47 protein-coding genes and 8 tRNA genes (1 of these 55 running past the window's edge) are annotated in these 57,671 nt (G+C 60.6%); 26 read left to right on the top strand and 29 right to left on the bottom strand.

Features of this window, described 5'->3' with window-relative positions:
• Positions 1-37: 37 nt before the first annotated feature.
• Positions 38-493, bottom strand: a complete 456-nt coding sequence (locus FRT59_RS06145) for a YkvA family protein (RefSeq protein WP_153870650.1) — start codon at positions 491-493, stop codon at positions 38-40.
• A 329-nt stretch (positions 494-822) separates the two neighbouring features.
• Complete coding sequence (gene bamJ, locus FRT59_RS06140) at positions 823-1,563, bottom strand: BamJ family beta-barrel-assembly machinery protein (protein ID WP_034116850.1); 741 nt, start codon at positions 1,561-1,563, stop codon at positions 823-825.
• A gap of 247 nt (positions 1,564-1,810) precedes the next feature.
• Here bamJ and FRT59_RS06135 point away from each other — a divergent pair, with 247 nt between their 5' ends.
• Both FRT59_RS06135 and FRT59_RS06130 read left to right on the top strand, forming a co-directional pair.
• Positions 1,811-3,619 (top strand): di-heme-cytochrome C peroxidase, encoded by a 1,809-nt coding sequence (locus tag FRT59_RS06135; protein WP_153870649.1) that lies wholly within the window; start codon positions 1,811-1,813, stop codon positions 3,617-3,619.
• A 29-nt stretch (positions 3,620-3,648) separates the two neighbouring features.
• Positions 3,649-4,782: a catalase family protein gene (locus FRT59_RS06130; protein WP_034117884.1), complete on the top strand. Its 1,134-nt coding sequence runs from the start codon at positions 3,649-3,651 to the stop codon at positions 4,780-4,782.
• A 90-nt stretch (positions 4,783-4,872) separates the two neighbouring features.
• Here the strand turns inward: FRT59_RS06130 and FRT59_RS06125 are convergent, their stop codons facing one another.
• The 4 genes from FRT59_RS06125 to FRT59_RS06110 form a co-directional block, all read right to left on the bottom strand.
• Entirely contained in the window at positions 4,873-6,153 is a 1,281-nt protein-coding gene (locus tag FRT59_RS06125; protein ID WP_034116852.1) for an MFS transporter, read from the bottom strand.
• Positions 6,154-6,168: 15 nt separating this feature from the next.
• Positions 6,169-7,104, bottom strand: coding sequence for a LysR substrate-binding domain-containing protein (locus FRT59_RS06120; RefSeq protein ID WP_034116853.1), 936 nt, complete (start codon positions 7,102-7,104; stop codon positions 6,169-6,171).
• An 84-nt stretch (positions 7,105-7,188) separates the two neighbouring features.
• Positions 7,189-9,198 carry a CocE/NonD family hydrolase gene (locus FRT59_RS06115; RefSeq protein ID WP_153870648.1) on the bottom strand — a complete coding sequence of 670 codons (2,010 nt, stop codon included), beginning with the start codon at positions 9,196-9,198 and terminating at the stop codon, positions 7,189-7,191.
• Between the two features lie 85 nt (positions 9,199-9,283).
• Positions 9,284-10,867 (bottom strand): BCCT family transporter, encoded by a 1,584-nt coding sequence (locus FRT59_RS06110; protein ID WP_153870647.1) that lies wholly within the window; start codon positions 10,865-10,867, stop codon positions 9,284-9,286.
• 827 nt (positions 10,868-11,694) lie between these two features.
• Here FRT59_RS06110 and kdpF point away from each other — a divergent pair.
• From kdpF to FRT59_RS06080, 6 genes are all read left to right on the top strand, one after another.
• On the top strand, positions 11,695-11,793 hold the full coding sequence (kdpF, locus tag FRT59_RS27420; RefSeq protein WP_074851717.1) for a K(+)-transporting ATPase subunit F: 99 nt from the start codon (positions 11,695-11,697) through the stop codon (positions 11,791-11,793).
• 107 nt (positions 11,794-11,900) lie between these two features.
• A complete protein-coding gene (gene kdpA / locus FRT59_RS06100; protein WP_153870646.1) occupies positions 11,901-13,607 on the top strand; it encodes a potassium-transporting ATPase subunit KdpA in 1,707 nt (568 codons plus the stop codon).
• A gap of 10 nt (positions 13,608-13,617) precedes the next feature.
• Positions 13,618-14,265 (top strand): K(+)-transporting ATPase subunit C, encoded by a 648-nt coding sequence (gene kdpC, locus FRT59_RS06095; RefSeq protein WP_153837855.1) that lies wholly within the window; start codon positions 13,618-13,620, stop codon positions 14,263-14,265.
• Between the two features lie 11 nt (positions 14,266-14,276).
• Positions 14,277-16,346 carry a potassium-transporting ATPase subunit KdpB gene (gene kdpB / locus FRT59_RS06090; RefSeq protein WP_034116858.1) on the top strand — a complete coding sequence of 690 codons (2,070 nt, stop codon included), beginning with the start codon at positions 14,277-14,279 and terminating at the stop codon, positions 16,344-16,346.
• Positions 16,347-16,413: 67 nt separating this feature from the next.
• The gene (locus tag FRT59_RS06085) at positions 16,414-19,065 is read left to right on the top strand and encodes a sensor histidine kinase (RefSeq protein ID WP_153870645.1); all 2,652 of its coding nucleotides are present in this window, start codon (positions 16,414-16,416) and stop codon (positions 19,063-19,065) included.
• Complete coding sequence (locus tag FRT59_RS06080; protein WP_034116860.1) at positions 19,062-19,754, top strand: response regulator; 693 nt, start codon at positions 19,062-19,064, stop codon at positions 19,752-19,754. The genes FRT59_RS06085 and FRT59_RS06080 overlap by 4 nt, the downstream gene beginning before the upstream one ends.
• A gap of 87 nt (positions 19,755-19,841) precedes the next feature.
• On the opposite strand, the gene FRT59_RS06075 is transcribed toward FRT59_RS06080, so the two are convergent.
• The 4 genes from FRT59_RS06075 to FRT59_RS06060 all read right to left on the bottom strand — a co-directional run bounded on the left by FRT59_RS06075 (position 19,842) and on the right by FRT59_RS06060 (position 20,361).
• Positions 19,842-19,918, bottom strand: a tRNA-Asp gene (locus FRT59_RS06075).
• Positions 19,919-19,937: 19 nt separating this feature from the next.
• Positions 19,938-20,013: transfer RNA gene (locus tag FRT59_RS06070), tRNA-Val, on the bottom strand.
• A gap of 176 nt (positions 20,014-20,189) precedes the next feature.
• Positions 20,190-20,266 (bottom strand) — tRNA-Asp (locus FRT59_RS06065).
• 19 nt (positions 20,267-20,285) lie between these two features.
• Positions 20,286-20,361: transfer RNA gene (locus tag FRT59_RS06060), tRNA-Val, on the bottom strand.
• Between the two features lie 159 nt (positions 20,362-20,520).
• On the opposite strand from FRT59_RS06060, the gene rdgC reads away from it, so the two are divergent.
• From rdgC to sugE, 3 genes are all read left to right on the top strand, one after another.
• Positions 20,521-21,441, top strand: a complete 921-nt coding sequence (rdgC, locus tag FRT59_RS06055) for a recombination-associated protein RdgC (protein ID WP_003172886.1) — start codon at positions 20,521-20,523, stop codon at positions 21,439-21,441.
• Between the two features lie 154 nt (positions 21,442-21,595).
• Positions 21,596-22,555, top strand: a complete 960-nt coding sequence (locus tag FRT59_RS06050) for a bile acid:sodium symporter family protein (RefSeq protein ID WP_153870644.1) — start codon at positions 21,596-21,598, stop codon at positions 22,553-22,555.
• A 112-nt stretch (positions 22,556-22,667) separates the two neighbouring features.
• A complete protein-coding gene (gene sugE, locus FRT59_RS06045; protein WP_005786698.1) occupies positions 22,668-22,982 on the top strand; it encodes a quaternary ammonium compound efflux SMR transporter SugE in 315 nt (104 codons plus the stop codon).
• A 102-nt stretch (positions 22,983-23,084) separates the two neighbouring features.
• Here the strand turns inward: sugE and FRT59_RS06040 are convergent, their stop codons facing one another.
• The 3 genes from FRT59_RS06040 to FRT59_RS06030 form a co-directional block, all read right to left on the bottom strand.
• Complete coding sequence (locus tag FRT59_RS06040; protein WP_153870643.1) at positions 23,085-24,959, bottom strand: MFS transporter; 1,875 nt, start codon at positions 24,957-24,959, stop codon at positions 23,085-23,087.
• Positions 24,960-25,016: 57 nt separating this feature from the next.
• On the bottom strand, positions 25,017-26,165 hold the full coding sequence (locus FRT59_RS06035) for a TDT family transporter (RefSeq protein ID WP_153837852.1): 1,149 nt from the start codon (positions 26,163-26,165) through the stop codon (positions 25,017-25,019).
• Between the two features lie 111 nt (positions 26,166-26,276).
• Positions 26,277-27,464, bottom strand: a complete 1,188-nt coding sequence (locus FRT59_RS06030; protein ID WP_153870642.1) for an MFS transporter — start codon at positions 27,462-27,464, stop codon at positions 26,277-26,279.
• A 91-nt stretch (positions 27,465-27,555) separates the two neighbouring features.
• Here FRT59_RS06030 and FRT59_RS06025 point away from each other — a divergent pair, with 91 nt between their 5' ends.
• Positions 27,556-28,095 carry a TetR/AcrR family transcriptional regulator gene (locus FRT59_RS06025; protein ID WP_153870641.1) on the top strand — a complete coding sequence of 180 codons (540 nt, stop codon included), beginning with the start codon at positions 27,556-27,558 and terminating at the stop codon, positions 28,093-28,095.
• A 72-nt stretch (positions 28,096-28,167) separates the two neighbouring features.
• On the opposite strand, the gene FRT59_RS06020 is transcribed toward FRT59_RS06025, so the two are convergent.
• From FRT59_RS06020 to FRT59_RS06005, 4 genes are all read right to left on the bottom strand, one after another.
• Positions 28,168-28,947 (bottom strand): ABC transporter permease, encoded by a 780-nt coding sequence (locus FRT59_RS06020; protein WP_034117577.1) that lies wholly within the window; start codon positions 28,945-28,947, stop codon positions 28,168-28,170.
• On the bottom strand, positions 28,944-29,876 hold the full coding sequence (locus tag FRT59_RS06015) for an ABC transporter ATP-binding protein (RefSeq protein ID WP_034117576.1): 933 nt from the start codon (positions 29,874-29,876) through the stop codon (positions 28,944-28,946). The genes FRT59_RS06020 and FRT59_RS06015 overlap by 4 nt, the downstream gene beginning before the upstream one ends.
• A 135-nt stretch (positions 29,877-30,011) precedes the next feature.
• Positions 30,012-30,629, bottom strand: a complete 618-nt coding sequence (locus tag FRT59_RS06010) for a glutathione S-transferase family protein (RefSeq protein WP_153837848.1) — start codon at positions 30,627-30,629, stop codon at positions 30,012-30,014.
• 56 nt (positions 30,630-30,685) lie between these two features.
• Entirely contained in the window at positions 30,686-31,345 is a 660-nt protein-coding gene (locus FRT59_RS06005) for a transglutaminase-like domain-containing protein (RefSeq protein ID WP_153870640.1), read from the bottom strand.
• A 190-nt stretch (positions 31,346-31,535) separates the two neighbouring features.
• Between FRT59_RS06005 and FRT59_RS06000 the strand changes: the two genes are divergently transcribed.
• Positions 31,536-33,983, top strand: coding sequence for an acyl-CoA dehydrogenase (locus tag FRT59_RS06000; protein WP_034117573.1), 2,448 nt, complete (start codon positions 31,536-31,538; stop codon positions 33,981-33,983).
• A 75-nt stretch (positions 33,984-34,058) separates the two neighbouring features.
• On the top strand, positions 34,059-34,466 hold the full coding sequence (locus FRT59_RS05995; protein ID WP_162524831.1) for a PA2817 family protein: 408 nt from the start codon (positions 34,059-34,061) through the stop codon (positions 34,464-34,466).
• 129 nt (positions 34,467-34,595) lie between these two features.
• Here FRT59_RS05995 and FRT59_RS05990 read toward each other — a convergent pair whose 3' ends face one another.
• The gene (locus FRT59_RS05990; protein WP_153870639.1) at positions 34,596-35,528 is read right to left on the bottom strand and encodes a LysR family transcriptional regulator; all 933 of its coding nucleotides are present in this window, start codon (positions 35,526-35,528) and stop codon (positions 34,596-34,598) included.
• Between the two features lie 89 nt (positions 35,529-35,617).
• Between FRT59_RS05990 and FRT59_RS05985 the strand changes: the two genes are divergently transcribed.
• Positions 35,618-36,292 (top strand): serine-tRNA(Ala) deacylase AlaX, encoded by a 675-nt coding sequence (locus tag FRT59_RS05985; protein WP_034117570.1) that lies wholly within the window; start codon positions 35,618-35,620, stop codon positions 36,290-36,292.
• 65 nt (positions 36,293-36,357) lie between these two features.
• Here the strand turns inward: FRT59_RS05985 and FRT59_RS05980 are convergent, their stop codons facing one another.
• Both FRT59_RS05980 and FRT59_RS05975 read right to left on the bottom strand, forming a co-directional pair.
• Positions 36,358-37,932, bottom strand: coding sequence for an alkaline phosphatase D family protein (locus FRT59_RS05980; protein WP_198809865.1), 1,575 nt, complete (start codon positions 37,930-37,932; stop codon positions 36,358-36,360).
• Positions 37,929-38,483 carry a GNAT family N-acetyltransferase gene (locus tag FRT59_RS05975; RefSeq protein WP_153870637.1) on the bottom strand — a complete coding sequence of 185 codons (555 nt, stop codon included), beginning with the start codon at positions 38,481-38,483 and terminating at the stop codon, positions 37,929-37,931. The genes FRT59_RS05980 and FRT59_RS05975 overlap by 4 nt, the downstream gene beginning before the upstream one ends.
• A gap of 190 nt (positions 38,484-38,673) precedes the next feature.
• On the opposite strand from FRT59_RS05975, the gene FRT59_RS05970 reads away from it, so the two are divergent.
• From FRT59_RS05970 to FRT59_RS05940, 7 genes are all read left to right on the top strand, one after another.
• Positions 38,674-39,081: an ExbD/TolR family protein gene (locus FRT59_RS05970; protein ID WP_034117567.1), complete on the top strand. Its 408-nt coding sequence runs from the start codon at positions 38,674-38,676 to the stop codon at positions 39,079-39,081.
• Positions 39,082-39,083: 2 nt separating this feature from the next.
• On the top strand, positions 39,084-39,824 hold the full coding sequence (locus FRT59_RS05965; RefSeq protein ID WP_153870636.1) for an energy transducer TonB family protein: 741 nt from the start codon (positions 39,084-39,086) through the stop codon (positions 39,822-39,824).
• 24 nt (positions 39,825-39,848) lie between these two features.
• On the top strand, positions 39,849-42,134 hold the full coding sequence (locus FRT59_RS05960; protein ID WP_153870635.1) for a TonB-dependent receptor: 2,286 nt from the start codon (positions 39,849-39,851) through the stop codon (positions 42,132-42,134).
• A 24-nt stretch (positions 42,135-42,158) separates the two neighbouring features.
• The gene (locus tag FRT59_RS05955) at positions 42,159-42,806 is read left to right on the top strand and encodes a MotA/TolQ/ExbB proton channel family protein (protein ID WP_034117564.1); all 648 of its coding nucleotides are present in this window, start codon (positions 42,159-42,161) and stop codon (positions 42,804-42,806) included.
• Between the two features lie 56 nt (positions 42,807-42,862).
• Positions 42,863-44,080 carry a phospholipase D-like domain-containing protein gene (locus FRT59_RS05950; protein WP_153870634.1) on the top strand — a complete coding sequence of 406 codons (1,218 nt, stop codon included), beginning with the start codon at positions 42,863-42,865 and terminating at the stop codon, positions 44,078-44,080.
• 95 nt (positions 44,081-44,175) lie between these two features.
• The gene (locus FRT59_RS05945; protein WP_153870633.1) at positions 44,176-45,915 is read left to right on the top strand and encodes a dipeptidase; all 1,740 of its coding nucleotides are present in this window, start codon (positions 44,176-44,178) and stop codon (positions 45,913-45,915) included.
• Positions 45,916-46,133: 218 nt separating this feature from the next.
• Positions 46,134-47,852, top strand: a complete 1,719-nt coding sequence (locus tag FRT59_RS05940) for a dipeptidase (protein WP_153870632.1) — start codon at positions 46,134-46,136, stop codon at positions 47,850-47,852.
• Positions 47,853-47,885: 33 nt separating this feature from the next.
• Here the strand turns inward: FRT59_RS05940 and FRT59_RS05935 are convergent, their stop codons facing one another.
• Positions 47,886-49,547: a M24 family metallopeptidase gene (locus FRT59_RS05935; RefSeq protein ID WP_153870631.1), complete on the bottom strand. Its 1,662-nt coding sequence runs from the start codon at positions 49,545-49,547 to the stop codon at positions 47,886-47,888.
• Between the two features lie 77 nt (positions 49,548-49,624).
• Here FRT59_RS05935 and pdxR point away from each other — a divergent pair, with 77 nt between their 5' ends.
• Positions 49,625-51,115: a MocR-like pyridoxine biosynthesis transcription factor PdxR gene (pdxR, locus tag FRT59_RS05930; RefSeq protein WP_153870630.1), complete on the top strand. Its 1,491-nt coding sequence runs from the start codon at positions 49,625-49,627 to the stop codon at positions 51,113-51,115.
• A gap of 6 nt (positions 51,116-51,121) precedes the next feature.
• On the opposite strand, the gene gltS is transcribed toward pdxR, so the two are convergent.
• From gltS to FRT59_RS05915, 3 genes are all read right to left on the bottom strand, one after another.
• The gene (gene gltS, locus FRT59_RS05925) at positions 51,122-52,333 is read right to left on the bottom strand and encodes a sodium/glutamate symporter (protein WP_153870629.1); all 1,212 of its coding nucleotides are present in this window, start codon (positions 52,331-52,333) and stop codon (positions 51,122-51,124) included.
• A gap of 161 nt (positions 52,334-52,494) precedes the next feature.
• On the bottom strand, positions 52,495-52,779 hold the full coding sequence (locus FRT59_RS05920) for a DEAD/DEAH box helicase family protein (RefSeq protein ID WP_034117912.1): 285 nt from the start codon (positions 52,777-52,779) through the stop codon (positions 52,495-52,497).
• A 55-nt stretch (positions 52,780-52,834) separates the two neighbouring features.
• The gene (locus FRT59_RS05915; protein ID WP_153870628.1) at positions 52,835-53,938 is read right to left on the bottom strand and encodes a polyamine ABC transporter substrate-binding protein; all 1,104 of its coding nucleotides are present in this window, start codon (positions 53,936-53,938) and stop codon (positions 52,835-52,837) included.
• Positions 53,939-54,075: 137 nt separating this feature from the next.
• Between FRT59_RS05915 and FRT59_RS05910 the strand changes: the two genes are divergently transcribed.
• A complete protein-coding gene (locus FRT59_RS05910) occupies positions 54,076-54,867 on the top strand; it encodes a helix-turn-helix transcriptional regulator (RefSeq protein WP_034117556.1) in 792 nt (263 codons plus the stop codon).
• A 78-nt stretch (positions 54,868-54,945) separates the two neighbouring features.
• Here the strand turns inward: FRT59_RS05910 and FRT59_RS05905 are convergent.
• From FRT59_RS05905 to FRT59_RS05890, 4 genes are all read right to left on the bottom strand, one after another.
• Positions 54,946-55,021, bottom strand: a tRNA-Gly gene (locus FRT59_RS05905).
• A gap of 3 nt (positions 55,022-55,024) precedes the next feature.
• A tRNA-Glu gene (locus tag FRT59_RS05900) sits at positions 55,025-55,100 on the bottom strand.
• Between the two features lie 105 nt (positions 55,101-55,205).
• Positions 55,206-55,281 (bottom strand) — tRNA-Gly (locus tag FRT59_RS05895).
• 3 nt (positions 55,282-55,284) lie between these two features.
• Positions 55,285-55,360: transfer RNA gene (locus tag FRT59_RS05890), tRNA-Glu, on the bottom strand.
• Between the two features lie 359 nt (positions 55,361-55,719).
• Here FRT59_RS05890 and FRT59_RS05885 point away from each other — a divergent pair.
• Positions 55,720-56,490 carry a hypothetical protein gene (locus FRT59_RS05885; protein WP_198809866.1) on the top strand — a complete coding sequence of 257 codons (771 nt, stop codon included), beginning with the start codon at positions 55,720-55,722 and terminating at the stop codon, positions 56,488-56,490.
• A 180-nt stretch (positions 56,491-56,670) separates the two neighbouring features.
• A complete protein-coding gene (locus FRT59_RS05880; protein ID WP_153870627.1) occupies positions 56,671-57,483 on the top strand; it encodes an alpha/beta fold hydrolase in 813 nt (270 codons plus the stop codon).
• Positions 57,484-57,534: 51 nt separating this feature from the next.
• Here FRT59_RS05880 and FRT59_RS27495 read toward each other — a convergent pair whose 3' ends face one another.
• Positions 57,535-57,671 carry the 3' end of a methyl-accepting chemotaxis protein gene (locus FRT59_RS27495; RefSeq protein ID WP_416146739.1) on the bottom strand. It continues 706 nt past the right edge of the window, so 137 of the gene's 843 nt are visible here — the last part of the coding sequence; its start codon lies off the right edge, out of view; the stop codon is at positions 57,535-57,537.

Genomic DNA, 57,671 nt, shown 5'->3' with positions numbered 1-57,671 from the left:
AACAGCCACAAAGGTCGCAGGGGGATACCAAGCATCATTAGTTTTTTTGCGGGTTTTCCTGGGCGAGCAGCTCAGGCGTGGCTGGGAGGCGCTCAACCACCGCCAGCTTTTCCGGGCGTTGCGCATCGCGCCAGGCGCGAAAAGCGCTCAGCTCGCCGCTCAGGGTCTTCATGACCCATGCCAGCACAGCGATGTCGTCGAGCATACCGAACACGGGGATGAAATCCGGGATCGCATCGATCGGGCTGAGAAAATACATCAGCCCCGCCACCACCGATATCAGCGCCTTGGGGCTTATCGCCCGGTATTCGCCGCGCCAGTAAGCCAGGCACAGAGCCTGGAGCAATTTGAGATCATCCTTGAGCTGGCCCAGTCGGTTGCCCTGGCTTGAACCTTTGGCCGCGACGGCAAACAGCAGTGTCGGCAAACGGCCACGGCCAAGCAGACGTGCAGCCATGGGCAGAAAACGGGTGAAATTGAAGGGTGGTTTCATGGGTCACTCCAGTTCCAGGCGGTATAAAAGGTTATCCACACAAATTGTGGATAACCTTGTGAACAGAGCCTGTTTTATCGGCTGAAAGCCACGGCCTACAAGGCTTACAGTCAGATCGGGCGTTTTTTGCGCACATAAAAAAAACCCAAGATTTCATTGACTTGGCATGTATGTGCGGCTACCCGTGCTCGAGTCTTATATCAGACTGTTTCAAATTACGGACGTTCGTTTGGATTTGCAGAGGCTTCATCGGGGGATTTGCCTCATTCGAGAAACCCCGGAAACAACAACGCCCCGTCTAGACGGGGCGTTGTGTGTTCAGGCGCCGATTACTTCTTGGCGGCTGGTGCAGCAGGTGCTTCAGCAGCGTCTGCCTTGGCTGGGTCCTTGATGGCCAGCAGTTCCAGGTCGAATACCAGCACGGAGTTGGCTGGAATCGCCGGGCTCGGGCTCTGGGCGCCGTAGGCCAGGTCGGACGGGATGTACAGCTCGACCTTCTCGCCAACGTGCATCAGTTGCAGGCCTTCGACCCAACCCGGGATCACGCCGCTGACCGGCAGGTCAATCGGGCTGCCGCGATCCACGGAGCTGTCAAAGGTGGTGCCGTTGGTGAGCTTGCCGGTGTAGTGAACAGTCACCACGTCGGTTGGCTTGGGCTGGGCGCCGTCGGCCTTCTTGACGATCTTGTACTGCAGGCCGGAAGCGGTGGTGACTACGCCGTCTTTCTTGGCGTTGTCTTCGAGGAATTTCTTGCCGGCAGTTGCCGACTCTTCGCTCATCTTGGTCATGCGTTCTTCAGCACGCTTCTGCAGTGCGGCAAACGCCTCGACCAACTCGTCGTCCTTGAGTTTCTGTTCTTTCTTGCCAACGGCATCTTCAATGCCTTGGGCTACAGCTTTGGAGTCCAGGTCGTCCATGCCTTCTTGGGCAAGGCTCTTGCCCATGTTCAGGCCGATGCCGTAGGAAGCTTTCTGCGCCGGGGTTTTCAGCTCTACGCTGGTCTGCGAATCACAACCCGCAAGTACCAGGCTAACCAGGGCCACCGCCGCCGCCAACCGATGCTGTTTCATGCTATTTCCTTGTTCATGCGCCAAAAGGGCATTCGAATAAAGTCGCGAGCTTATCAGGCGGCCACGACCAATGGCTACCGCCATGTGAGCAGGAAACTTCTGATAAGTTCACGTGTTTAAAAGCATTTTCATTCATTATGGAGCACCGCGAAGGATCGCGGGATTGCCTGCAACCAAGCCACTTGCTACTTGCCGCACCTATGGGGCAGTGGCATAACAACGCGACAATTCGACAAGGATAGCCATCTTGCGCATTTTTTCCCGTGTTTTACTCCTGATACTCATCGCGCTCAGCCTGATGCTGGCCGTGGTGCTCTATTACACCCTCAACCCCAAGCTGCCGGACTACGTGCCCGTGGAGCAGGTGCACTACCAGGACCAATGGAGTGCCGCCGACCGCCAGACCTACTACTTCACCCCCCAGGGCACCCAGGTAAAAGGCCTGCACTACGACTGGTTCACTGCGCTGGAGTTGCCGTTCTCCGAGCAACGCTTTACCGCGCCCGAGTACCTGGCGCGCTTCGGTTTCCTGGTCGACCCCAAGCAGGTACTCACCACGCAAAACCCCGGCAACCTGCCGGTGGGTTTTGCCCGGCACCAGAACGCCGACAGCAAGGTTCAGTACCTGGATATCACCTGCGCAGCCTGCCACACTGGTGAATTGCACTTCAAAGGCCAGGCCTTGCGCATCGATGGCGGCTCGGCGCAACACGTGCTGCCCTCCAGCGTCCCCACCTTGCGCGGTGGCAGTTTCGGTCAGGCCCTGGTTGCCAGCCTTGCCGCCACCTATTACAACCCCTGGAAGTTCGAGCGCTTTGCCCGCAAGGTCTTGGGTGACCAGTACGATGCCCAGCATGACCAATTGCGTAAGGACTTCAAACAGTCGCTGAACCAGTTCCTCAAAGTCGCATGGAATGACACCCACCGCGGCCTCTACCCCACCGAAGAAGGCCCCGGCCGCACGGACGCCTTTGGGCGCATCGCCAACGCCAGCTTTGGCGATGCAATTTCGCCAGACAATTATCGCGTCGCCAATGCGCCAGTGGACTACCCGCAGTTGTGGGATATCTGGACTTTCGACTGGGTACAGTGGAATGGCTCGGCCCAGCAGCCCATGGCGCGCAATATCGGTGAAGCCCTGGGTGTAGGCGCAACCCTGGCCTTCTTCGACAGTGCCGGCCAACCGCTCCAGGGCGACGCTCGCTATCCGTCCAGCGTACGCGTACGGGACTTGCACCTGATCGAAGAAACCCTGCAACGCCTCAAGCCGCCAACCTGGCCGGAGGACTTGTTCGGCGCCATCGACAAACCCCTCGCCGTCCAGGGGCGCGCACTCTTCGCCGAAAACTGTGCTGGTTGCCATATACCCACGGTCACCGAGGAAAATGGCCGCCCGGTGCAGCAGTTGAAAATGCTGCCGGTGGACTACATTGGCACTGACCCCGGCACCGCCAGCAACATTGCCGACCAGCGCTATGACCTCAGTGCCCTGCAATGGGACCCGGCCGAACTGGCCCAACTGAATGTCGAACTGCACCCCACGCCCACTGCCCCCCTGGACCTGAAGAGAATGTCCGTGGCCCAAGGCCTGGCTTATGTCACTGCCTTCGTCGAAGAACACGCCTACCGCGCCGCCGGCGTGACCCCAGCCGAGCGCCCGGGCCTGGACGGGTTCGGCCTGCCCATCGGCGTACGCGAATTACGTGCCTACAAGGCGCGGCCACTGGCAGGCGTATGGGCAACCCCGCCGTTCCTGCACAACGGTTCGGTGCCGACGATCTACCAGTTGCTGTCGCCCCAGGACGAACGCAGTACTACCTTCTATAAAGGCACCTTCAACTACGACCCCCGTCACCTGGGTTTTGAGACCGCCGCGTTCAAGAATGCCTTCCTGTTCGATACCCGAGTCACCGGCAACCACAACAGCGGCCACGAATTCCGTGCTGGCGCGCGTGGCAACGGCGTCATCGGCCGTGGCTTGCTGCCGCAGGAGCGCTGGGCGCTGCTCGAATATCTCAAGGTGCTGGGCGGCCCGCAGGAGCAACAACTGCCATGATTATCCAATCGCAAAACAAGGACCGTTCCATGCTCGCTCGTCTGTGGCTGCGCCTTGGCGCCTTTCTCGGCAAAACCCTGTTGTGGCTGCTGGGCCTGGGCCTGCTGGGGTGGCTGCTGGCAACTGTCTGGTTCGCCTGGCAACACAGTGGCCCGGTGTCGCCGGACGAGCAGATCCCGCCGGGTGAAGCGGCCATGACCCAAGGCATCATCCAGACGGCAGTACGCATCGTCGACCAGCATCGCGAAGGCACCCGCTACCTGCGCGATGCCCACGCCAAGGCCCATGGTTGCGTTAAAGCCGAAGTCAGCGTGCTGGCGGATCTCGACCCAGCCTTGCGCCAGGGCGTGTTCGCCGAACCGGGCAAGACCTGGCAGGCGACGATGCGGCTGTCCAACGGCAACGCCTACCCGCAGTTCGACAGCATCCGCGATGCCCGTGGCATGGCGATCAAGTTGCTGGATGTGCCCGGCAAACAGCTGATGGCCGATCAGCAGGCGCGCACGGAGCAGGATTTCGTGATGTTCAGTCACCCGAATTTCTTTGTCAGCGATGTCGCGGAATACGCACAGAACATCGGCGCACAGGCCGATGGCAAGAAGGTCCTGGCGTTCTTCCCCAAGCTCGACCCGCGCAGTTGGCAAGTGCGCCACCTGTTTATCGCCCTGGCCACCCTGGCGCCCGCCCCCGCCAGCCCGACGCAAACGACGTACTTTTCAGTTTCGCCCTACAAGTTCGGTGCGGCCAACGCCAAGTTCCGCGTCGCGCCCGACCCGCAAAGCTGCCCGGAATACGTACTGCCCAAACAGAACCAGGCCCTGCCGAACTTCCTGCGCAGCGCCCTGACCCAGCAACTGTCCAGTGACCGTGTAGCGGCGTGTTTCGTGTTGCAGATCCAGCGGCAGAACCCGCAAACGTTCATGCCTATCGAAGACACCAGCATCGAATGGAAAGAAAGCGATGCGCCGTATGAAACCGTGGCCAAGGTCAGGATTCCTGCCCAGGATTTCGACACGCCGGCGCAGAACCTGGCCTGTGACAACCAGTCGTTCAACCCTTGGTTCGGTGTGGAAGCACACCGCCCCATCGGCGGCATCAACCGGTTGCGCAAGGCGGTGTATGAAGCGGTCAGCGACTACCGTCACAGCCGCAATACCCCGTAAAGCATGCGTAACCATGGGCCCGGCGCCGCCTCGTTTGACTTCGAGCACCTGGCTACGCGCCAGTCGCGCAAGAAAAAAGCCTAGTAGCTATCACGGCTTGCTATCGGGCGCCGGGGTGTTGATCACCAGTTCCTCGGGGATTTCGTCCACCCGCGGGTCAAGCACCACCGCCATGCCCCCCATCGGATGTTCGGGCATGGCCACGTGGTGCAGCGGCGCCCCTTCGACCCGGTATTCACCCGTGACCTTCTTGGGTTGCACACGCCAGATCAGCAACAGCGCACAGGCCGAAAACAGCATGTAAAACGCGCCATGCCCATAGCTGTTCATCAGCGCGCCACTGAGCATCGGGCCCAGGCTCGCACCGATGCCGTGAGTGGCGAGCATCATGGCGCTCAAGGGCACACGCCGGGGTTGTTCGACGTTGTCATTGGCCAGTGCCACCGCCAGCGGGTAAAGGGTGAACAGCAGCAAACCGCTGAGAAAGCCGAACACCAGCAACAAGGTATACGGCAGTTGCACCAGCCCCCACAGCGGAATCACCACCAGGCCCAAGGCCAACGCGCAGGCACGAATCAGCTGTGAGCGGTCGATGCGGTCCGACAGCCAGCCGATCGGCCACTGGCCACACAGCCCGGCAAAAATCGACACCGCGACAAAGGTACTTGCCTGGGCTGTGCTCAGGCCGTTACGCGTGGCGAATACCGGGGCCAGCGCATAAAATGCGCCGATCATCAGGCCCGTCACAAATACCGTGGTCAGCGCCTGGGGTACTCGCTGCCAGAAAAAACCCACTTCCAGCGGCGCTGCCACCAGCTTGGCCGGGTGCAGGCGCCGGGTCATGGTCACCGGCAACAGGCAGGCGGCAAAGCAGATCGCGACGATCACCAGGGGTTTGAAATCCAGCTCCGGGCGCCAGATCAACACGCCCTGCCCCAGCATCAGGCCCAGGGACACCGCCACCATGTAGCCGGCAAAGACCGCACCGCGCTGGTTGTTTTCCGCCTGCTCGTTCAGCCAGCTTTCGATAACCATGTATTGGTTCATCATCACCAGGCCCATCACAAACCGCAGCACCAGCCAGAACTCCAACTGCTCGAACAGCACATGCAGCAACACAATGATGGTGGCGGCCCCGGCGCAGGCCACATACGAGCGCACATGCCCGACGCCGGCAATCATACGGTGGCCGAACTTGGCGCCGCAGACCATGCCGCCGTAATACGCCGCCGTCAGCGCGCCGATCCACACCTCGCTGATGCCCTGGCTGCTCAGGCGTAGGCCGATAAAACTGAAAAACAGCCCGTTGCCGGTGAGCATCAGGATGGTGGCGCTGTACAGCGCAGGAAAGGTCAGGAAAGTCAGGTTCATGAGCACAGTCGGTGGTTAAGGGGAGGCATTCAAACTGCTGGTGTGGGCCAGCAACCATTGGCGAAAACTGCGCGCCGCCGATGGCGGGTTGCGGTGAGGGGGTTGCATCAGGTGCAGGCGGCCACGGCTGTGCATGGTGTGCGGCAGGGCCATTTGCAGGCGCCCGGCGGCCAGTTCGCCCGCCAGCAGGCACTTCCAGCCCAGGGCCACGCCGTGCCCCATGACCGCCGACTGCATCAACAGTTGATAGCTGTTGGTGCGCAGTGCATGGCGCGGGGTGTGGTACTGGGCACCGACATCGGCGAACCAGTCGGTCCAGGTCAGCCAGTCGTGGTGATGGTCCTCAACGATCAGCAAGGTGTGGGCGTGAAGCAAGTGTTGCAGGTCGCGAATCGGCCCGTGGCGGTCGATATAGCCAGGGCTGCACACGGTAATCACCTGCTCGTGGTCAAACACCGGTGACAATTCCAGGCCATGGGGCGCCGGTAGCTCATCGAGGTGATAGAACAGGCCCAAGTCATATTCATTCACATCCAAATGGCTGGGGCTTTCGCTGCACAGGATGCGGATATCCAAGTCCGGGTGCTCGCGCTGAAATTGCGGCAGCAGGCCAGCGAGCCAGATGCTACTGATGGTGGGCGTACTGGCCAGGGTCAACTGGCGGTCGGCACCGCGACGGCGCAACTCGGCGGACTCACGGTCGAGCTCACGCAACAGGCGCTGGATGGTGCGAAAGTAGCGCAGCCCCGCTGGCGTCAGGCTCAGCCCCTGCGCCAGCCGGTAAAACAGCGGGCGGGCCAGGTCTTCTTCCAGGCGCTTGACCTGTCGGCTGACTGCGCTCTGGGTCAGGTTCAGTTCATGGGCGGCCTGGGTGAAACTTAAATGGCGGGCAGCCGCTTCGAATGTCTGCAGGCAGTTGAGCGGCGGAAGATCGACGTTTCGGCGCGACATTGAGCAGTTCCATTGGTAGAAACGGGCCAGGGTTTGTCCTGGCCCGCAGAGATCACGTTGGCAAGTATCCTGCCAGTTGCTCACTCACAGCGCGACCCTCGCTATGCGTTTGCTCCATTGCCGCCGGTGCTCCAGCTGGCCATTTTCCCAGGCCGTCTGTTCCGCTTCCACGTAGAACCACTCAGCGTCGGCGTTTACGCTCAGGCTGCTTTCCACCTCCACGGCCCATGCATCGCGGCTGGCACGGTAATGCCACTGAATATCGGCACGGGTCGCCAGCGGGTCCCAAGGCAACGAGTGGTATTGCTCGGTACAGCGCTGGTCCACGGATAAGCCATGGTCGGTAAAACGCATCGCGCCCAGGTCGTCCTCAATCTTCACGCAGACTTCGCCACTGCCCACGTCTTCGATCAAGGTGCGTTTCGGCGCGGCTGCACGCAGCACTTCCAGCGCAGCCGGGGTTGCCGATTGCGGTGCCTCGAATGGGCAGGCCACTGCCTCGCCGGTGAAGACCGGCAGTTGCAGGCTTTGCAGGCTCGGCAGCAAGGTCAGGGTGGTCAGCTCGCGGCTCGGCCACAGCAACGGGAAACTGGCGGTGCTCAGGGCCACGCGCAGACGGTACCCGGCGGGCAGGCGCATGCCGATATGGTCCAGGTTCAGGTGCACATCCATCGGTTCGCCTGGCACTACCGGCGTGACGCGGGACAAGTCCTCGCGCAGCGTGAGATTCAGCACGCCGTAACTGATCTGCGTGACTTGCCCATCCGGCGCCACCGCATTCAGGCGCGCCACCAATTGCCCGCAGGTGGTGTCACTGGCCAGGCGCAGCTTGAGGCGCGCATCCCCCAACAGCGCCAGGGTTTCGGTCAGCGGCTGGGAGTCGAAGCACAGCGAGTGGGCGTCATCGCGGCGCTGGTCCGTCGGCCCGTCGGGACCAAACCAGATGGCGCAGTATTCGCCCTGATGCAGGCCGGTGGTCAGCGGCGAGCAAATGCTACGCGCAGCGGCCAGCGCCTGGTTGCCGGGGTTGAGGCCGCGCTCATCGAGGCTGAAATCGGTCCACTGCACCTGCGGGTCCGGCCACCCGGACGTCTGCACCCAGATACCTGGCCGCTCAGCATAGCTGCCCTTTGGCGGCAGAATGTCCTGTAGGTAAAAGGTGCAGGCGGCGTCATCCATCACCCCGTTGTCGATGCCCTTCAGCCAGTGATCCCACCAGCGTTTGGCTTCTTGCAGGAAGCCGATGGCCGGATTGGGCACGGCGAAATGCGGGTACTTGTGGATCCACGGGCCGATCATGGCTTTCTTCGGCCCCGGCAAGTGCTCCATCATGCGCGACACTGTGTTGCGGTAGGCATCGCCCCAACCTCCCACGGCGTAGACCGCCGCCTTGATCTTCGAGTAGTCCTCGCACACCGAACCGTGACGCCAGTAGTCATCGCGGGTCTGGTGCTTCAGCCAGGTTTCGGCGAGCAGCGGCATGGCCTCCAGGCGTTGCTGCCAGAGGGTTTTCCAGGCGTCGCCGACCAGCACCGGGTCGGGCACCGCGGCGCTGAAGTTGAGCATGGTCGCAGCCCAGCCGAAGTTCTCCATCAGCAGGTTGCCGCCCTTGTAGTGAATGTCGTCGGCAAACCGGTCATCGGTGGAGCACAGGGTGATGATCGCCTTCAGTGCCTCGGGCTGGCGTGCCGCGACTTGCAGACTATTGAAGCCGCCCCACGAGATGCCCATCATGCCGACCTTGCCGTTGCACCAGGGCTGACGGCACAGCCAGTCGATCACTTCGAGGGCGTCGTCCTGTTCCTGCGGCAGGTATTCGTCGGCCATCAGCCCCTGGGATTCGCCATTGCCGCGCATGTCCACGCGCACACAGACATAGCCCTGCCCCGCCATCCACGGATGGGTCAGTGCATCGCGCACCGCGGTGCCGTCGCGCTTGCGGTACGGCAGGTATTCCAGAATCGCCGGGAAGGTCTGCCCACCTGCGACATCGGGCAACCAGATGCGCGCGGCCAGTTGGGTGCCGTCCTTCAGGGGGATCAGGCAATGCTCGATTTCACGGATCTTGTAGGCAAACTCGGTGACGATTTCCATCGGTAACTCCAAAATATTTATTGCGCACAAACAGCTCCCCTGCGCTCGGCAGGGAGCGCGCAGGGAGACACACAGAATTGATGAATTAGCGGGCGAATTGCGCGACGGGGCTCGCGCCACGTGGACCGGGCTCAGTGGCCGGCTGCACGCTTTTCACATCGAGCAGCGCCGGGTTCTTCAGCCAGAAAATCAACGAGGTACTGGCCAGCAGCACCAGGATCATTCCGGGCAAGCCACCGAGATTGGAGAGCATTTTTACCCCGTCGATGCCGACAAAGGCGACCATCACCCACGACACCGTGCCAATGATCACGCCCCACACAATTTTCAACATCGCGTTGCCGTCCAGGTCGGAGTCGGCGGTCACGCCTTTGCTGCAAAGGTTGGCGATCACATCGGTGCTGGAGTCCGCCGCCGTCACAAATGAGATGAACGCCACGAACAGCAGGAACGCGATCATCAGGCCGCTGGCCGGCAATTGCTGGAACATCTGGTACAGCACGTGTTCCACGCCCTGCTCGTTCAGCACCCGGTTGAGGCTGCCATCGCCCAAGGCATCGAAGTACAGGCTGCTGCCGGAGAAGATGCAGATCCAAACCGCAGTGAACAATGCCGGGTACAGCATGTTGATATGGATGAACTCTCGCACGGTGTAGCCACGGCCGATCTTGCCGAGGAACATCGCACTCACCGGTGCCCAGGCAAACCACACCGACCAGTAGAACACCGTCCAGCTTTGCGGCCAGGTATCGCCACTGGCGGCACCGGTGAACAGGCTACGGCTGAAAAAAGTGTCGAGGTAAACGCCCAGTGATTCCACACCCAGGCTGAACATGTACAGGGTCGGCCCGCACAGCAGCACGAACAGCCCCAGGGCCAGCATGATCCAAGTGTTCAACGACGACAGCATCACAATCCCACGCTGTAAGCCGCTGGCCGCGGAGGCTACAAAGGTGAGCACAATAATCGCGATGATGATCGCCAGGCGCAACGGCGTGGTTTCACCGCCGATGTATTGACTCAGGCCGCCCGACAAGGTTAGCGCCCCCGTGCCCAGGGACGAGGCCATACCAGCCACCAGGGCGAACATCGCCAGGGTGTCGATCAGCCCCGCATAGCGCCTGACCCGCGCTTCGCCCAGCAGCGGCTCAAGCATGGCGCCGATGGAAAAATGGCTGCGACGGTTATAGAACGCCAGCGCAAATACCAGTGAAGGCACTAGGTAAATGGCGTAGGGCGTGATGGTCCAGTGCAGGAACATCGTCGACAGGGCGAAGCTTTTTGCCGCGGCGCTGCCCGCTTCGATCGGCAGGCTGCTGGGCGGCCCGTACAGGTGATAGAGCGGCTCGGCGGTGGTCCAGAACAACACACCCACCGCCAGCGTGGTGCACAGCGCGACCATGAACCAGCGCCATTTGCTCAGCAACGGCTGGGCGTCTTCGCCACCAATGCGCACCTTGCCCAGGGGCGAGAGGTAGACGATACCGGTCAACACCACCATGGCAAACGAACCGGCACTGAACAACCATGAGAAGTTCTTGAGGATCACACTGTTGAGCTGTTTGCTGACCGCAAGGAATGCATTCAGGTCAATGTAGCTGGCGATAACCGCCGTCAGCAGAATCAGAAACGTTGGCCAGAACACCAACGGACGTAAAGGATATTTCATGGATTGCCATTCCCCTTGCAGACTATTTTTATCGCCTTTAAAGGCCATTATTAGAGAGAGGGCGCCACAGCGTCCTGCTGCCGGAAGCTCGCCTGGAAATCTTCGCGTGGCTATAGATAACCGTTTAAGCGGCTAGTGGCGCAATCGACCAATGGGCATGGGGGTATTCCCCCACGTCATGACGCACTGGCGCAGCTCATTGCGAGTATGCAGTGCACAACGGCAAAGCGCAGAAAGGTCAGATCGCAGGTAAAAAAGCCCACGCCTAATAAGCGGGCTTTCTTGTGGTGAGGTGGCGCTCAGCGTGCCAGATTACCGGATAGGGCGCATCGGGCGGGAGCCTTGAGCAGTGAAGGGTGCGCCCTCGTGGCCGCCAACTCTCTGATCATCCGTAAAGAATGCGTATGGATTGCCCGTTCGCCATAACGATTATGTCGTCTCTATTGAGCAACTAAGCCTGCAACCACTACCGTCACTTCCTACCCCCAAAACTCGTAGGAAGTCATCGTGGAAAGTTCAACTTTAGGCATGGTCGTCCTGTCAATGATTGCGCTCTTCGGCACCGCCGCGTTTTGCTTCGAGCACCTCGCCACCCGCGGCGAGAAGAAAAAGAAAGCCAAATAAGCCGATCGCTGCAATCAGTAGAACCCCAGACTTTCAAGGGACACCTCGGCAACGGGGTATCCCTTGTTTTCGTTCGCCCGCCCCTGCGTCATCTATATGCCGTCTTAATACCGCCCCGTGCAATCAGTGCCCGAGCTTGATACGCCAACCCTTAACCTCCCCGCGTCCGCAGTGGCGGCTTATTTATTCAGGGGAGTTACACCGTGCTCACACTTACGTTCATCTATATCGCCAGCGGCTTATGTGCCGTCGGGCTATTCGCTTACTTGGGCTACGCCCTTATTCGCGCCGAAAAATTCTAGGGAGCCTGCCATGTACGACGTGATGTTTATGGGCCTCTCCTTGGTGTTTTTTGTTGCGACTGCCCTGGCCATTGTCGCCATGGGCAAGATTTGAACGGAGCCACGACATGTTAAGCACTTTGCTGGAATTTACGCTGGTTCTGGGGTTGATGACCGGGCTCGCCGTGCTGATGGGCAAGTGGCTGACCCGGGTATTTACCGGGGACCGCCATGCACTGCCGGAACGTTGTACCTTTCGCCTGCTGGGCATCGACCCACGGGAAAGCATGGGCTGGGCCCGCTACGGTTCAGCGTTGTTGCTGTCGAACGCGGCAATGATGCTGCTGGGCTATCTGGTCCTGCGCTTGCAGGCGGTGATGCCGATCAACCCTCTTGCGTTGGCGGCACAAAGCCCGGACTTGGCGTTCAACACTGCAGCGTCCTTTATTACCAACACCAACTGGCAGGCGTACTCGGGCGAAACCAGCCTGTCGAACTTCAGCCAGATGGCGGTCATCACCTTCCTGATGTTCGTCGGGGCCACATCCGGCGTGGTCGCGGCGGCAGGTTTCATTCGGGGCTTGAGCCGTTCCAGCTCGGCCGACATCGGCAACTTCTGGGTCGACTTCACCCGCACGCTGTATCGGGTGATGCTGCCACTGTGTGTGATCATGGCCCTGGTGTATGTGTGGCAAGGCATGCCACAGACCTTCGCCTCCCAAGCCTTGGCGACTACGCTTGAGGGCGCGCAGCAACAGTTGATCGTGGGCGCGGTCGCCAGCTTTGAATCGATCAAGCATATCGGCACCAACGGCGGTGGTTTCTTCAGCATGAACGCCGCCCACCCGTTCGAAAACCCAACGCCACTGACCAACATCCTGCACATCCTGAGCATGCTGCTGATCCCGTCGGCGTTGACCTACACCTTTGGCAGCATGCTGTTGCAACGTCGCCAAGGCTGGGTATTTTTCGGCACCTTCCTGGTGATGTTCATCGGTTTCCTCGCACTGGTGTATGGCGCCGAACAAACCGGCAACCCGCTGCTGACCCAGGCCGGTGCCAACCAGACACTGTCGATCGAACAAAGCGGCGGCAATATGGAAGGCAAGGAGCTGCGCTTCGGCATTGCCGACAGCAGCCTGTTTATCGCCACCACCACCGCCGCAACCACCGGTTCGGTCAACACCATGCACGACTCATTGACACCCATGGGTGGCTTCGTGCCCCTGGCGCAGATGATGCTCAACTGTGTATTCGGTGGTGACGGCGTCGGCTTTATCAACCTGATCCAGTACGCCCTGCTCACGGTGTTCCTGGTGGGGATGATGATCGGCCGTAGCCCGGAATTCCTCGGTAAGAAAATCGAGGCCCGGGAGATGAAACTGGTGATGCTCTCGGTGCTCGCACACCCCACCAGCATCCTCGGGTTCACCGCCCTCGCCGCCCTGTGGCCGGACACTATGGCCAGCCTCAACAACCTCGGCCCCCACGGGTTCAGCGAGGTGCTCTACGCCTATACCTCCGGCACCGCCAACAACGGTTCGGCCTTTGCCGGGTTGAACGCCAACACGCCGTTTTTCAATACCACCATTGGCCTTGCGATGTTGATCGGGCGCTTTTTCACCATGCTGCCGATGCTCGCCGTGGCCGGCTCCCTGGCGATGAAAAAGACCGTGCCCGCCGGCGCCGGCACCATCCCCACCGCAACCCCGCTGTTCATGCTGCTGGTGGTGTTCGTGGTGCTGGTGGTCGGTGGCCTGACCTTCCTGCCCGCGCTCGCGCTCGGCCCGCTGGTGGAGCAACTGCAGTTGCTGTCCGGCCAGACGTACAACTAAGGACACGTTGATGATGACTCAATCGATATTCAAGGGGCTGTTGCGCCCGGTGCTGGTTTCGGCGGTTTTTTTCATGCTGCTGACGGGGCTGGCATACCCGGCGTTTACCACCCTGGCAGCGCGACTGTTGTTCCCGTTTCAGGCCCAGGGTTCGCTGATTGAACGCGACGGCCTGGTGATCGGCTCGGCGCTGATCGGCCAGCGCTTCACCCGCCCTGAGTACTTCCATGGCCGCCCGAGCGCGACCTTAGGCGCTGACCCGCAAGACCCGAGCAAAAGCATTGCGCAGCCCTACAACGCTGGCTCCAGCGGCGCCAGCAACCTGGGGCCAACCAGCCAGAAACTCGTGGACCAGGTCGCCGCACGGGCCCTGGCCTATCGCCAGGACAACGGCCTGCCCGCCAACACCCTGGTGCCGGTGGACGCGGTCACCGCCTCGGCATCAGGCCTGGACCCGCACATTTCGGTGGCCAACGCCCGGCTGCAACTGGCACGGGTGGCACGTTTGCGGCAGATCCCCGAAGCCCAATTGCTGCAACTGCTCAACGACCACACCGCCGCCCGCACCCTCGGTTTGCTCGGCGAACCACGGGTGAATGTGCTGCAACTCAACTTGGCGCTGGATGCTCGTCAGCCCTCTATTGCGGTCAGTGAGTAAGAGATTCCCCCATGAAAAATGCTCGTTTACCCCTGTTTGATCGACGCATCGTGCTCACTGCCGGCGTTGATGCATTGAAGAAACTGCTGCCCCAGGCCCAGTGGAAAAACCCGGTGATGTTTGTGGTGTACCTGGGCAGCATCCTCACCACGTTGCTGTGGTTCCAGTCCTTGGGTGGCAAGGGTGAAGCGCCCAGCGGCTTTATCCTCAGCATTACCTTGTGGCTGTGGTTCACCGTGCTATTCGCCAACTTTGCCGAAGCCTTGGCCGAAGGTCGTAGCCGTGCCCAGGCCGCCAGCCTGCGTGGCATGAAACGCCAGACCCTGGCCAAGCTGTTGCAGCAGCCGCGCCACGGCGCCGCCTGGTTGCCCATGGAAGCCAGCCTGCTGCGCAAGGACAGCGTGGTGTTGATTGAAGCCGGCGACCTGGTGCCGCTGGATGGTGTGGTGATTGAAGGTGTAGCGTCGGTGGATGAGAGCGCCATCACCGGCGAATCGGCCCCGGTGATCCGCGAGGCCGGTGGCGACTTTTCCTCGGTCACCGGCGGCACCCGGGTGTTGTCCGACTGGCTGGTGGTGCGCATCAGCGTCAACCCGGGCGAGTCGTTCCTCGACCGCATGATCTCGATGGTCGAGTCGGCCAAGCGCCAGAAAACCCCCAACGAAGTCGCGCTGACGATTCTGCTGGTGGGCCTGACCCTGTTGTTCCTGCTGGTGATCGCGACCCTCAGTCCGTATTCGATCTTCGCCGTGGCCATGAGCGGTACCGGCAGCGTGATCAGCGCCACGGTGCTGGTGGCATTGCTGGTGTGCCTGATCCCCACCACTATCGGCGGCCTGCTCTCGGCCATCGGCGTGGCGGGCATGAGCCGGATGATGTCGGCCAATGTCATCGCCACCTCGGGTCGTGCGGTTGAAGCCGCCGGCGATGTCGACGTATTGCTGTTGGACAAGACCGGTACCATCACCTTGGGCAATCGCCAGGCCAGCAGTTTTCTGCCGGCACCGGGCGTGAAAGAAGCCGAGCTGGCCGACGCCGCTCAACTCGCGTCCCTGGCCGATGAAACCCCGGAAGGCCGCAGCATCGTGGTACTGGCCAAACAGAAATTCGACATCCGCGCGCGGGACATCAACGCCCTGGGCGCCAGCTTTGTGCACTTCACCGCGCAAACCCGCATGAGCGGTGTCGACTTGCCCGAAGGCCGCGCGATTCGTAAGGGTGCGGCGGATGCGATTCGCAGCCATATCGAAGCCTTGGGTGGGAGTTTTCCGGCCGCATTGCAGGCAAAAGTCGATGAGGTCTCACGGCGCGGCAGCACACCGCTGGTGGTGAGTGACGGTGCCAAGGCGCTGGGCGTGGTGGAACTCAAGGACGTGGTCAAGGGCGGTATCAAAGAGCGCTTCGCCGAGCTGCGGCGCATGGGCATCAAGACCGTGATGATCACCGGTGACAACCGTCTCACCGCCGCCGCGATTGCCGTCGAAGCCGGCGTGGATGACTTCCTCGCCGAAGCTCGTCCGGAAGACAAACTGCAATTGATCCGCGACTACCAGGCCCAAGGCAAGCTCGTGGCCATGACCGGCGACGGCACCAACGACGCACCGGCACTGGCTCAGGCCGATGTGGCAGTGGCGATGAACAGCGGCACCCAGGCGGCCAAAGAGGCCGGCAACATGGTCGACCTCGACAGCAACCCGACCAAGCTGATCGAAGTGGTCGAAGTCGGCAAACAGATGCTGATGACCCGCGGCGCCCTCACCACCTTCAGCGTGGCCAATGACGTAGCGAAGTACTTCGCGATCATCCCGGCCGCGTTTGTGGCGACCTACCCACAACTCGGCGCATTGAACGTGATGCACCTGAGCAGCCCCAACTCGGCGATTCTCAGTGCGGTGATTTTCAACGCGCTGATCATCGTCGCGTTGATTCCCCTGGCCCTGCGCGGCGTGACCTACCGAGCGATCGGTGCAGCGGCGTTGCTCAATCGCAACCTGTTGATCTATGGCCTGGGCGGGGTGCTGGTGCCGTTTGCCGGGATCAAGTTGATCGACATGCTCCTCAGCGGACTAGGTCTCGTGTAATACCGAAAGCCAATGTGGGAGCGGGCTTGCTCGCTCCCACACTTGAACCGCATCTATATGGAATGACATGCCCGCATTAAACAACGAACGCCCCGACCCCGACGCCCTGCTGGCTCGAATCCAGCAGGAAGAACAAGCCGCCTTGCGCGGCAAATTGCGTATCTATTTCGGCTCCAACGCCGGGGTGGGCAAGACCTGCGCCATGCTCACGGCGGCACAACGCGAAGTCACCCTCGGCCGGGATGTGCTCGCCGGGGTGGTGGAAACCCATGGCCGCGCCGAGACCGCCGAACGCCTGCATAACCTGGAACAACTGCCCCGCGCCGCCCTGCTGCACCGTGAATTCGCCCTCAGTGAATTCGACCTCGACGCCGCCTTGCGCAGGCACCCGAGCGTGGTGCTGGTGGATGAACTGGCCCACAGCAACGTGCCGGGCTCCCGCCACCCCAAACGCTGGCAAGACGTCGAAGAGTTGCTCAGTGCCGGTATCGACGTGTGGACCACCCTCAACGTCCAGCATCTGGAAAGCCTGAATGACCTCGTCAGTGGGATCATCGGTATTCGCGTGCGCGAAACCGTACCGGACCATGTGTTCGATAACGCCCACGAAGTGGTGGTGATCGACCTCCCACCCGACGACCTGCTGCAACGCCTCAAGGAGGGCAAGGTGTACCTGGGCCCACAGGCCGAACGCGCGTCGCGGCATTTTTTCCGCAAGGGCAACCTGTTGGCGTTGCGCGAACTGGCGCTGCGGCGCACTGCCGACCGAGTCGACACGCAGATGCGCGTGTACCGCCGCGAGCGCTCGATCAGCACGTTGTGGCCTGCCCGCGAGCGGCTGCTGGTGGGTGTGGCGGGCGATGCCGGCGATGAACGCCTGGTGCGCGAAGCCGCCCGCCTGGCACAGAAGCTCGAAGCAGACTGGATCGTGGTGCATGTGGCGACGCACCAAGGGCGCGGCGCAAAGCGTTATCTGACAGCCATGAAAACCCTGGCGCTGGCCAGCGAATTCGGCGCCGACACCACGACGCTGTCGGGCATGGACGTGGCCGAAGCCCTCGCCGCCTGCGCCCGCGAGCATAACGCCAACCGCCTCGTACTGGGCCATCATCCGCGCCAGGCGTGGCGCTTCTGGCACCAGTCGGTCAGCGACCGGATCAGCCGGCACCATCCGCAAATCGATCAGATCGTGATTGCCCACGGGCTGCTGCCGGGCAAGCCTGCGGTCATCGAAAAACCCGCGCCGGCAGCCGGCGCGAAACTGGCCTATCTGTGGGCCAGCCTGGCCTGTTTTGCGGCCAGTGCCGTGGCCGCCCTGCTGTTGCAGGTGTTCGACCTGGCCAACGTGGTCATGCTGTTTCTGCTCACCGTGGTGCTGGTGGCCCTGCGCTATGGACGTGGCCCCGGCGTATGGGCGGCAATGCTCGCGGTGCTGTGTTTCGACTTCTTTTTCGTGGCGCCGCGCTATTCATTCACGGTCACCGACACCCAGTACTTTTTCACCTTTGCGTTGATGCTCGGCATCGCCCTGATCACCGGGCAACTCACTGCCCGCCTGCGCCATGAAGCGCGCACCGCGGCTGCCCGCGAACGCCGCGCGACCTCCCTGGCACGGCTGGCTCGCGACCTCTCGGCCGCGCTGACCGTGGAGCAAATCAGTGAAGTGGCGCTGCGCACTTTCAGCGGTGTGTTCGAGGCACGGGTCGGCCTGGCCCTGCCGGACGCGGCCGATGGCGTGCACAGCGTGGGTGCGGGCGGGCTGCCGATCGACGACAGCATCGCGCAATGGAGCTACGACCACGGCCATGCCGCCGGCCAGGGCACCGACACCTTGTCGGCGGCCAAGGGCCGTTACTTGCCACTCAAGGCGCCGATGCGCGTGCGCGGCGTGCTGGTGCTGGAACTGGCCCAGAGCGAACGCCTGAACGACCCGCAGGAGCTGCGCCTGCTGGAGGCCTGCATGAGCCAACTGGCGATTGCGCTGGAGCGCGTGCATTTCGTCGAAGTGGCGCAAAGCACCCTGGTGCAGATGGAGGGCGAAAAAATGCGCAACACCTTGCTCGCCGCCATTTCCCACGACCTGCGCACACCACTGACCACCCTGATCGGCGCCGCCGACACCGCCCTGCCCCACGCTCCACCAGGGCCGTTGAACGAGCTGCTGCATGGCATTCACGAACAGGCCACGTCAATGCAGCGACTGATCGAAAACCTGCTGGACATGGCCCGCCTGCAAGAGCGCGGTGTGCGCCTGAACCGGCAATGGCACTCGCTGGAAGAAATCGTTGGCAGCGCCTTGCGCCAGTTGCGTGAACCGCTGGCGCGTCACCCTGTGCGCACCACGCTGGACCCGCAGTTGCCGCTGGTGGACATCGACGCGCTGTTGATCGAGCGAGTGCTGGTCAACCTGCTGGACAACGCTGCCAAGTACACCCCGCCGGGCACCACCGTGACGGTCGCCGCGCACTGCATCACCAACAGCCTTGTGCTGGAAGTCAGCGACAACGGCCCTGGCAGCGCACCGGCCAATCTGTTCGAACCCTTCGCCCGCGGCCAGCAGGAATCCTCTGTCGCCGGCATCGGCCTGGGCCTGGCATTGGCCAAGCGCATCGTCGAGGCCCATGGCGGGAGCATCGAAGCCAGCCCCGGCCGCACGTGCGGCATGCATTTCATCATCACTTTACCGGCGGGCACCCCGCCGAGCATGGAAGCCCTATGAGCACAGCACGCATTCTGATCGTGGAAGACGAGGCCAATATCCGCCGCTTCGTTGGTATTGCCCTGCAGGATGAGGGTTTTCAGGTGTTCGAGGCTGACAGCGTCAAACGCGCCTTGATCCACGCCGCCAGCCGCCAGCCGGACCTGGTGATCGTAGACCTCGGCCTGCCGGACGGTGATGGCAAGCAGTTGATCAGCGAGCTGCGCGGCTGGCTGGCGGTGCCGATCCTGGTGCTGTCGGCGCGTGACCGTGAAGAAGAAAAAGTCGCCGCCCTGGACGCCGGTGCTGACGATTACCTGACCAAGCCGTTCGGTGTGCCCGAGCTGCTTGCACGCATCCGCGCCCAACTGCGCAGGCATGGGCAGGCCGGCACTGTGGCAGCGACCAGCAAGGTGAAGTTTGGCGAGATTGAAGCCGACCTGGCGACCCACGAAGTGTGGCGTCAAGGGCAACCGGTGCACCTGACCCCTATCGAATACCGCCTGCTCTGCGCGATGGTCCGCGGCCAGAGCCGGGTGCTGACCCACCGGCAATTACTGCTGGAGGTGTGGGGCCTGGATTACGTCGACCGCGCCCACTACCTGCGGGTGCACATGGCGCATTTGCGGCAAAAGCTGGAGAAGGACCCGACGCAACCGCAGCACTTCATCACCGAATTGCAGGTGGGTTACCGCTTGGTGGGGCTGTAGCGCCCTGAATCGCAGGCAAAAAAAAGCCCGCTCAATGAGCGGGCTTCTTGTGGCGACCTGGCGTTCAGTGTTCCAGGTTACCGAATATGGCGCAGCGGACGGGACTCGAACCCGCGACCCCCGGCGTGACAGGCCGGTATTCTAACCGACTGAACTACCGCTGCGCGTAACACATGAAGCGAATGGTGGGTGATGACGGGATCGAACCGCCGACCCTCTGCTTGTAAGGCAGATGCTCTCCCAGCTGAGCTAATCACCCTTCGTTTCGGTGTGGGCGCATCATACACCAAAAAATCGTAATGTCTTGATTTAAATGCAATTTATTTAAAAAAAGTTCCATGTACGATTTTTTGCCATATTCCGGACAAAGAAAAGCCCGCGATTAAGCGGGCTTTCTGTGGTGACCTGGCGTTCAGCATTCCAGGTGACCGAATATGGCGCAGCGGACGGGACTCGAACCCGCGACCCCCGGCGTGACAGGCCGGTATTCTAACCGACTGAACTACCGCTGCGCGTAACACATGAAGCGAATGGTGGGTGATGACGGGATCGAACCGCCGACCCTCTGCTTGTAAGGCAGATGCTCTCCCAGCTGAGCTAATCACCCTTCGTTTCGGTGTGGCGCGCATTCTACGGAGCGACCCTAAGTCTGGCAAGCACTTTCTTAAATCTTTTTTTTCAGCCCTTCCAATGGCTTAGGCAGGGTTGGCCTGCGGCGTGATCAAGAGAATAATGCCCCCCTTTGTATAGAGGAGAAACTCACCCCATGTGGTTCAAGAACCTGCTTATCTATCGCCTGACCCAAGATCTGCCTGTTGATGCCGAGGCGTTGGAAGCGGCCATGGCCACCAAGCTGGCGCGCCCTTGTGCAAGCCAGGAGTTGACCACTTACGGTTTCGTCGCACCTTTCGGTAAAGGTGAAGATGCTCCCCTGGTTCACGTCAGCGGTGACTTCCTGCTGATCGCCGCGCGCAAGGAAGAACGCATCCTGCCGGGTAGCGTGGTGCGTGATGCACTTAAAGAGAAAGTCGAAGAGATCGAAGCCGAGCAGATGCGCAAGGTCTATAAGAAGGAGCGCGACCAGATCAAGGATGAAATCATCCAGGCCTTCCTGCCGCGTGCCTTTATCCGTCGCTCGTCGACCTTTGCCGCCATCGCGCCGAAACAGGGCCTGATCCTGGTCAACTCGGCCAGCCCCAAGCGCGCCGAAGACTTGCTGTCGACCTTGCGTGAAGTGATCGGCACCCTGCCCGTTCGCCCACTGACGGTGAAAACTGCACCGACTGCCATCATGACCGACTGGGTCACCACCCAGAAACCGGCCGATGACTTCTTCGTCCTCGACGAATGCGAACTGCGCGACACCCACGAAGACGGCGGCATCGTGCGCTGCAAACGCCAGGACCTGACCGGCGAAGAGATCCAGCTGCACCTGACCACCGGCAAGGTCGTGACTCAGCTGTCCCTGGCGTGGCAGGACAAGCTGTCCTTCATGCTCGACGACAAGATGACCGTCAAGCGCCTGAAGTTCGAAGACCTGCTGCAAGACCAGGCGGAGCAGGACGGCGGCGACGAGGCTCTGGGCCAACTGGATGCCAGCTTTACCTTGATGATGCTGACCTTCGGTGAGTTCCTGCCGGCGTTGGTGGAAGCACTGGGCGGTGAAGAGACGCCACAGGGCATCTAAACCGTGTGAAGAGCAAAATGTGGGAGCGGGCTTGCTCGCGAACGCGGTGTATCAGTCGATACATCAGGTGACTGATTCACCGCTTTCGCGAGCAAGCCCGCTCCCACATTGGATTGTATTTACACCTTTAGAATCTAATAACAAGGACATCCCCATGCGTGCACTCGCTGCTTTGAGCCGCTTCGTCGGCAATACCTTCGCCTACTGGGTGTTGATATTTGCCGTGCTGGCCTTCTTCGAACCCAGCTGGTTCATTGGCCTTAAAAGTGCCATCGTCCCGCTGCTGGGCCTGGTGATGTTCGGCATGGGGCTGACCTTGAAACTTGAAGACTTCGCCGAAGTCGCTCGCCATCCGTGGCGCGTGGCTTTGGGCGTGGTCGCGCATTTCGTGATCATGCCCGGCGTGGCGTGGTTGCTGTGCCAGGCGTTCCAACTGCCGCCGGAAATTGCCGTCGGCGTGATCCTCGTCGGCTGTTGCCCAAGCGGCACGTCTTCCAACGTCATGACCTGGCTGGCCCGGGGCGACCTGGCGTTGTCGGTGGCGATTGCCGCCGTCACCACCCTCCTCGCCCCGCTGCTCACACCTGCGCTGATCTGGCTGCTGGCTTCGGCCTGGCTGCCGGTATCGTTCATGGAGCTGTTCTGGTCGATCCTGCAAGTGGTGCTGCTGCCGATTGTGCTCGGCGTAGTTGCGCAACGCGTGCTGGGTGATCGGGTTCGCCATGCGGTGGACGTGCTGCCACTGGTGTCGGTGGTCAGCATTGTGATCATCGTCGCGGCGGTGGTTGCCGCAAGCCAAGGCAAGATTGCCGAGTCGGGCCTGCTGATCATGGCGGTGGTGATGTTGCATAACAGCTTCGGTTACCTGCTGGGCTACTTCACCGGGCGCCTGTTCAAGTTGCCCTTGGCGCAACGCAAGTCGTTGGCCCTGGAAGTGGGTATGCAGAACTCAGGGCTGGGCGCTGCGTTGGCCAGCGCGCACTTTTCGCCGTTGGCGGCAGTGCCCAGTGCGTTGTTCAGTGTCTGGCACAATATTTCCGGGGCCTTGCTGTCGACCTACTTCCGCCGTATGAGCGAGAAGGAAGACCGTCGCGCCTTGGAAGCCGCGCCGTAACCTTGATCGCCTGATCCATTTTCGGCACTCTACCAAGCTTCGCGGGGACGACCTCGCGACGCTCTCAAGCGCTCAATCAGGGGACGACCCCGCCTATTGATGGGAGGTCATCATGTCCTGGATCATTCTGTTTTTTGCCGGGTTGTTTGAAGTCGGCTGGGCCGTCGGTTTGAAATACACCGACGGTTTCAGCAAGCCACTGCCCACCGCCCTGACGATTGCCGCCATGGCCGTCAGCCTTGGGCTGTTGGGGCTGGCCATGAAGGAACTGCCGCTGGGCACCGCCTATGCCATCTGGACCGGCGTGGGTGCCGTAGGCACCGTGATCGCCGGGATTATACTGTTTGGTGAATCCATGGCGTTGTTTCGGTTGGCGAGTGTGGCGTTGATTATTTGTGGATTGGTTGGGCTCAAGATCAGCACATAATCCACTACCCCCTTCGCGAGCAAGCCCGCTCCCACATTTGAAATGCATTCCAAATGTGGGAGCGGGCTTGCTCGCGAAAGGGCCTTTACTACCCGCCAAAAACTACCTGGCACTCCCTCGCAAACCACCCACCACAGCCTGCAACTGCACAGGCGTTGCCGCCTCCACACCAATCGGCTCACCCGCCACCAACACCACCCGCGACCAGATCCGATGAAAGAAGCCCTTGTGCGGATCGCGACTGAAGAAACTCCCCCACAACCCCTGCAGCGCCATCGGGATCACCGGCACCGGCGTCTCCTCCAGGATCCGCGTCACGCCACCACGGAACTCATTCATCTCGCCATCGGCCGTCAACTTGCCTTCCGGGAAGATGCACACCAACTCGCCTTCCTGCAGGTACTGGGCAATCCGCGAGAACGCCTTTTCGTAGATCTGGATATCCTCATGGCGCCCGGCAATCGGAATCGCCCCTGCGGTGCGAAAGATAAAGTTGAGTACCGGCAAACGGTAGATCTTGTAGTACATGACAAAGCGAATCGGCCGACGCACCGCGCCGCCAATCAGCAACGCATCGACAAACGACACGTGGTTGCACACCAGCAAAGCCGCGCCCTCATCGGGAATCTGCTCCAGGTTGCGATGCTCGACACGGTACATGGAATGGCTGAGCAGCCAGATCATGAAGCGCATGGTGAACTCGGGGACGATCTTGAAGATGTAGGTGTTGACCGCGATGTTGAGCAACGACACCACCAGGAACAGCTCGGGGATCGACAGCTTGGCCACGCTCAGCAGCAGGATCGAAACGATGGCCGAGACCACCATGAACAGTGCGTTGAGGATATTGTTGGCCGCGATCACCCGCGCCCGTTCGTTCTCGGCAGTGCGCGACTGGATCAGCGCGTACAGCGGCACGATATAGAAGCCGCCAAACACACCGAGGCCAAGGATATCGAACAACACCCACCAGGCCTGGCCGTAGCTGAGCACCGCGAGCCAGTCGTTGGCCTGGACGTTCTGCGGCAAGCCCCCGGAGTGCCACCACAGCAGCAGGCCGAATACCGTCAGGCCAAACGAGCCGAACGGCACCAGGCCGATTTCGACCTTACGCCCGGAGAGTTTTTCGCAGAGCATCGAGCCCAGGGCGATGCCCACGGAGAACACGGTGAGGATCAAGGTCACTACGGTTTCGTCGCCGCACAACCATTCCTTGGCGTAGGCCGGGATTTGCGTGAGGTAGATCGCACCGACAAACCAGAACCACGAGTTGCCGACAATCGAACGTGAGACCGCCGGGGTCTGCCCCAGGCCCATCCGCAACGTCGCCCAGGACTGGGTGAAGATATTCCAGTCCAGGCGCAGTTGCGGCGTAGAAGCCGCCGCGCGCGGAATGCTGCGGCTGGCCAGGTAGCCCAGCACCGCCACACCGACAATCGCCACCGCCACCACCGGCGCGTAATGGGTGGAAGACATCATGATCCCGGCGCCAATGGTGCCGGCCAGGATCGCCAGGAACGTGCCCATCTCCACCAGGCCATTGCCGCCGACCAACTCATCGTCGTGCAGGGCCTGGGGCATGATCGAGTACTTCACCGGGCCGAACAGCGCCGAGTGGGTGCCCATGGCAAACAGCGCCAGCAGCATCAGTTCCAGATGATTGGTCAGGAAGCCCGCCGCGCCCACGGCCATGATCACGATCTCGCCAATCTTGATCGCCCGGATCAAGGCGTCCTTGTTGAATTTCTCGCCAAATTGCCCGGCCAACGCCGAGAACAGGAAGAACGGCAGGATAAACAACAAGGCGCACAGGTTGACCCAGATGGAACGGTCACCGTCGATGGTGAGCTTGTAGAGAATGGCCAGGATCAGCGATTGCTTGAAGATGTTGTCGTTGAACGCGCCCAGCAACTGGGTGATGAAAAACGGCAAGAAGCGCCGCGTGCGCAGCAAGGTGAATTGCGAGGGGTGGCTCATCGTCCGTGTTCCTGCGTGGCGTGTTATTGATCAGGCCACGACTTTACCTAATCCTGCTTACTTATTCCCTAACCCTGCAATGCATGGCGAAACAAAAAGCTCGCCTTTATAGGCACCCTGCACCGTGCGCTTGGCCACGATCAACCACATCAATGCCAACGCCACCACCAGCACAGTGCCAAATACGCTGAAGAACCCCAAATGCAACACGCTCGCCAGTTTCAACGTAGCCAGGGCATACACTCCCAGCGGAAAGGTAAAGCCCCACCAGCCGAGGTTGAACGGAATGCCCGCACGCAGGTAACGCAAGGTGATCAACACCGCGATCAGCATCCACCACAGGCCGAAGCCCCATAAGGTGATACCTGCAATCAGCCCCAGGCCGTGGGCCATTTCACCAACACTCGCCAGGCCATTGGCGGCAAAGATCGCCGGCGCATCGCCACCGAGTAACAGCATCCCCAGGGCACCGGTGCCGATAGGGCCCAGCGCCAACCAGCTCGATGCCGCCATATTGGCGTGGGGCAACTTATGCAAGGCCATGCGCAGCATCAGGATCGTCAGGATGCTGAACGCCACCGGCAGGGAAAACGCCCACAGCACGTAGCTGGTTACCAGCATCACCAGTTGCGAATGGGCGTCCACCAGGTGCGGCGCCAGCAAGCCGCCGCTGGCCGCCGCCACTTCGGCAGCCACCACGGGCAACAGCCAAACGGCGGTCATCTGGTCGATGCTGTGCTCCTGGCGGGTGAACATCATGAATGGGATCAGCACGCCGCAGGCCAGGGACATGGCCACATCCAGCCACCACAGGGCTTCGGCCAGCGGGATCACATCGCCGCCCCAGCGTGGCAGGCCGAACAGCAGCAGACCGTTGAGAATGGTCGCCAGACCCATGGGAATGGTGCCGAAGAACATCGAGACGGTGGAGTGCCCGAAGATCCGCCGCGCCTCGTGGAAAAACATCACCCAGCGGGCGGCATACAACACGCTGAACAGCACGAACAGGCCGATGGTGAACATCCACAGGCCCTCAGCGACAGCGCTCACGCCTGGCAGGCTGACCGGCAACTGGGCCAAGGCCAGCGCCAGCACGCCGGTGCCCATGGTGGCGGCAAACCAGTTCGGGGTGAACTGGCGAATCACTTCCCGGGGACGGGCCAGGTGACTAAGCGGTTTGTAGCGGTGAGTAGTCGAGCAGGTCATGGGTTAATCCTCTTCCTCGCATGAGGTTGAAGCCATGATAGAACCTGATCGAATATCTATATAACGGGTAATATCTCTAACTGTTATCTGTTTTGCAGATATAGACGTCCCTCACGCGGCTGCCCGAGCCCGTGCAGCGTCTTGCATCAACAGCCCGCCGAGGGCACCCAGGGCCAGCAGGATAAGCACCACAGCGTAGCCATCCGTGGTCGCTATAAGGCCAAATACTCGGCTGAGGTTACCCGCCAACAGCGCCGGTACGCAGAATGCCAGGTAGCTCAATACATAAAACGCTGACATCAGGCCCGCCCGCTCATGGGGCAACGCCAGCCCCACGATACTGCGCACACTGCCCATGAAACCGCCGCCGAAACCAAAACCGGCAATCACACTGGCGACAAAAAACAGCCACAGGCTGGCGGTCTGTACGGCAACCAGCAGCAACCCAACGCCCACGGCCAGCAGCGCCGCCGACAGGCGCATGACCTGGTTGGCCGCACGGTTGCGCAAGCTGTAGATCATCACCGCGCCACTCAAGGTCACCACCGCCACCAGACCGCCGCCGATCAAATGCGAGGTCGACCCCGTCGCGGCTCGCACCAACGACGGCGCCAGCGAGGAAACGAACCCACCCAGCGCCCACACCGCCACATTCAGCGGCATCGCCAACCACAAGGCCCGACGTGCTTGCGGCGGCACATGCAGGGTTGGCGCCAGGGACTTCAAGGCCCCCGGTATACGGCTGACCGTTTCAGGCAGGCGCCAGACATACAGGGCCTGCAACACCATAAAGCCCAGCAGGGTGAAATAGATCAATTGGGTCGGCCGTGGCGCGAACTCCACCAGCAGGCCGCTGCCCAGGCCACCACTGGCCATGCCGAGCATCGGCGCAAGGCTGTTGAGCATCGGGCCGCGCACGCGGTCGGTATCGAGCAGCGTCGCGCTCAACACCGCTGTGGCAGTCCCGGTCGCGAAGCCTTGCAATGCCCGTGCGGCAAGCAGGTAGGCGGTGCTGTCAGCGTTGATAAACAGCAGCATCGCCACGATATTCAGGAGCAGCGCGGCGAAGATCACCGGCTTGCGCCCCAGGTAATCCGAAAGCGACCCTACGGTCAGCAGCGCCGCCAACAGGCTCACGGCATAGACGCCGAAGATGGCCGTCAGCATGGCTGCAGAAAAATGCAGGTTGTCCTGATACACCTGGTACAACGGCGTCGGCGCGCTGGACGCGGCGAGGAAGGTCAGCACTGTGATCACCAGGAACGCCAGGCTGGACCGTTGAGAAATGACGCTGGACATGGGCACGCTCCACTAAAGCTAATATTTTGCTTTTGTGCAGTGTGCTACCCGCCGGCGCTTAAAGCAAATTCTTTGTGTTAAGGTTTTAAGCATGGCGATTAAAGAAGGCCTCCGCCCGGGGGGCCGTAGTGCCCGGGTACAAGAATCCGTCCATTCGGCGGTGCGTGAATTACTGGAAGCCCATGAGCGCTCCAGCGTCACCGTGCCGATGATTGCGGCCCGCGCAGGCGTTACACCGTCGACCATCTACCGGCGGTGGGGTGACCTTTCCGTACTGCTTGCCGACGTGGCCCTGGCGCGCATGCGCCCGGACAGCGAGCCGGCCAACACCGGCAGCCTGCGCGGCGACCTGCAAGCATGGGCTGAGCAATACCTGGATGAGATGAGTTCGGACGTAGGGCGCAATATCATGCGCGACGTGCAATGCAGTGTGACACCGGGGTATTGCGTGAGCATTCTGAGCGGGCAGTTGCAGGCGATTGTTGATCGCTATCCGCAAGAGACGCCGCCGAGCGTGGACCGTTTGATCAACCTGCTCGCGGCGCCAACGGTGTTTCGTATTTTGTTTTCGGCGCAGCCGTTGGCTGTTGAAGAACTGCATGCGCTGATCGAACTGGCACTGCAGGTCTAAAAGTCATACACAAAACCAAATGTGGGAGGGGGCAAGCCCCCTCCCACATTTTTTACTGCGTTGAATCGCTATTTACGTACGCATCCCGCGCCCACTCACCAGCAACCGCGCACAACCTAAATACAGCACCACGGTCGCCACGACCATAAAGGTGATCGCCACGCTGATCTTGATATCCGACACGCCCAAAATACCGTAGCGGAAAGCGTTGACCATATGCAGCACAGGGTTGGCCAGGGACACGGTCTGCCAGAACGGCGGCAGCAAGGTGATGGAGTAGAACACCCCGCCCAGGTATGTCAGCGGCGTCAGCACGAACGTCGGGATAATCGAAATATCATCGAAGTTGCGTGCAAAAACGGCGTTGATAAACCCCAGCAGCGAGAAGATCGTCGCCGTGAGCACCACCACCAGAATGGTGACCCCAAGGTGATGCACTTGCAGGTGGGTGAAGAACAACGACAGCAGCGTCACGATCACCCCCACCATCAAGCCCCGCAACACGCCGCCCAGCGTATAGCCGATCAAGATAGTGTGCGGCGATACCGGCGAGACCATCAGTTCCTCGATGGAGCGCTGGAACTTGCTGCCGAAGAAACTCGAGACCACGTTGCCGTAGGAGTTGGTGATCACCGACATCATGATCAGGCCCGGCACGATGTACTCCATGTAGGTGAAACCACCCATGTCGCCGATCTGCCGGCCGATCAGGTTGCCGAAGATCACGAAGTACAGAACCATGGTGATCGCCGGCGGCAGCAGGGTCTGCGGCCAGATGCGGGTAAAGCGCTTAACTTCGCGATAGACAATGGTTTGCAGCGCGACGAGGTTGGGTTGCAGTTCGGAACTCATACCGCCACCTTCGCCAGATTTTTCTCCACCAGGGACACGAACAACTCCTCAAGGCGATTGGTTTTGTTACGCAGGCTCAGCACTTCAATGTTCTGGGCCGCCAACTGGGTAAATAGCGCGGTGATGCCCATGGCTTTGTCCACCTGGACTTCCAGGGTATGGCTGTCCAGCAGGCGACTGGGATAACCGAGCAACTGCGGCGCAACCGACAGATTGTTCTTCAGGTCGAGCAGGAAGGTTTCCACATGCAACTGGCCCAGCAGGCTGCGCATGCTGGTATTTTCGACGATGGTGCCGTGGTCGATGATGCCGATGTTGCGGCACAGTTGCTCAGCCTCTTCCAGGTAGTGCGTGGTGAGGATGATGGTGATGCCCTTCTCGTTCAGTTCCGTGAGAAACGCCCACATCGAGCGGCGCAGTTCAATGTCCACGCCCGCGGTCGGTTCGTCGAGGATCAGCAGGCGCGGCTCATGCACCAGGGCGCGGGCGATCATCAGGCGGCGCTTCATGCCACCGGACAACGAGCGCGAAGGCACATCGCGCTTGTCCCACAGCCCCAGTTGGGTCAGGTATTGCTCGGCGCGTTCCTTGGCGATCTTCGCAGGGATGCCGTAGTAACCGGCCTGGGTCACGACGATGTCGAAGGTCTTTTCAAACTGGTTGAAGTTGAATTCCTGGGGCACCACGCCGATGGAACGCTTGAGCGCCGCCGGGGATTTGTCCAAGTCATGCCCGAAGATATTCACCGTGCCGCTGGTCTTGTTGACCAAGGTCGAGAGAATGCCGATGGTGGTGGATTTGCCGGCGCCATTAGGGCCGAGCAAGGCGAAGAAATCACCTTCGGCAACGTCCAGATCGATACCACTCAGGGCCTGGAAACCGTTGCCGTAGGTTTTGGTTAGCTGCCGGATGGACAGAGCGGAACTCATATCGGGATACGCACCAAAGAAGGGAATAGAAAGAATAGATGAGGGCACACCGAAGGTAGTTCAACCTACGATGCAGTGCGAGCATGGTGCGTGCCCATGCCGCACAAGTACAGTCACCCGTATTAATAGTGTGTATTAAGTCAACGCGGTCATCACCGCCTTGCGATACGCCGGCCGCTGCTGCAGGCGTTGGTACCAGGCCTCTAGATGGGGCATTGCAGGTCGCTCGATGGGCATCTCGAACCACGCGTAGATGAAGCAGCCCAAGGGGATATCGCCCATGCCAAATGCCTGGCCGGACAGGTAAGGTTGCTCGGCGAGGGCTTCGTCGACAGTTCTGAGCGCGTCGATACACGCCTGGCGCCCGGCATTGATACTGTCCCAGTTCTGCTTTTCGGCTGGTGTACGCACGATTCCCCAGAACACTGCCTTGAACGGATCGGCGAGCGTTGAGGTGGTCCAATCCATCCACTTCTCGGCGCTGGCCCGGGCTTGCAGGTCGTTCGGGTAAAAGTCCGACGCGTGTTTGGCGCACAAATAACGCACGATGGTATTGGATTCCCACAGCACAAAGTCGCCATCCTCGATCATCGGTACCCGCCCATTGGGGTTCAACGCTCGGTATTGCGGGGTGTCGACCACACCGAAAGCTCCGCCCGCATCAATTGCCTCATAGTCCAGGCCGAGCTCCTCGGCGCACCACAGTGCTTTCCTGACGTTTGATGAATTTTTACGACCCCAGATTTTCAGCATGACCGCGCCTTATCGTTGATGAACATGGCTGGATGAAGGCAGCAGCATACGCCGGTTCAGGCGCGGCTTAAATCGCTCTGCATATCGCCCAGCAAGGGCGGCGCATCGTCAGCAAACAAGTGCGGGTAACACTCTCGGATATGCGCGAAGAAAAACGCCTCGGGCACATCGGCAAATTGCCCATGGTCCACCACGTACTCCATCGAACGCAGGCCCTGGCGATTGAACGCGTGGAAGACGCTGTCGTGGAGGCCATCGAACTCCAGCGGTGGCACATCGAACACGTCGCACAGTTGCTGGTTGAACGCCGGAGTCGCCTTGACCCAGCGACCGTTCAGGTAAAGCTCGGTATAACCGTGCATGGCGAACACGTCGCTCTTGAGCAGGGCGAGCAAGCGTGGGGTGGACAGGTGATTGCGCACATCCGCCAGGCCGATACGCGCAGGGATGCCGCAGTGGCGGGCACAGGCGGCAAGCAAGGTGGCCTTGGGCACGCAGTAGCTCTCGCCAGCGGCCAGGGCGAAGCTGGCATTCAAGGTGCCGGGGTCACGGCTGAAGGTATAAGGGTTGTAGCGAATCGCCTCACGCACGGCGTAGTAAAGACTGACTGCCTGGTCACTTAAATTCGCTTGGGTTCCGCGATGCTTTTCGGCGAACTCCACCACCGCAGGGTGGTCACTATCGATGAAGCGGCTGGGACTCAAGTACGCATTCATGAGCTTGATCTCCGAGTGAAGCCTGGAGTTTAACGACAGGTCTGCCACAGAGATAACGACGATTCGGCCAAATGTCGGCGACTGCTGATGGATAACCCAGTACAACTTGTAACACCCTGATCACCCGGCCTGCTCGGATGCCGACTAAGCTCCCTGGTGGTTTCGCCCCTGGTTTCACGGAGGATTGCATATGCTGTTGTTGTGGATACTGGTGCTGGTGGTCGGCATTGCCTACCTGGCACATCGCCGTATCGCCCCCCTGCCCGCCCTCGGCGTGGTCGCTGTCTACCTGCTGGCGATGGGCGCCTGGAGCCACGCACCGGGTTGGCTGCTGCTGATCTTCTGGGTGCTCATCGCCGTGGTCGCCGTGCCGTTGCTGTTGCCCGACCTGCGCCGCCAATACTTCACCAAGCCGCTGTTCAGCTGGTTCCAGAAAGTCCTGCCGCCGATGTCCGAGACCGAACGCGATGCCATCGACGCCGGCACCGTCTGGTGGGATGGCGAACTGTTCAGCGGGCGCCCCGACTGGGACAAATTGCTGGCCTACCCCAAGGCGCAACTGACCGAGGAAGAACAGGCGTTTATCGACGGCCCCACCGAAGAACTCTGCGCCATGGTCAGCGACTGGGAAATCGGCCAGGCCATGGACCTGCCGCCAGCGGCCTGGGAACACATCAAGACCCACGGCTTCTTCGCCCTGATCATTCCCAAGGAGTACGGTGGCAAAGGCTTTTCCGCCTATGCCCACTCCCAGGTCGCAATGAAGCTCGCGACTCGCAGCGGTGACCTTGCCTCCACGGTAATGGTCCCCAACTCCCTTGGCCCAGCCGAATTGCTGCTGCACTACGGCACCGATGAGCAACGCAACCACTACCTGCCCCGCCTGGCGCGTGGCGACGATATCCCCTGCTTCGCCCTCACCGGCCCGCTGGCCGGCTCCGATGCCGGCGCCATGCCCGACACCGGGGTGATCTGCAAAGGTGAATGGGAAGGCAAGGAAACCCTCGGCCTGCGCCTGAACTGGGAAAAACGCTACATCACCCTGGGCCCGGTCGCGACCTTGCTCGGCCTGGCGTTCAAGGCCCATGACCCGGACCACCTGCTGGGCGAAGAAGAAGACCTGGGCATCAGCCTCGCGTTGATTCCTACCGATACGCCCGGCGTTGAAATCGGTCGTCGCCACCTGCCGCTGGGCGCCGCCTTCATGAACGGCCCCAACTCCGGCAAGGATGTGTTCATCCCCCTGGAATTCCTGATTGGTGGCCAGGAGATGCTCGGCAAGGGCTGGATGATGCTGATGAACTGCCTGTCGGTAGGCCGCTCCATCTCCCTGCCTGCGGTCGGTACCGGCGCGGCCAAGTTCACCAGCCTGGTGACCGGGCAATACGCCCAGGTGCGCGAGCAGTTCAACGTCCCGCTGTCGGCCTTCGAAGGTATCCAGGAGGCCCTGGCGCGCATCGGCGGTAACGCGTGGCTGATGGACAGCGCACGCATGCTCACCGCCAACGCCGTGGACCTGGGCGAGAAGCCCTCGGTACTCTCGGCGATCCTCAAGTACCACCTGACCGAGCGCGGCCGTGAGTGCATCAGCCACGCCATGGACGTACACGGCGGCAAGGGCATCATCATGGGCCCGAACAACTACCTGGGCCGTAACTGGCAAGGGGCGCCGATCTTCATCACGGTGGAAGGCGCGAATATCCTCTCGCGCAACCTGATGATCTTCGGCCAGGGCGCAATTCGCTGCCATCCGTTCGTACTCAAGGAAATGGCCCTGGCCGGTCGCGAAGACCACGACCAGGCGTTGAAGGAATTCGACGGCCTGTTGATGCAGCACATCGGCTTTGCCGTGAGCAACGCGGCCAGCACCCTGGTGCTGAACCTGGGCTTCGGTCATTTCGAAAAAGCCCCCGGCAACCGCTTGAGCCAGGGTTACTTCCGCGCACTGAACCGCCAGGCGGCTGCATTTGCCCTGCTGGCAGACCTGAGCATGATGCTGCTGGGTGGCGAGCTAAAGCGCCGCGAACGCCTGTCCGCCCGCCTGGGCGACGTGCTGAGCCATATGTACCTGGCCTCGGCGGCGCTCAAGCGTTATCACGACCTGGACTCGCCGGATCACCTGGAACCGCTGTTTGCCTGGGCCATGGAAGAAAGCCTGGGTGAATCGGAACGCGCCCTGGATGAACTGCTGAGCAACTTCCCGAACAAGGTGTTGGGCTGCCTGCTGCGGGTAATCGTGTTCCCGTTCGGGCGTCGTCACACCGGGCCGTCCGACGCGCTGGATGCCGAAGTGGCGGCAGTGATCGGTCGTGCCAAAGGCGACCCGACCCTGGAAGAGCTGTTGGCCGGCTGCTACCGCCCACAATCGGCAGAAGATCCAGTGGGCGCCCTGCAACATGCCTACGACCTGCTCGACGCCAGCCATCCGCTGCAGAAAAAACTCCACAGTGCACTCAAAAGCGGCCAGGTCAAACCGGCCGCCGGCGAACACGCCATCGATGCCGCGCTGCATGCCGGCGTGCTGCAACCGGCCGAAGCGCAAACCCTGCGTGACGCCGAAGCGGCGCGGCGCAAGGTGATCGACGTGGATGATTTCAGCAAGGAAGAGCTGATGCAGGCTGAGGGTAAAGTCCGCTAATACCAGCGGTCATATAAATACGGGCGCGAGGGCTATATACTCTCGCGCCCGTTTTTGCTTTAGAGGACTTATCTCGTGTCCAACGTCGTTGCCGATCATCTCGTCTTGCTCGACCACTTGCGCAGCATCCTGGTTGCCGTCGGCGAAGCCGAACAGGTACCCGAGGAAAGCCATTCACTGTTCCTGGAGCGCTTCGACGAACTGCGCGCCCTGCTGCCGATCGACCCGATCGAAAGCCAATACCTGGGCCAGGACCTGATGAGCCAGGTCATCCTGCGCTACCCGCAAATCGCTCACCTGGTACCGCGCGACCTGTTGTGGTTCTTTGGCGGCGATTGCCTGCACTTCATGCCCGACGAAGAACTGGACCTGTACCAGGCCCTGGAAGAACGTCGCTTTGAAGCCGAACAGAACGACGAACCGTTCGACTGGAACCAGGAAAAGCAGCTGCTGGCAATGCCGCTAGACCAGAGCAAGCACTGACTTCAAAAATCACTGCTGCACTGAATGTGGGAAGGGGCTTGCCCCCGATAGCGGAGGTTCAGTCGATTGATGGGTGACTGATGCACCGCCATCGGGAGCAAGCCCCCTCCCACATTTTTGACCGTACTCCTACACGCGGCCCAGTGTCGGCTCCTTGGCCATGCACTCCACCAGGTAATCAATGAACACCCGCAATTTCGGCGGCAGATACCGCGTCGGCGAATGCAGCAACCACGCCTCGCCATGGTAAGACGCAATAAAGTCCCACTGCGCCAACACCTGCACCAACTGCCCCGCCTCCATCGCATGCCGCGCCGTGAAATACGGCAAGCTGCCAATCCCCACATGCTGCAGCACCGCATCCAACCGCACGCCGGTGTGGTTCGCCGCATAACGCCCGCGCACGCCAACCGTCACCGCCTTGCCGGCCTGACGGAATTTCCAGCGTGAGTCGCCAGGGGTTTCCCCCAGGTAGATGCAACTGTGCTCGAGCAAATCATGGGGATGGCTTGGAGTGCCATGCTCGGCCAGGTACTGCGGCGTCGCGCACAGCAAATGCTCGATGGGCAATAACTGGCGCCCGACCAAACCGGGCGGCGGGCTGTCGGTGATACGGATGCTCAAGTCGACGTTATCGTCGATCAGGTCCACATGCCGATCCTCGAGGATCAATTGCACATCCACCTTGGGGTAGCGCCGCAGAAATTCCGGCATATGCGGATGCACCACGAAGCGCCCCACCGCCTTGGGCACGCTGACCCGCACCAGACCCTCGGCTTCATGGGTGAACTGGCCGCTGATTTCCATCACCGAGCGGGCTGCATTGACCATCTCCTGGCAACGCTTGAACACCTCCTCACCACCCTCGCTCAGGCGCAGTTTGCGCGTGGTGCGTTGCAGCAAGCGCGTGGCCAGGGCCTGCTCCAGGCGCGAGATGCTGCGGCTCACCGCCGAGGGTGAAACGCTGAGTTGCCGCGCCGCTTCGGAGAAGCTGCCGGTTTCCACGACCTTGACGAAAATCGCCATTTCACCCAACAGCGGCAAAGGTAGATTGATGCTCATCACGCACAGGTCCATTGATAATTGAACGGATTATCACCCATCTGCGCACTATTTATACTGCCCACAGAACCCTGACGCGGATGTAGATGATGACCGAGCGCCTGTTTTTTACCCACGACCACCTGACGGCCGAGCTGGAAGTGCTCAGTTGCACCCCGCACGAAGAGCAGTTCGCCGTGATTGTGCAGTCGACGATTTTCCATCCCCAAGGCGGCGGCCAGCCGTTCGACACTGGGTGGCTCGGCGACAGCCAGGTACTGCGCGTCATGCAGGAGGCCGAGCATGTGGTGCATTACGTCGATCAACCGCTGGAACCCGGCCCGGTCGCTGCACGGGTCGATGCACAACGCCGCGCGCTGCACACCCGCCTGCATTCGGCGGGGCATTTGATCGGCAATGCCGGCGAACACCTGGGCTGGATGCCGATCAAGGCCCACCATTGGCCGGGCGAAGGCAAGATCACCTTTATCCGCGGCGAAGCTGCACAAAACATCGATGCCCAGGCGCTCCAGCAACAGGTCAACCAATGGATCGCCGCCGACTATCCACGCCATATGACATTGGAAGACGGCGCCCGGGAAGTCGGCTTCGGCGAGTTGCCGCCCTACGCGTGCGGTGGCACCCATGTGCAAGCGTTGAGCGAACTGGGCCAGGTGACGATTTTGGCATTGTCGGAGAAAAAAGGCGCCCTGTCGGTGCGCTACGAAATCAATGTGGGAGGGGGCTTGCTCCCGATGGCGGAGGTTCAATCACAGCATGAGTGACTGACACACCGCTATCGGGAGCAAGCCCCCTCCCACAGTGGACCGATGCGCCACAGAGAAATAGGCTACACGGCAATCGCCCCCGCCCTCCCCGGCTCTACCACAAACGACTTCAACGTCGACACCGTGGCCGCGGGGTCGCGAGGGTCACTGATCGCCCGAAAATTCGTCAGCATCCGCTGGGCCGCCAACTCCACCGACACATACCCACGCTGGCGGCTGTCAAAAAACTTCACATGGGGGTTGAGCGGCATGATCTTCATGAAGGCGTCATAGGGCGGGCCGTCGGATGTCACCGACGAGCCGACGAACTCGGTGGCCACCACCGCCGAATCCGGGTTGTCGGCGTCTGCATGCAGGTCCGTGGCCCAGAACGAATGTATGTCGCCGCCCCAGAACACCGGGTTGCTGACCCGATGGCGGGCGATGGACGCCAGCATCCGCGAACGGTTGGCCATGTAGCCATCCCAACCATCAGTCCAGCGCCCCGGCTTGTGGTTGGTGAGATCACGCTGGATCAGCGGTGCCACCAGCAGGTCCTGGGCGATCACATTCCACTGCGCCTTCGACTGGGCAAAACCCTGGTCGAGCCAGGCTTCTTGCTGCCAGCCAAGCAACGTGCGGGCGGGGTCACGCAAGTCATTGCACGGAGTGGTGGCGACATGCCCTTGGTGGCTGCCATTGGCTGCAATACACGGTTGCTCGGAACGGTACTGACGACCGTCGAGCACATGGAAACGTGCAAGCCGGCCATAGTCCAGGCGCCGGTAGATACGCATGTCCGCGCCCTTCGGCACGCTGCTGGCGCGCAGGGGCATGTGTTCGTAAAACGCCTGGTAAGCCGCCGCTCGTTGCTGGAGGAATTGCGCCACGCCAATCTTCGGGTCCTGGGACCAGCGGTTGGCATAGTCATTCTGTACTTCGTGGTCGTCCCAGGTCGCCACACTGGGGGCGGCGGCGTGCAGGGTTTGCAGGTCTGGATCAGTCTTGTATAGCGCGTAGCGGTTGCGGTAGTCGCTCAGGGTCAGCGCATTGCCGCTGCCGTGGGAACGAAAAACCTTGCCCGAGTCCGCCGCGTAGGAACTGTCGTAGATATAGTCGCCGAGGAAAAACACCAGGTCGGGCTGCTCGGCGGCGAGGTGCCGATAGGCGCTGAAATAGCCACGCTCCCAGTGCGAGCAGGATACAAACCCCAACCGCGCCGAGGCCATGGCATGCAGCAGCGGCGTTGTGCGCGATTGACCCACCGGGCTCTGCGCACCGAGCCCTTCAAACTGGTACCAATAGGGCCTGTCCGCCGCCAGCCCCGCCACCTCGACATGCACCGCATGGGCGAAACGCTCCGTCGCCAGCACCTCGCCCTGCTTCACAATGCGCGTCATCGCCGCATCGCTGGCCACCCGCCAGCGCACCGGCACCGCGCGACTCAAGCCGCCACGCCCGTCTGCGGCGTTGAACAGCGGCGCCAGGCGCGTCCAAATCACAAAGCCATCCGGCAACGGGTCGCCGGAAGCCACGCCAAGAGTGAACGGATAATCCACCCCGGCACTGCGTGCAAACGGGCTGAGGATGGAAAACGCGGTAGCAACCGCCAGCCCGCTGAGCACCCGGCGCCGGTCGTGGTCAATGGCGCCGCTCACAACCGGCGCTCCCAGTCGTCGCGCACGGTGGCAAACCCGAGCAAGTCCTCGTACACGCCATTTTTCAGAAACGCCTGGCGCATACAGCCTTCATAGCGCAGGCCGATCTTCTCCATGACCCGCGCCGATTCCTTATTGCGACCAAAACATTGGCTGCCCACGCGCTGCAACCCCAGTGCAGAGAAGCCGTAGTCCATCATCGCGCTCGCGGCCTCGGCGGCAAATCCCTGGTTGCGGCAGTGCGCCGCCACCCAGCCACCCAAGTGCCCATAGTGGTGACGAGTATTCAGACGCAGGCTGACGATGCCAATCAATTCGTCAGAGTCACGCACGTGCATCCCCAGGTTCAACAACTCACCGGTGCGATATTTCTCGGCGGTCCCGGCGATAAAACCCTGTGCCGTTTCCAAGGTGTAAGGCGATGGAATATTGGCCGTGTTATCGGCAATTTTCGGCCCGTTGGCGAGGGTGAAAAGTGCTTCGGCCTGATGCATTTCCAGCGCACGCAACAGGAGTCGCGGGGTGGACAAATGAGGCAACGCAGTGGGCATACGGGGCGTCTCTCGAGATAAATTTCTCGAGGATGTACGCCACGCATGTCAGTTTCATTACGTCGCAAAAGTGACCGGTAAATTTTCTGAAAGATGCGTCCTAGAGCCTTTAAACCGTCAATTAAAGTTAACCATTCGGTCATTTTTCACTGTTAGCGTTCTGCCCCTAATTCAATGACGGGGCAACGGAATGAGAACCTGGGACGAACCCAAGAAACGCAAGGCGCACATCGAGCTGATTCCGATGATCGACGTGATGATGTTCCTGCTGGTGTTTTTCGTACTGGTGAGCTTGAACGTGATTCCCGCGCTCGGCATGAAGACGCAATTGCCCAGCGCCAGCACTTCACAGCAGCTCAAACCGCAGAACAAATTCATCCTCACCCTGGGCCTGGAAGGCCAGTTGCAACTCGACGGCAAGGACCTGACGGTGGATGCCTTGGTGCCGGCGCTGAAGGCCGCCGAAAAGCCCGAGACCAAGTCGACGATCATCGTCAACAGCGACAAAGGCGTGGAAGTTTCGCGCCTGGTGGAAGTGATGGACACCCTGCGCCTGGGTGGCTTCACCTCCGTGTCCATCGCCACGCGTAAATCCTGATCATGTACGTTCTGTTTCGTGCACGTCAGCTGCTGGGCAGTGTCCCGGCCGTGATCGCCCTGGTGCTGATTGCACTGGGTATCCACTCCCAGACCTTGAAGGTCGAGCCGGTGTATGACGAGTCGGCAGTCGAGTTGGCGTTGGTCGAGCCGGAGCCGGAAGTCGTCCCGGAACCGGTGGTGCAACAAGAGCCGCCACCGCCGCTGATCGAAGATGAAGAGGCCGAGCCGGCACCACCGCCACCGCCGCCCAAGCCGCTGCCAAAGCCCGAACCCAAGCCCAAGCCAAAACCGCTGCCCAAGCCGGTGGTTGCCAAGCCCGCGCCCACTGCGCCCACTGCGCAACCGGTCGCCGCCGCCAAACCCGTTCCACCCGTCGCAGCCCCGGCAGCGCCCGTGGCGGCAGCGGCCCCGCCTGCGCCGCCGAAGGTTGACGGCCAGGCCTTGGAGGGTGGTTATCTCAAAGGTTTGCGCAACGAGCTGGACACCTACAAGCAGTACCCCACCGGGCGCCAGGCGTCGCTCGAACGCCCCAGCGGCGAGGTGGTGGTGTGGCTGTTGGTGGACCGCCAGGGCCGCGTGCTCGACTCCGGTGTGCAAACCCAGGCCTCGAGCATGTTGCTCAACCGCGCCGCCACCAACAGCTTGCGTCGCATCAAGCAAGTCAAGCCGTTCCCCGAGCAAGCCTTTGGGGGGCGCAATGAGCAACGCTTCACCGCCACCTTCAACTACAGCGTGCAATAAGCACCCGACACCAGGACGACAGTGATGAAGTTCACCCGCATTCATCTGGCACTCGTGGCCGCGACCAGCATGGCCCAGGGAATGGCCATGGCAGAGACCAGCGACAGTGACGTCGGCACCATTGGCGTACAAGGCAAGGCGAGCGCCGGGGGCGGCTACATGGTCCCGGAAGAGAGCATCAAGGGCCGCTCTACGGTAACCAAGGAAGCACTGGACAAGCAGGCGGCAACGGGCAACGCCATCGATAAGCTCAAGTACACCCCGGGCTTGAACATCTCCAGTGAAGACAACACTGGCCTGTCGGGCTTTCGCTTCACCATGCGCGGCATGAACTCCGACCAGGTGGGCATGTCGGTGGACGGCATGCCGATCAACGATTCGGGCAACTACGCGCTGTACTCCAACCTGCTGGGCGACCCGGAAAACATCGACCAGATCTTCGTCACCCAGGGCGCATCGGAAGCCGACGGCCCGCACATCGGTTCCAGCGGCGGCAACATCGGCATCGTGACCATTCGCCCAACCAAGGAAACCGGAGCCTTCGTTAAACAAGTCGTCGGCAGCAACGCCACGCGCAAGACCTTCGCCCGCCTCAATACCGGCGAGATCAATGGCCTGAGCAACTGGCTGTCGGTGTCCCATACCGAAGGTCAGATGTGGCGTGGCTCGGGCGCCGTGCGGGCGGATAAGGTGGAATGGAACAGCTTTTTCGACGCCGGCAATGGCAACACCGCCAACCTGATCCTCAAGTACCACGAGCAAGACAACAACAGTTACAGCCAGTTGACCAAGGCGCAGTTCCAGCGCTACGGCCGCAAGTACGACCCTTACCCGGCGACCCCAAGCGTGGGTAGCAACCGCAAGTACAACAGCTACTACGCCCTGGCGCAGAACCCGTTCCAGACCTTCACCGCGGTGCTCAACACCCAGTTCAAACTGGCCGACAACCTGGCCCTGTCGGTGATCCCGTATTACTACTGGGGCAACGGCAGCGGCGTCGGCTCATCCGCCTACGCGCTCAACCGCGGTTCGAACCAAGGCGGCGTGTTCGACCTCGGCAACCTGCCCACTGCTGCGCAATACAACGCCGATGGCACACCGAACAGCGGCGTGTACTACCGCCCTTCGCGCACGCAAACCTGGCGACCGGGTATTACCACCAAGCTGACCTGGGACCTGGGCGACCACAGCCTGCAGTTCGGCTACTGGTACGAGCGCGCACGCCAGAGCCAGACCCAGCCGTTCATTCCACTCAAGAGCAATGGCAAGCCGGTCGATACCTGGCCGGACTCCAACAGTGCCATCGTCGATGTCAATGGCAACCAGATCCAGGGGCGCGACCGCTTCACCGTGACCCCGGCACAAAAAGTCTGGGCCCAGGACACCTGGTACATCAACCCGGACTGGACCTTCATCGCCGGCCTTGCGTACATGAACGTCGAGCGGGACGGCACCAACCACGGCAGCCTCAACGAGCGGCCAGAAAAACGTAACCAGACCTACAACAAGCTGTTGCCCAACGTCGGCCTGAAATACCAGCTGGACGAGCGCGACCAACTGTTCTACAGCCTCTCGCGCAACATGCGTGTACCGCAGAACTACGCGCTCTACGACAAAGGCGCCGACTCCATCAACCTCGAGCCGGAAACCAGCTGGAACCACGAATTGGGCTGGCGCTACAGCGGCGACGACATGACCCTGGCCGCCACCCTCTTCTACATGGACTTCAAGAACCGCCAGGTGTCGTCCAAAGACATCAACGGGGACGCCGCTGACATCAACGTCGGTGCGGTCACCAACAAAGGCTTGGAGCTGGAATGGAGCGGCCAGTTGCCCCACCACTTCAACTACTACACCTCCTACACCTACACCAAGGCCGAGCAACAAGACGACATGACCGTCTACAACGCCGGCAAAGCCATCGTCTTGCCCACCAGTGGCAAGCAGTTCGCCAACGTGCCCAAGAACATGCTGGCGGCCAACATCGGTTATGACGACGGGCGCTTCTACGGCACCTTCGGCGGCAAGTACACCAGCAAGCTCTATGGCGACCTGACCAACGACGAGGCCATCTCCGGCCGCACCGTATTCAACCTCGGCGCCGGTATCTACCTGCCAGTGGACAAGAAAGTGGTCAAGGACGCGACCCTGCGCCTGAACGTCGACAACCTGTTCGACAAGAAGTACCTGGACGGCGTGTACACCACCAAGACCAACGCGGCCAGCTACAGCGGTTTTCGCGATGGCGACCCGGCGTACATCGTCGGCCTGGACCGCACCGTAACGGTTTCGCTGGAAGCGAATTTCTAAGACTGACCCAAGAGGAACACCATCATGGATATGAACCTGCTCCACGACGTCACCTTCTATGTGATGTATGCCGCGATGGCCATCGCGATCTTCATCGCCATCGAACGCGGTATCTACTTCGCCTACGTGCGCCGCCAGGCCCGCGCGCTGACCGAGGTGCTGGGTGCTCATGTGCACAGTGAGCGCGACCTGCCGCAAAGCCTGAGCCGTCGACACAGCCTGCCGCTGAACATGGTGCTGCCGGTACTGGCGCAGAAAGCCTCCAACGGTTCGCGCAAAGACCTCGACGACGAAATCGAAACCCAGTACCTGAAGACTCGCGCCCCGTTGGCCCGCAGCCTGTGGATCATCGAGACCATCACCACCGCCGCCCCGCTGCTCGGCCTGCTGGGTACCATTCTGGGCATCATCGACACCTTCAAGGCATTGGCCACGGCGGGTGTTTCCGACCCGGGGCAGATTTCCGGTGGTATCGGCACGGCCTTGTTTGCCACCGGTTTAGGTATCGCCATCGCGCTGTTCTGCGTGGTGTTCCACAACTTCTTCCAGGACAGCCTGGAACGCATCAACGACCAGTTGAAGATCCTGCTGATCCGCGCAGCCACCGGCGCCCGCGTACAAGGTGAAGTGCCACACCTGGTGCCGACCCCGTTGCACAGCCGCACGGCATGACCCGATGGGCGGGCGCGCCATGCGCCCGCCCCTTCTTTCTGTCCGATGAGACGCCTATGTCCCTTTCGATAAAGTTGCGTATCGCCGGCCTCGCCGGCTTGCTCCTCAGTCCGCTTGCCCAGGCGGACTTTTCCATTCCGGGGTTTGAACTGGTGCATACCGTGCCGGTGGACACCACCCTGGGCACTGCCGATTTGCGCCAGACCGGCGCCGTCTGGATCGAGTTGTTCGACGGCGCGAAAGACAGTATTGATATCGGCCAGTTCTACGCCGTCGACCATCCCGGCTCGGTGATGGACACGGTCATCGACCACCTTGAGGCTGCCGGCAAGCGCGGTGTGAAGATTCGTTTCCTGCTGGAAGAAAAAGGTATCAGGTTATCCGAAGCATCCACGTTGGAACGCCTGCGCGCGATACCTAACCTGACCTTCCGGGTGCTGCCCTACGCGCAACTGAGCGGCGGCATCATCCACGCCAAATACATGCTGGTGGATGGCAAGCAGGCGTTTATCGGCAGCCAGAATTTCGACTGGCGCTCCCTGGAACATATCCACGAAACCGGGCTGCGTATCACGGACGCAGCGGTCGTGGGCCAGGTGCAGGCGATCTTCGATCAAGATTGGCACGCCCAGGCCGCACTCGCCGATAAGCAGCCGGTACCGCTGCCGGCGGCCGGCCAGGAGCCCGTGCGTACCGGCAACTACCTGGTGGCCAGCCCGCAACGCTACAACCCGCCAGGCGTGGGCGACTCACAGCTGGAGCTGCCACGCCTGCTGGGCGAAGCCAAAAAAGAAGTGCGCGTGCAATTGCTCGACTACGCGCCACTGTCCTACGGCCCGGATCGAACCCGGCCGTACTACGCAGTGATCGACAACGCCGTGCGCGCCGCCGCTGCCCGCGGTGTATCGATCAAGCTGATGGTGTCCAACTGGAACACCGACAAGCTCGAACTGCCCTACCTCAAGAGCCTGGCAGTGCTGCCCAACGTCGAGATCAAGATCGTCACCCTGCCCGAGGGCAAACAAGGGTTTATCCCCTATGCGCGGGTGATCCACAGCAAGACCATGGAGATCGACGGGCAGGTGGCGTGGGTCGGCACCAGCAACTGGTTGGGTGGCTACCTGGATAATTCGCGCAACCTGGAGGTGGTGATGCGCAGTGAAGAGATGGCCAGGCGTGTGGGAGAGCTGCATGAACAGTTGTGGGAAGGGCCCTACGCTAGAGCCTTGAGCCTGACTGATGAGTACCCCGCGCCCCATCCTGGCCAGCATTGACCTTGGGCACCTGAGTAATGGTAGTGTGTGAGAATGTTTCTGCCTTATCTGTCAGAAATACCCTACTCACTACCTGCAAAGGAATGCCTCTCGCCATGCACTTTCCACTGAAAAAACTGGTGGCTGCCACCCTGTTCGCTGCCAGCCTTGCGGCCGTTACCACACCTGCGTTCGCCAACATCAGCGCCGAACAAAGCACGGCGATCCTGAAGAGCTTCGGCGACACATCGATCACCGATTTCCGCGGTTTCCTGGGCACCCTGGCCAAGGGCGAACTGGGCAAGAGCAGTGACGTCGGCCCGGCCATCAGTGCCTTTCTCGATAACAACACCCTGAGCGCCGAACAGCAGAACGAAATCAACCGCCTGCTCGGCATTTATACCCGGGTGAAGTATGGCAAGGCGGCCCTCGAAACCCTGCGCGAACTGGTGGAGATTCCGACGTTCAACGTAGACGGCCTGCCACAGTACAAAAACCCGGAATTCCTCAAGATCGCCGAGAAGATCCAGGCCCTGGCCAAGAGCTTCAACCTGAACTTCCGTAACGTCGATAACCGTATCTACGAAATCTCCCTGGAAGGCAGCGGTGATGAAGTCGTGGGTGTGCATGCCCACGCCGATGTGGTGCCGGTGACGCCGGAAAATTGGGTGCTGCAAGATGGCACCAAGCTTGACCCGTTCAAGGTCACGCTGATCGGCGACCGCATGTATGGCCGTGGCACCGAGGATGACAAGAACGGCATCGTTGTGGCGATGTACGCCATGAAGGTAATCAAGGAAGAAAAGCTGCCACTGGCGCGCACGTTCAAGCTGCTGGTGGACACCACCGAAGAAACCGCTGGTGACGCTATTCCTTACTATTTCGAACGCAATCCCGTGCCGCAATACAACCTGGCGCTGGATGGCGGTTACCCGGTAGTGATCGCCGAGAAAGGCTCAGGCACGGTCATGGCCACCTTCCCGGTGCGCAAGGGCGAAGGCAACGGCGCGGAAATCATCGCGATGACCGGCGGCAAAGCCACCAACCAGATTCCGTCAGTGTCGGTTGCCACGCTGGTCAGCGATAAACCCGCTGAATTAGCGGCCAGCCTGCAACAGGCCGGAGCTGACTATGCCAAGCGCAATGGCGGCAATTTCCAGGTGACCGCCAAGGTCGATGGCAAAGACGTCAAGCTCACTGTCACCGGCGTATCCGCCCACTCTTCCGAGCCAGAAACCGGGGTCAACCCGGTGGCACGCATGCTGGAGTTGATCCACAGCGTCGATGGCAACATCGCTCTCAAGCACAACCACATCACCGACGCCGCCCGTTATGCGGCGGACAATTGGGGCCTGGATTACCTGGGCGGCAAATTGGCCGTGGGCTTCGCCGATGATTTCATGGGGCCACTCACCACCTCGCCGACCTTTGTCGGCCTGGATGACAAAGCTTTCAAGCTGGCGGTCAACCTGCGTGCGCCGAAGGGCAAATCCCCGGAGAAGCTCAAAGCCGAAATCGCCGAGAAGTTGAACGCCTGGGACAAGCGCACCCAGGTCAAGGTGGACTTCACCTACTCGCTGGATACGCCGATGTACCGCAACCCTGAAGGTGAATGGGTCAAAGCCTTGCTGGCGGTGGCCACGGAAAACCTGGGCATGCCACACACGTTCGGCACCTCGGCCGGCGCGACCTCCGTGCATGACCTGCCCAATGGTGTGCAGTTTGGCCTGGCACGACCTGAAGAAAAGTACACCGGGCACACCGACGGTGAGTTCAAGACGGTTGAGCAGTTTTTGCTGGACCTGCAGATTGTCACTGAAATGATGAGCCGTGTCGGGCAATTGCCGAAGCTCTGACGCCCTCTTTGGCCACTCACTTTATGTCCACACAACAACGCCGCTCATGACTGAGCGGCGTTGTTGTTTGTGGAAGTCTCGCGTAGGAAATTTCTCTTTCAACATCATGCACGCGTTTCTGCGCTAAAAACTCCCATCGGGCCCTTTTGCCGGGGCGGCGTAGTGCTAGTTTCAAGGGGTCGATCACCAACTGCCTGTTCAGGGCAGGAGTGCCACCCATGAACGCATTGCTTAAACGAATGCTCACGATCACGTTGATCGTCACCAGCCTTTCGACACTCGCACCGGCAGCGCACGCCAACCTTTCCCCGGCACAGAGCACGGCCATTCTCGCTGCATTCAGCAAGACCTCTGTCACGGACTTCCGACAATTCCTGACGCTCCTCAAGCAGAACAACCAGGCCGAGGGTGACGATCTGGGCCTGACCATCAGCACCTTTCTTGTCGGCAAGCCCCTTTCCATGGAACAGCAAAACCAGGTGCATCGTCTGCTGGGCCTGTATGCGCGGCTCAAGTATGGCAGCGCAGCCATCGAAACCCTGGGCGATCTGGTAGCCATCCCGACCTTCCACGTGGAAGGCGTACCCGCCCACAAAAACCCCGAACTCGTGCGCTTCGCCAACGCGCTCGAAGACCTTGCCCAGGCTTTCAACCTGGAGTTTCGCAACATCGACAACCGTGTGTATGAAGTATCCCTGGGCACCGGTAAAGAAGTCGTGGGCATTCACGCCCATGCCGACGTGGTGCCTGCCATCCTGCAGAACTGGCTATACGACCCGTTCAAGGTGACCCAGATAGGTAACCGCCTGTACGGTCGCGGCACGGAGAATGACAAGAACGCCATTGTGGTGGCGCTCTATGCCATGAAGGTGATCAAAGAAGAGCGACTGCCCCTGGTCAGAAGTTTCAAACTGCTGGTCAACACCACCGAGGCAAACGCCGACAACTCCCTGGCCTATTATTTCGAACGCAACCCTACGCCCAAGTACAACCTGGCACTGGACGGTGTCTACCCGGTAGTGATTGCCGAGAAAGGCTATGGCACCGTCACCGCCAGTTTTGCCCGGCGCAACGCCCAGGGCAGCGGTGCCGAAATCACCTCAATAGCCGGCAGCTTCGCCGTCAACGAAATACCGTTGATGGCGGTTGCCATCCTCGCCGACGAACAGGCTGCGCAATTGGCTGCGCGCCTGCAACGGGCCGGCGACGACTACGCCAAGCGCAATGGCAACAATTTCAGAGTAGCCACCCAGGTCGTGGGTCAGCAGATCAGGCTGACCGTCACCGGCGTGCCCACCCACGCGTTTGAACCCGAGGCAGGCGTGAACCCGGTCGCCAGGCTGCTGGGCTTTATCCATAGCCTGGACGGGCAAATCCCGCTCAAGCGCAACCATATCACTGACGCCGCGCGGTATGCCGCCGACAACTGGGGCCTGGATTACCTGGGTGGCAAGCTGGGGATTGGTTTTTCCGATGCATTCATGGGGCCGCTGACCACCTCCCCGACCGCTATCGAGACCGATGAAAAAACCCTTCATCTGACGGTCAACCTGCGGGTCCCCAAAGGCAAGCCTGCGGCTGCACTGAGTGCCGACATCGCCGCCAGGCTAAGCGCATGGGCCCGGCAGAGCGGCATCACTGCGACCTTCGACTACGCGATCAGCGAACCGATGTACCGCGCCGCCGAAAGTGAATGGGTCAGGACCTTGCTGGTCGTAGCCAACGAAAACCTGGGTACGCAGCAACCCGTTGGCTCCGACGCAGGCACCACCTCGATCCATAACCTGCCCAATGGCGTGCAGTTCGGTTTGTCCAGGCCCGAGCTCACGTACAGCGGCCATACCAGCCACGAGTTCAAGGCGGTCGACCAGTTTCTGCAGGACCTGCAGATTGTCACCGAAATGATGGGCCGTGTCGGGCAGTTGCCCAAGCTCTGAGCGCAGTGGGAGCCCGCCGCAATGGCGGACTCTTCAGGCTTGCAGCATGAGCATATCTTCAAAAAAACCGCCGACCGGCTCTGTGGGATGGCACAGCTGGATTTCCAGCACCCAGGCCATCTCACTCGGAGGGATTTCCAGCTCCGCCAACACCTTGCTTTCGAACAGCGCATGGGGGAAATCCGCCAGGCGGTGCCCTGCGAGGTTGCGCGCCAGCCTCCAGCCCTTGGACTCGGCGCTCTGCTCGGCAAAGTCATAAAGTTCACGCCCGGTCAGCCCGCGCAGCCAGGCTTCACGGGTTTCGTCGAATACTTCATGCAGGGCTTTTGTACAGGCCAGGTGCAACGGCGAGTCGCCGAACACAAAGGTATCGCCGTAGTCACCTTCGTAGCCATCCCACACCGGGCCCAGGTCAACCACGGCGATGTCCGTGGCGCGCAGCCTGCGCTGGCGGTCAATACCTTCACGGGGTGGGCGCACCGTATCGGCGCCAAAGCGGATGTAGGTTGGATGCCAGGTGTGGGACGCGCCCATGGCGTGCAGTTGTTCGGCAGCCATATCGAGGGCTTCGCCAGTGGTCATACCGACCTTCAATTGGCTGGCAATCGCCGCCAAGGCGCGGATGGACTGCTCACGCGCGGCCAACATGCCGTCCAACGAGTAACGCGGGCCGACTTTTTCCCAGATCGGGTCCAACGGTTTGGAGGGCGCTCCCGTACTCGAACGGCCACTGGGCACAAAGGCTTCCGCGACAAACCGATGGCTGGGCAAGCCCGCTTCAAGACAATCCGCACGCGCCTGGCTGATCATCGCGCCGTTACCGCAGGCATACACCTGGGCTGCCTCCCAGTGATGCCCATGGTTCAGCGCAACTTCCTGCACCCGGCCCTCTGAGGCCAGTACCGGGTGCCAGTGAAAACGGGGGTGGTCCAAGACCGTCTTGTCCAGGAACAGGCTGTCGTAAAAATCTGCCGGCTGCGCGCCGCCCCAGTACAACGTCACCTCGACCTCGCGTTTCAAGGCGGTCAGCAGAATCGGCTTGATGCCCGCGTAACCAGTGCCCGTGGCAAACAGCACAACAGGCGCACCGTCATCGTCCTGCCAGGTGCAGGCGCCAAAAGGCCCTTCCAGTTGCAACAGGTCGCCAGCCTCAAGACCATCCAGGAAAATCTCGGAAAACAGCCCGCCGCTCACCCTACGGATCTGAAACACCAGGCGCCCATCGCTTTCAGCCGGCAGGTTGGCAATCGAGAAACAACGCGAGTCACCGTCGACCAGGCGGAACTTGAGGTACTGGCCCGCTCGCACCGCCAGCGGCATATCAGGCATCACGATCAACTCGATGACATCGGGACTGAGCGCGCGCTTGCCCAGCACCGTTGCCTCGACGACGAGCGCGGGTGTGTCCAGCGACCAGCCGGGAATTTCCAGGCGCATGTCGGAGCAGGCATGGCTCTGGCACAGCAGCATTTCATTGGCTGCCAGCGGGTAGGACGGCGCCGGAGTACCCGGGGCCAGTTGCTTGGCACGGTACGCACCGTCGGCCACTACCACCTTGCACGACCCGCACGCGCCACGCCGGCACGAAAACGGCACGTTCAAGCCGCTGGCGAGCATTGCATCAAGCAACAGTTCATCCCCGGCTTCAACGGTTTTCCCCGAGGGGGCAAGTTCGATGACATGGCGTGTGTTCATAAGGACCTCGGGGTGAGTGAGACCCGATTGTTGCGCTAGACTAGGCCCATTAGAACCTCCAGATTTGGATAATTCAGATGGTCCAGATGCGCAAATGGCGCCCCTTGCTCAAGCTCGATGAAGACTCCCGCCAGGCGTCCTACCGCCAGATTGCCGAGGGGCTGGTCAACGCGATCCTGGAAGGCCGCCTGGCGCCTGGGACGTTGCTGCCGGGTACGCGGGAAATGGCGCAGCTGCTCGACGTCAACCGCAAGACCGTGATCCTGGCCTACGAAGAAGCCATGACCAAAGGCTGGCTGATCAGCGAGCCGCGCCGGGGCACCTTCGTCAATGCACAACTGGCGCCCAAGCCCACGCCCAGTAGTGCGCAACAGTCTTTCGCACCGCAGTTGCTGGAGCAGCCAGTGGTGCCGTATTTCACCCACAACGCCCAGGTAGTCGCCCTGCAGCGTCGGCACGGCGCGCTGTTTTTCGACAACGGCACCAGCGACCACCGCTTGCTGCCCCAGGCCGTTTTGCACCGCTACTATCGCCATGCACTGCGCAACAGCTTTGCCTCCAACACGGTGCGCTACGGCAGTGAGGGCACCGGCTATCATTTGCGCTGCGCCCTGGCCGAGATGCTGCGCAATAACCGCGGGCTAACAGTGAATGCCGAGAATATCTGCCTGACCCAAGGCACCCAGATGTCGCTGTACCTGAGCGCCAGCCTGCTGCTCAAGCCCGGCGATGTGGTGTTGGTGGAGCGTTTGAGTTACCCGCCGGCGTGGGAAATTTTCCGAAAACTCGGCGCGCAATTGGTCACGGTCGACATCGATGATGAAGGTTGCCGCACCGACCAGATCGACCGTTTATGCCGCGAGCATAACGTGCGCATGATCTACCTCACGCCGCACCATCAGTTCCCCACCACCGTGAGCTTGCACGCCGCACGCCGACAACACTTGCTGGCGCTGGCCGCTCAACATGACTTTTGCGTGATCGAGGAAGACTACGATCACGAATATCACTTCAGCGGCCGCCCTTACCTGCCGCTGGCCAGTGACCGCGCCCAGCGCCATGTGATCTACATCGGCTCGTTATCCAAGGTGCTGGGCTCAACGTTTCGTTGCAGTTACATCGTGGCGCCCACCCACGTGATTGAAGCCCTGCAGCGCAATGCCGCGCTGATGCTGGGCGATGCCGATGCGGTAGCACAGGCCATGCTGGCGGACTTGATCAATGACGGTGAGTTGAAAAAGCACCTGCGCCGCGTCTCGAAAGAATACCTGGCGCGCCGAACCGTGCTGCGTGATTGCCTGGACACGGCGTTCGGCGCTCGCATACAGGTGCGGGAGCCGGAAGGTGGCTTGGCGCTCTGGGTGCGATTCGAGGAGGAAATGGACGTGGATCGCTTGGTGGACACCGCCCTGGACCATGGGCTGGTGGTGCGCAGCGGTCGTCAGTTTTCACCCAACGACCAGCCGGAAAATGCGCTGCGCCTGGGCTTTGCCTCCCTGGACCGGGATGAAATCCAGCAAGCCACACAGCGCTTGGCCCAGGCGATGAAAGCCATGGGCACGCGGTGAAGCGACTTACCCCGCGGCCCCCAGGAACGGCAGCGCCAAGTACAACTTGATCACCACCGCATTGGCGATATCGATGAAGAACGCCCCGACCATCGGTACCACCAGGAACGCTATCTGCGACGGCCCGAAGCGCTGGGTTACTGCCTGCATATTGGCAATTGCCGTGGGCGTGGCGCCCAGCCCGAAGCCGCAGTGACCAGCCGCCAGCACCACCGCATCGTAGTTACGGCCCATCACCCTGAACGTCACGAATATCGCGAACAACGCCATCAACAGCGCCTGCGCGGCCAACAGGATGACAATTGGCAAGGCCAGTGCTGCCAGGTCCCAGAGCTTGAGTGACATCAACGCAATCGCCAGGAACAACGACAAACTGACATTGCCCAGCACCGACACTTCGCGCTCGAACACCTGATGCCAGCCGAGCATCGACAGGCCGTTGCGCAGTACCACTCCCACGAACAATACGCAGACGAAGGTCGGCAATTCGAAGGCGGTGCCTTGAATGGCACCATTCAACAAGGTGCCGGCCTTCAGGCTGATCGCCACCAGCGCGAGGGTTTCGATAAACGAAAACGCCGTGATCAGGCGCTCCTGGTTGGGTTGCTCGAACCCCTTGGGCAGGCGCGGCTGCGTTTGCCCGACACCTGGCACCCCGACCCGCTTGATCAGCAGACGCGCGACGGGGCCGCCAATCAAGCCACCGAGCACCAGGCCAAACGTCGCCGAGGCGATCGCCAATTCTGACGCAGACGCCACGCCATATTGTTCACTGAACACCGCTCCCCAGGCCGCACCCGTGCCGTGCCCACCGGACAACGTCACCGAGCCGGCCAGCAAGCCCATCAACGGGTCGAGCCCCAGCGCCGTGGCCAGTGCGATACCCATGGCGTTTTGCACCACCAGCAGCGCAGTCACCACCAGCAAGAACACGGCCAATATGCGCCCGCCTTTCTTCAGGCTGGCAAAGTCTGCGTTCAGGCCGATAGTGGCGAAAAACGCCAACATGAGCGGCATCTGCAAAGAGGGGTCGAAGCGCACTTCGATATTGGCAAACAAGCGCAATGCCAGGAGCAGCAAGGCCACCAACAGACCACCGGCGACCGGTTCCGGAATATTGTAAGTACGCAAAAAGCCAATGCGAGCCACCAGCCAGCGCCCCAGCAATAACACCAACGAGGCGGCAACCAACGTTGAATAAAAATCGAGTTGAAGCATCTGGGCAGTTCTCTGAAGTGAGCTAGGAGAATGGGCGACCAGAGTAGAGGTCACGACAGTGAAAGGCACCTACCCCACAAAAAGTACAGACTATCCCTACACGTTTTACAATAATGCCCTACGACCAAGTTGCACTTTTCATAGAAAACCTACACCTGAGGCTAGCCACGATGCCTTCGCAACAGGGGCCAGTTGGACGCGAGCGCTCCGGGCTCATCTCGCCCCTCGCCCCGTACCAGGTCGGGGAACTCAAGCAACAATGCGCGGTTGCCCCGGCCGATATGCTCCATCACTGCCAGGGTAATGTTTTCACGCACCATGCCCGTCGAGACGTAATACATCGCCCAGGCTTGCTCTGGCGTACAGAGGCCGATCTGCTCTTCAATCTCTTTGTACGCTTTGTAGTCGTCTGACTCCAAATAGCACTGATCACCGCCTTGGCGCATGCTGTCTCCCTCCCTGGCCCCCGGCCCCTTGGTCAGCCGGTCAATAGTTCTCCCATCACGTACCACTCTTGACCTTGGTCCAGACACGGGTGCGGATACGCTCTGCCTTCAGTGGCAAGGGTTCGAGTGGAACCAATGTGGCCATGGTCTTTTTATCGGGGTGAATCCACGGGTTATCCCGCAACTTCTGCTCGACAAACTCAGTGGCATCTTTATTAGCATTGGGGTAGAGCATGTAGTTCGACGTCTTGGCAATCACCTGTGGCCGCAGCATGTAATTAATGAATTCCAGGGCGGCCTTGGGGTGACGGGCATCTTTGAGCAGCACCCAGTTTTCAGACCAGACCAATGCACCTTCCCGAGGCAGGCTGTAGGCAATCTTGCGCCCGCTGTTGGACTTTTCATTGATCGCCTGCGCCGCCAGGGCACCATTGGCCCACCCTACGACTGCACAGATATTGCCGTCTGCCAGGTCGGTATCAATTCTTGACGAGTCGAAATAGAGCACGTAAGGACGGATTTTCAACAACAGGGCCTGGGCCTTCAGGTAATCCTCAGGGTTTGTGCTGTTGCTGGGTAACCCGAGGTAGTGCAAGGCAATCGAAAGGATCTCACTGGGCGAGTCGAGCATTGCCACACCGCACGCCTTGAGCTTGCTGATGTTCTCTTCCTTGAAGATCAGGTCCCAGCTGTCCACCGGGGCATTCTCACCCAGTGCCGCCTTGACCTTGTCCACATCGTAGCCAATGCCAGTGGTGCCCCATACATAGGGCACGGCGTAGCGATTACCGGGATCATTGACCGCCAGCAGGGCGAGAATATCGGGATCGATATGCGACAAGTTGCTCAATTGCGAGCGATCCAGCGGCTGCAACACCCCAGCCTTGATCAGGCCGGGCAGTACATTGGAGGTGGCCACCACCAAGTCATATCCGGTGCGCCCGGCCATGACCTTGCTCTGCATGATTTCAGCACTGTCGAAGGCATCCATGTGCAACTTGATGCCGGTTTCCTGCTGGAATTCCTTCGGGGTCTGCGGTTCAAGAAACCAGAACCAGTTATACAGATACACCGAGGCTTGAGCGGCGGCGGCTGGCGTACTGATAGCGGCGCCAAGCAGCGAGGCTAAAAAAATAGCTCGCAAGTGTGATCTACTCATATGACTATCCCTGTCCACACGACGCGCCATCATGGCTATCGTAAGCTCGGGGTGAATATACCGGGCGTGGTCGAATAGTAAATACCTACAAATACTTAGCTCTGGCCTGCCAATCCCTAACCCTAAAGGGGTAGAACATGTCGCTTGACCTTCATAGTCTGGCTTGGCATCGATCAGTTGGAAAGCTGATCATGCAGCTCAATCGGCCAGAATTCTGGAGCTCATTGATTCGCGTATTAAATGAATATGTGCCAATAGACAATTGGGTGGTATTGGTTTTCAGCGATGACGCCGTGCGCGTGATCAGCCTGCCCGAGGTGGCGGACAGCGAAGAAGTCGACGCCTTTATTCATCGGTATGTGAAAGGTCTTTATCTGCTGGACCCGTTTTATATCGCTGATCGAGAAAACCCGCAGAGCGGCTTCTTTCATCTGCTCGATATTGCGCCGGAACACTTTCTTGAAACCGAGTACTACCACCAGTATTTCGCGCAATTTATCTCGGTAGACGAGGCGCAATACAACGTACGGCTCGATGCCGACAGAACGCTGTGCATGTCGTTTGGCAGTAATATGCGGTTCACACAGGCGCAGGTAACGATGCTGGACATGATCAAGCCGTGGGTGACGGCGATGATGCATCAACGCATGTGCTTTGAAATTGACCAGGAAAAGAACATCGCCGAGCCGGCCCCCTGGGCGCAAGCGCTTACCCAGTTGGAAGCACAAGTAACGGCCCGCGAGAAGGATGTGCTCAAGTTACTGCTCAGCGGCTTTTCCAACAAGGAGATCGCCGGCAAGCTGTCGCTGTCTGCGGAAACCATCAAAGTCCACCGCCGCAACATCTACAGCAAGCTGAATATCAAATCACAGTCCGAACTGTTTGCCCGGTTTTTTGTGCCAAGGCAGGAGGCTCATTCGACAATTTGAATTGGCCGGTAAGCAGCCGAGGTAAATCCAGCACACACAAAAACGCCGATCATCACTGATCGGCGTTTTTGTTAAATATGGAGCGGGAAACGAGACTCGAACTCGCGACCCCGACCTTGGCAAGGTCGTGCTCTACCAACTGAGCTATTCCCGCAAATGGCGTCCCCTAGGGGACTCGAACCCCTGTTACCGCCGTGAAAGGGCGGTGTCCTAGGCCACTAGACGAAGGGGACACACAACTGAAACACATGGTGTGTATTTCAGTGTCCAGAGATTAAATCCTAAGATTATGCCCTGGTTTCACTCAATGCCGCCCGAAGGCCACACTGCTTGTAAATTGGAGCGGGAAACGAGACTCGAACTCGCGACCCCGACCTTGGCAAGGTCGTGCTCTACCAACTGAGCTATTCCCGCATATGGCGTCCCCTAGGGGACTCGAACCCCTGTTACCGCCGTGAAAGGGCGGTGTCCTAGGCCACTAGACGAAGGGGACACACGTACAACATTCACTCCCTACCGCGTTTCGCTGTGTGCTTTACGCTGTAAGTGGCGCGCATTCTATGGATGGATTGAAAGGTCGTCAACCCCCAAGGATAAATTTATTTAAATCAATGACTTCGCCATGGTTTGCCGGCCTTCGCAGGCATTGTCACCGTCCTAGCCTTGGCGCCTATATTCTGGCGCCCGCCAAGGCGTTATAGTTCACCCGGGCAAATGATGGCAATGTGCATCCATGCAGGGCACGCCTACCTATATAGAAGAAACTACCTGGGCAACTGGTCGATCACTCCTATCCGCCGGATGACCCAGTCACTACACTCCACAGCAAACCCTAATAAAGAGGTCACACCGGTGACGCCACTCATGATCACCCTGCTGGTAGTAGCCGGGATCGTAATACTGATCGCCATTGGCTACATGAACCACGTGGTGGAAAACAACAAGCTGGAAAAGAAACGCACCGAAATCGAGCTGAACGATCGGCTGCGTCGCTGCGGTGAAATCACCGAGACCTTTCCCGGCCAACTGATGACCCCAGCGCTCAAGTTGTTGCTGACTCGCCTGGAACTGAACGTCAACCAGCGCCTGTTGAACCTCCACAAGTCGGGCTCGCCTCTCAAGGCACGTATCACTGAGCTCAATGCACTGATCGCCCAGGGCGAATCGATCCCTGTGGCCAATCCACCCGCACCGATCCAGACTGAAGCCAAGGCCAAGGACGTGCGTTTCCTGCTCGAAGCCCTGCACGGCCAAGTCACCCGCGCAGCCCAGGACGGCTTCCTGCCCACCAATGAGGCCAAGCATTGGATCAAGGAGATCCGACATATCCTGGTTCTGTTGCACATCGAGTTCTTCAACAACCTCGGTCAGCATGCCCTGCAGCAGAACCAACCCGGCCAGGCGCGCCTGGCGTTCGAGCGCGGTGTGCAGTACTTGCGCAAACAACCGGAGCCGGTGCTCTACAGCGCGCAGTTGCAACTGCTGGAGTCACAACTGGCCCGCGCCAACTCCACGGTGCTGACCAACAGCAAGCCCGCCGACGAAGAAGTCAACGAATTGACCGAAGGCCTGAAGGTCGTCGATGCTGATGCCGAGTGGAAAAAGAAAGCTATCTACGACTGATAGCTGTGCCTGTGGCGAGAGAACGTATTCCCGTGCTCCGATGATATTGGGTCTGCTACGCAGCCCAGCGGGAGCAAGCTCCCTCGCCACAGTTAGCTCGCGCCATCACTTTGCATCTATTCCCCCGCCCCCGACTAGCGTAAAAAAGTGCCCCTCACTCCGTGAAGTTAGAGGCCTGCTATGCCTGTTGCCGTGATTGATGGACAACCGCTGCACTATATCGACCAGGGTACTGGCCCGGTCGTCCTGCTGGGTTCGAGTTACCTGTGGACCAGCGACATGTGGACGCCGCAGATTGAAGCGCTGTCCCAGCAATACCGGGTGATCGTCCCCGAGCTGTGGGGCCATGGCGAGTCGGGCCCGCTGCCCGCGCCCACCCATTCGCTGGATGACCTGGCCCGCCAGGCCCTGGCGCTGCTGGATCAACTGGACATCAAGCAGGTCAACCTGGTGGGCCTGTCGGTCGGCGGCATGTGGGGCGCACGTCTGGCATTGGCGGCCCCCGAGCGCATCAACAGCGTGGTGCTGATGGACACCTACCTTGGTGCCGAACCCGAAGAGACGCGCCAATACTATTTCTCGCTGTTCAAGATGATTGAAGACGCTGGCGCCATTCCTGAACCGTTGCTGGATGTGATCGCACCAATCTTCTTCCGCCCGGGCATAGATCACGAGTCGGCGCTGTACCAGGATTTCCGCAAGTCCCTGCAAAGCTATTCCAAGAAGCAACTGCTAGAAAGCATCGTGCCTCTGGGCCGCTTGATCTTCAGCCGCGAAGACATCCTGACGCAACTGCCAGACCTGGATTCTGACACCACCCTGGTGATGTGCGGCGAGCAGGACAAACCCCGGCCACCCGCCGAGTCCGAGGAAATGGCCGAGCTGATTGGTTGCAGCCTGATCCTGATTCCTGACGCCGGGCATATCTCCAGCCGGGAGAACCCGGACTTCGTCAATGAGGCGCTGCTCACATTCCTCGCCAACCACGCTTGATCGCCCTGCCCTTTTGATCGCAGCACCTAGGCTGCGATCAAGGGGCTGCGATCAAAGGCGAAAATGCCCCACCATGCCCTTGAGTTCCACGCCCAACTGCGCCAACTGGATGCTCGATGCGGCATTGCCTTGCATGCTCAACGCCGAATGATCGGCACTCGCACGGATACTGGTGACACTGCGGTTGA

The organism is Pseudomonas haemolytica, assembly GCF_009659625.1.
GTDB classification, from domain to species: Bacteria; Pseudomonadota; Gammaproteobacteria; order Pseudomonadales; family Pseudomonadaceae; genus Aquipseudomonas; species Aquipseudomonas haemolytica.
This window is presented reverse-complemented; position numbering and strand designations above follow the sequence as displayed.

Bases quoted from the DNA above. Each gene is read 5' to 3' on its own strand.
- FRT59_RS06015 (WP_034117576.1), bottom strand. From the start codon at position 29,876: ATGAGTTCCGCTCTGTCCATCCGGCAGCTAACCAAAACCTACGGCAAC.
- FRT59_RS05960 (WP_153870635.1), top strand. From the start codon at position 39,849: ATGAAGTTCACCCGCATTCATCTGGCACTCGTGGCCGCGACCAGCATG.
- FRT59_RS06000 (WP_034117573.1), top strand. From the start codon at position 31,536: ATGCTGTTGTTGTGGATACTGGTGCTGGTGGTCGGCATTGCCTACCTG.
- FRT59_RS06110 (WP_153870647.1), bottom strand. From the start codon at position 10,867: ATGAAATATCCTTTACGTCCGTTGGTGTTCTGGCCAACGTTTCTGATT.
- sugE (WP_005786698.1), top strand. From the start codon at position 22,668: ATGTCCTGGATCATTCTGTTTTTTGCCGGGTTGTTTGAAGTCGGCTGG.
- FRT59_RS06040 (WP_153870643.1), bottom strand. From the start codon at position 24,959: ATGAGCCACCCCTCGCAATTCACCTTGCTGCGCACGCGGCGCTTCTTG.
- FRT59_RS05985 (WP_034117570.1), top strand. From the start codon at position 35,618: ATGACCGAGCGCCTGTTTTTTACCCACGACCACCTGACGGCCGAGCTG.
- FRT59_RS06005 (WP_153870640.1), bottom strand. From the start codon at position 31,345: ATGAATGCGTACTTGAGTCCCAGCCGCTTCATCGATAGTGACCACCCT.
- FRT59_RS06020 (WP_034117577.1), bottom strand. From the start codon at position 28,947: ATGAGTTCCGAACTGCAACCCAACCTCGTCGCGCTGCAAACCATTGTC.
- FRT59_RS05880 (WP_153870627.1), top strand. From the start codon at position 56,671: ATGCCTGTTGCCGTGATTGATGGACAACCGCTGCACTATATCGACCAG.
- FRT59_RS06025 (WP_153870641.1), top strand. From the start codon at position 27,556: ATGGCGATTAAAGAAGGCCTCCGCCCGGGGGGCCGTAGTGCCCGGGTA.
- FRT59_RS06120 (WP_034116853.1), bottom strand. From the start codon at position 7,104: ATGTCGCGCCGAAACGTCGATCTTCCGCCGCTCAACTGCCTGCAGACA.
- FRT59_RS06030 (WP_153870642.1), bottom strand. From the start codon at position 27,464: ATGTCCAGCGTCATTTCTCAACGGTCCAGCCTGGCGTTCCTGGTGATC.
- FRT59_RS06085 (WP_153870645.1), top strand. From the start codon at position 16,414: ATGCCCGCATTAAACAACGAACGCCCCGACCCCGACGCCCTGCTGGCT.
- FRT59_RS05955 (WP_034117564.1), top strand. From the start codon at position 42,159: ATGGATATGAACCTGCTCCACGACGTCACCTTCTATGTGATGTATGCC.
- FRT59_RS05940 (WP_153870632.1), top strand. From the start codon at position 46,134: ATGAACGCATTGCTTAAACGAATGCTCACGATCACGTTGATCGTCACC.
- kdpB (WP_034116858.1), top strand. From the start codon at position 14,277: ATGAAAAATGCTCGTTTACCCCTGTTTGATCGACGCATCGTGCTCACT.
- kdpC (WP_153837855.1), top strand. From the start codon at position 13,618: ATGATGACTCAATCGATATTCAAGGGGCTGTTGCGCCCGGTGCTGGTT.
- FRT59_RS05920 (WP_034117912.1), bottom strand. From the start codon at position 52,779: ATGCGCCAAGGCGGTGATCAGTGCTATTTGGAGTCAGACGACTACAAA.
- FRT59_RS05975 (WP_153870637.1), bottom strand. From the start codon at position 38,483: ATGCCCACTGCGTTGCCTCATTTGTCCACCCCGCGACTCCTGTTGCGT.
- FRT59_RS06035 (WP_153837852.1), bottom strand. From the start codon at position 26,165: ATGACCTGCTCGACTACTCACCGCTACAAACCGCTTAGTCACCTGGCC.
- FRT59_RS05935 (WP_153870631.1), bottom strand. From the start codon at position 49,547: ATGAACACACGCCATGTCATCGAACTTGCCCCCTCGGGGAAAACCGTT.
- FRT59_RS06080 (WP_034116860.1), top strand. From the start codon at position 19,062: ATGAGCACAGCACGCATTCTGATCGTGGAAGACGAGGCCAATATCCGC.
- FRT59_RS05950 (WP_153870634.1), top strand. From the start codon at position 42,863: ATGTCCCTTTCGATAAAGTTGCGTATCGCCGGCCTCGCCGGCTTGCTC.
- rdgC (WP_003172886.1), top strand. From the start codon at position 20,521: ATGTGGTTCAAGAACCTGCTTATCTATCGCCTGACCCAAGATCTGCCT.
- FRT59_RS05965 (WP_153870636.1), top strand. From the start codon at position 39,084: ATGTACGTTCTGTTTCGTGCACGTCAGCTGCTGGGCAGTGTCCCGGCC.
- kdpA (WP_153870646.1), top strand. From the start codon at position 11,901: ATGTTAAGCACTTTGCTGGAATTTACGCTGGTTCTGGGGTTGATGACC.
- FRT59_RS06145 (WP_153870650.1), bottom strand. From the start codon at position 493: ATGAAACCACCCTTCAATTTCACCCGTTTTCTGCCCATGGCTGCACGT.
- FRT59_RS06050 (WP_153870644.1), top strand. From the start codon at position 21,596: ATGCGTGCACTCGCTGCTTTGAGCCGCTTCGTCGGCAATACCTTCGCC.
- FRT59_RS05970 (WP_034117567.1), top strand. From the start codon at position 38,674: ATGAGAACCTGGGACGAACCCAAGAAACGCAAGGCGCACATCGAGCTG.
- FRT59_RS05990 (WP_153870639.1), bottom strand. From the start codon at position 35,528: ATGAGCATCAATCTACCTTTGCCGCTGTTGGGTGAAATGGCGATTTTC.
- FRT59_RS06130 (WP_034117884.1), top strand. From the start codon at position 3,649: ATGCTCGCTCGTCTGTGGCTGCGCCTTGGCGCCTTTCTCGGCAAAACC.
- FRT59_RS05910 (WP_034117556.1), top strand. From the start codon at position 54,076: ATGTCGCTTGACCTTCATAGTCTGGCTTGGCATCGATCAGTTGGAAAG.
- bamJ (WP_034116850.1), bottom strand. From the start codon at position 1,563: ATGAAACAGCATCGGTTGGCGGCGGCGGTGGCCCTGGTTAGCCTGGTA.
- FRT59_RS06115 (WP_153870648.1), bottom strand. From the start codon at position 9,198: ATGGAAATCGTCACCGAGTTTGCCTACAAGATCCGTGAAATCGAGCAT.
- FRT59_RS05945 (WP_153870633.1), top strand. From the start codon at position 44,176: ATGCACTTTCCACTGAAAAAACTGGTGGCTGCCACCCTGTTCGCTGCC.
- FRT59_RS05915 (WP_153870628.1), bottom strand. From the start codon at position 53,938: ATGAGTAGATCACACTTGCGAGCTATTTTTTTAGCCTCGCTGCTTGGC.
- FRT59_RS06125 (WP_034116852.1), bottom strand. From the start codon at position 6,153: ATGAACCTGACTTTCCTGACCTTTCCTGCGCTGTACAGCGCCACCATC.
- gltS (WP_153870629.1), bottom strand. From the start codon at position 52,333: ATGCTTCAACTCGATTTTTATTCAACGTTGGTTGCCGCCTCGTTGGTG.
- FRT59_RS06010 (WP_153837848.1), bottom strand. From the start codon at position 30,629: ATGCTGAAAATCTGGGGTCGTAAAAATTCATCAAACGTCAGGAAAGCA.
- pdxR (WP_153870630.1), top strand. From the start codon at position 49,625: ATGGTCCAGATGCGCAAATGGCGCCCCTTGCTCAAGCTCGATGAAGAC.